This is a genomic window from Sphingomonas vulcanisoli, from assembly GCF_011761305.1.
Lineage (GTDB): Bacteria > Pseudomonadota > Alphaproteobacteria > Sphingomonadales > Sphingomonadaceae > Sphingomonas_I > Sphingomonas_I vulcanisoli.
On record NZ_JAAOZC010000006.1, the window covers coordinates 111,296 to 163,623 of the forward strand.

The 52,328-nt window shown below is 64.8% G+C and carries 65 protein-coding genes, 2 tRNA genes and 1 other RNA gene (2 of these 68 running past the window's edge); 40 read left to right on the forward strand and 28 right to left on the reverse strand.

Going from position 1 to position 52,328, the window contains the following annotated elements; genetic code table 11:
* The 4 genes in view from FHS31_RS12190 to FHS31_RS12205 are tightly spaced (at most 43 nt apart) and all read left to right on the forward strand, a layout consistent with a single transcriptional unit that may run on beyond the window.
* Nucleotides 1–219 carry the 3' end of a GNAT family N-acetyltransferase gene (locus FHS31_RS12190; RefSeq protein WP_167073898.1) on the forward strand. It extends 315 nt beyond the left edge of the window, so 219 of the gene's 534 nt are visible here — the last part of the coding sequence; its start codon lies off the left edge, out of view; the stop codon is at nt 217–219.
* 43 nt (nt 220–262) lie between these two features.
* A complete protein-coding gene (gene pgsA, locus FHS31_RS12195; protein WP_167073900.1) occupies nt 263–811 on the forward strand; it encodes a CDP-diacylglycerol--glycerol-3-phosphate 3-phosphatidyltransferase in 549 nt (182 codons plus the stop codon).
* 7 nt (nt 812–818) lie between these two features.
* Nucleotides 819–1,076 (forward strand): molybdopterin converting factor subunit 1, encoded by a 258-nt coding sequence (gene moaD / locus FHS31_RS12200; RefSeq protein ID WP_167073902.1) that lies wholly within the window; start codon nt 819–821, stop codon nt 1,074–1,076.
* Nucleotides 1,073–1,516 carry a molybdenum cofactor biosynthesis protein MoaE gene (locus tag FHS31_RS12205; protein WP_167073904.1) on the forward strand — a complete coding sequence of 148 codons (444 nt, stop codon included), beginning with the start codon at nt 1,073–1,075 and terminating at the stop codon, nt 1,514–1,516. Before moaD ends, FHS31_RS12205 begins: the two co-directional genes overlap by 4 nt.
* A gap of 165 nt (nt 1,517–1,681) precedes the next feature.
* On the opposite strand, the gene FHS31_RS12210 is transcribed toward FHS31_RS12205, so the two are convergent.
* A complete protein-coding gene (locus FHS31_RS12210; protein WP_167073906.1) occupies nt 1,682–2,611 on the reverse strand; it encodes a hydrogen peroxide-inducible genes activator in 930 nt (309 codons plus the stop codon).
* Between the two features lie 113 nt (nt 2,612–2,724).
* Here FHS31_RS12210 and FHS31_RS12215 point away from each other — a divergent pair, with 113 nt between their 5' ends.
* Together FHS31_RS12215 and ahpD are read left to right on the forward strand one after the other, a co-directional pair.
* Complete coding sequence (locus FHS31_RS12215) at nt 2,725–3,267, forward strand: peroxiredoxin (RefSeq protein WP_167073908.1); 543 nt, start codon at nt 2,725–2,727, stop codon at nt 3,265–3,267.
* Between the two features lie 76 nt (nt 3,268–3,343).
* Nucleotides 3,344–3,865, forward strand: a complete 522-nt coding sequence (ahpD, locus tag FHS31_RS12220; protein ID WP_167073910.1) for an alkylhydroperoxidase, AhpD family — start codon at nt 3,344–3,346, stop codon at nt 3,863–3,865.
* Nucleotides 3,866–3,871: 6 nt separating this feature from the next.
* Here ahpD and FHS31_RS12225 read toward each other — a convergent pair whose 3' ends face one another.
* On the reverse strand, nt 3,872–4,504 hold the full coding sequence (locus tag FHS31_RS12225; RefSeq protein WP_167073912.1) for a Pr6Pr family membrane protein: 633 nt from the start codon (nt 4,502–4,504) through the stop codon (nt 3,872–3,874).
* Nucleotides 4,505–4,670: 166 nt separating this feature from the next.
* Here FHS31_RS12225 and FHS31_RS12230 point away from each other — a divergent pair, with 166 nt between their 5' ends.
* From FHS31_RS12230 to FHS31_RS12240, 3 genes are all read left to right on the forward strand, one after another.
* Nucleotides 4,671–5,942, forward strand: coding sequence for a 3-methyl-2-oxobutanoate dehydrogenase (2-methylpropanoyl-transferring) subunit alpha (locus FHS31_RS12230; RefSeq protein WP_243843440.1), 1,272 nt, complete (start codon nt 4,671–4,673; stop codon nt 5,940–5,942).
* 163 nt (nt 5,943–6,105) lie between these two features.
* Nucleotides 6,106–7,110, forward strand: a complete 1,005-nt coding sequence (locus tag FHS31_RS12235; protein WP_167074048.1) for an alpha-ketoacid dehydrogenase subunit beta — start codon at nt 6,106–6,108, stop codon at nt 7,108–7,110.
* A 1-nt stretch (nt 7,111) separates the two neighbouring features.
* A complete protein-coding gene (locus tag FHS31_RS12240) occupies nt 7,112–8,458 on the forward strand; it encodes a dihydrolipoamide acetyltransferase family protein (RefSeq protein ID WP_167073916.1) in 1,347 nt (448 codons plus the stop codon).
* 135 nt (nt 8,459–8,593) lie between these two features.
* On the opposite strand, the gene coaA is transcribed toward FHS31_RS12240, so the two are convergent.
* Nucleotides 8,594–9,574: a type I pantothenate kinase gene (gene coaA, locus FHS31_RS12245; RefSeq protein WP_167073918.1), complete on the reverse strand. Its 981-nt coding sequence runs from the start codon at nt 9,572–9,574 to the stop codon at nt 8,594–8,596.
* Nucleotides 9,575–9,789: 215 nt separating this feature from the next.
* Between coaA and der the strand changes: the two genes are divergently transcribed.
* The 4 genes from der (at nt 9,790) to FHS31_RS12265 (ending at nt 12,745) form a co-directional block, all read left to right on the forward strand.
* Complete coding sequence (gene der, locus FHS31_RS12250) at nt 9,790–11,139, forward strand: ribosome biogenesis GTPase Der (protein ID WP_167073920.1); 1,350 nt, start codon at nt 9,790–9,792, stop codon at nt 11,137–11,139.
* Nucleotides 11,136–11,354: a sulfurtransferase TusA family protein gene (locus tag FHS31_RS12255; protein WP_167073922.1), complete on the forward strand. Its 219-nt coding sequence runs from the start codon at nt 11,136–11,138 to the stop codon at nt 11,352–11,354. The genes der and FHS31_RS12255 overlap by 4 nt, the downstream gene beginning before the upstream one ends.
* Before the next feature lie 63 nt (nt 11,355–11,417).
* On the forward strand, nt 11,418–11,843 hold the full coding sequence (locus FHS31_RS12260; RefSeq protein ID WP_208408697.1) for an Hpt domain-containing protein: 426 nt from the start codon (nt 11,418–11,420) through the stop codon (nt 11,841–11,843).
* Between the two features lie 143 nt (nt 11,844–11,986).
* Nucleotides 11,987–12,745 carry a dienelactone hydrolase family protein gene (locus FHS31_RS12265; RefSeq protein ID WP_167073924.1) on the forward strand — a complete coding sequence of 253 codons (759 nt, stop codon included), beginning with the start codon at nt 11,987–11,989 and terminating at the stop codon, nt 12,743–12,745.
* A 140-nt stretch (nt 12,746–12,885) separates the two neighbouring features.
* Here the strand turns inward: FHS31_RS12265 and bfr are convergent, their stop codons facing one another.
* The 3 genes from bfr to rpmG all read right to left on the reverse strand — a co-directional run bounded on the left by bfr (nt 12,886) and on the right by rpmG (nt 13,925).
* Nucleotides 12,886–13,371, reverse strand: a complete 486-nt coding sequence (gene bfr, locus FHS31_RS12270; RefSeq protein WP_167073926.1) for a bacterioferritin — start codon at nt 13,369–13,371, stop codon at nt 12,886–12,888.
* Nucleotides 13,372–13,485: 114 nt separating this feature from the next.
* Nucleotides 13,486–13,659 carry a (2Fe-2S)-binding protein gene (locus tag FHS31_RS12275; protein WP_167073928.1) on the reverse strand — a complete coding sequence of 58 codons (174 nt, stop codon included), beginning with the start codon at nt 13,657–13,659 and terminating at the stop codon, nt 13,486–13,488.
* 98 nt (nt 13,660–13,757) lie between these two features.
* On the reverse strand, nt 13,758–13,925 hold the full coding sequence (gene rpmG / locus FHS31_RS12280) for a 50S ribosomal protein L33 (protein WP_167073930.1): 168 nt from the start codon (nt 13,923–13,925) through the stop codon (nt 13,758–13,760).
* A 160-nt stretch (nt 13,926–14,085) separates the two neighbouring features.
* Between rpmG and FHS31_RS12285 the strand changes: the two genes are divergently transcribed.
* The 4 genes from FHS31_RS12285 (at nt 14,086) to FHS31_RS12300 (ending at nt 17,238) form a co-directional block, all read left to right on the forward strand.
* Nucleotides 14,086–14,259 carry a DUF1328 family protein gene (locus FHS31_RS12285; protein ID WP_167073932.1) on the forward strand — a complete coding sequence of 58 codons (174 nt, stop codon included), beginning with the start codon at nt 14,086–14,088 and terminating at the stop codon, nt 14,257–14,259.
* A gap of 62 nt (nt 14,260–14,321) precedes the next feature.
* Entirely contained in the window at nt 14,322–15,944 is a 1,623-nt protein-coding gene (locus tag FHS31_RS12290; RefSeq protein ID WP_167073934.1) for a cisplatin damage response ATP-dependent DNA ligase, read from the forward strand.
* 41 nt (nt 15,945–15,985) lie between these two features.
* On the forward strand, nt 15,986–16,237 hold the full coding sequence (locus FHS31_RS12295) for a hypothetical protein (RefSeq protein ID WP_341786350.1): 252 nt from the start codon (nt 15,986–15,988) through the stop codon (nt 16,235–16,237).
* A complete protein-coding gene (locus FHS31_RS12300; RefSeq protein ID WP_167073936.1) occupies nt 16,234–17,238 on the forward strand; it encodes a DUF6976 family protein in 1,005 nt (334 codons plus the stop codon). Before FHS31_RS12295 ends, FHS31_RS12300 begins: the two co-directional genes overlap by 4 nt.
* A gap of 33 nt (nt 17,239–17,271) precedes the next feature.
* Here the strand turns inward: FHS31_RS12300 and FHS31_RS12305 are convergent, their stop codons facing one another.
* The 4 genes from FHS31_RS12305 to FHS31_RS16630 all read right to left on the reverse strand — a co-directional run bounded on the left by FHS31_RS12305 (nt 17,272) and on the right by FHS31_RS16630 (nt 19,836).
* A complete protein-coding gene (locus FHS31_RS12305) occupies nt 17,272–17,796 on the reverse strand; it encodes a GNAT family N-acetyltransferase (protein WP_167073938.1) in 525 nt (174 codons plus the stop codon).
* Entirely contained in the window at nt 17,784–18,299 is a 516-nt protein-coding gene (locus FHS31_RS12310; protein WP_167073940.1) for a thioredoxin family protein, read from the reverse strand. Before FHS31_RS12310 ends, FHS31_RS12305 begins: the two co-directional genes overlap by 13 nt.
* A gap of 120 nt (nt 18,300–18,419) precedes the next feature.
* Nucleotides 18,420–18,881: a cupin domain-containing protein gene (locus FHS31_RS12315; RefSeq protein ID WP_167073942.1), complete on the reverse strand. Its 462-nt coding sequence runs from the start codon at nt 18,879–18,881 to the stop codon at nt 18,420–18,422.
* A gap of 130 nt (nt 18,882–19,011) precedes the next feature.
* On the reverse strand, nt 19,012–19,836 hold the full coding sequence (locus FHS31_RS16630) for a cold-shock protein (protein WP_167073944.1): 825 nt from the start codon (nt 19,834–19,836) through the stop codon (nt 19,012–19,014).
* Between the two features lie 194 nt (nt 19,837–20,030).
* On the opposite strand from FHS31_RS16630, the gene FHS31_RS12325 reads away from it, so the two are divergent.
* The 3 genes from FHS31_RS12325 to lptA are packed head-to-tail and all read left to right on the forward strand — an operon-like array spanning nt 20,031 to nt 21,880.
* Complete coding sequence (locus FHS31_RS12325) at nt 20,031–20,648, forward strand: ribonuclease D (protein WP_167073947.1); 618 nt, start codon at nt 20,031–20,033, stop codon at nt 20,646–20,648.
* Nucleotides 20,649–20,651: 3 nt separating this feature from the next.
* Nucleotides 20,652–21,299: an LPS export ABC transporter periplasmic protein LptC gene (gene lptC, locus FHS31_RS12330; protein ID WP_167073949.1), complete on the forward strand. Its 648-nt coding sequence runs from the start codon at nt 20,652–20,654 to the stop codon at nt 21,297–21,299.
* Nucleotides 21,296–21,880, forward strand: a complete 585-nt coding sequence (gene lptA, locus FHS31_RS12335) for a lipopolysaccharide transport periplasmic protein LptA (protein ID WP_167073951.1) — start codon at nt 21,296–21,298, stop codon at nt 21,878–21,880. Before lptC ends, lptA begins: the two co-directional genes overlap by 4 nt.
* A 166-nt stretch (nt 21,881–22,046) precedes the next feature.
* Here the strand turns inward: lptA and FHS31_RS12340 are convergent, their stop codons facing one another.
* The 4 genes from FHS31_RS12340 to mtgA are packed head-to-tail and all read right to left on the reverse strand — an operon-like array spanning nt 22,047 to nt 25,256.
* Nucleotides 22,047–23,069: a glycosyltransferase family 2 protein gene (locus FHS31_RS12340; protein ID WP_167073953.1), complete on the reverse strand. Its 1,023-nt coding sequence runs from the start codon at nt 23,067–23,069 to the stop codon at nt 22,047–22,049.
* Nucleotides 23,066–23,578, reverse strand: coding sequence for a serine O-acetyltransferase (locus tag FHS31_RS12345; protein WP_167073955.1), 513 nt, complete (start codon nt 23,576–23,578; stop codon nt 23,066–23,068). Before FHS31_RS12345 ends, FHS31_RS12340 begins: the two co-directional genes overlap by 4 nt.
* The gene (locus tag FHS31_RS12350; RefSeq protein WP_167073957.1) at nt 23,575–24,585 is read right to left on the reverse strand and encodes a glycosyltransferase family 2 protein; all 1,011 of its coding nucleotides are present in this window, start codon (nt 24,583–24,585) and stop codon (nt 23,575–23,577) included. Before FHS31_RS12350 ends, FHS31_RS12345 begins: the two co-directional genes overlap by 4 nt.
* The gene (mtgA, locus tag FHS31_RS12355; RefSeq protein WP_167073959.1) at nt 24,582–25,256 is read right to left on the reverse strand and encodes a monofunctional biosynthetic peptidoglycan transglycosylase; all 675 of its coding nucleotides are present in this window, start codon (nt 25,254–25,256) and stop codon (nt 24,582–24,584) included. The genes FHS31_RS12350 and mtgA overlap by 4 nt, the downstream gene beginning before the upstream one ends.
* Nucleotides 25,257–25,372: 116 nt before the next feature.
* Here mtgA and FHS31_RS12360 point away from each other — a divergent pair, with 116 nt between their 5' ends.
* Nucleotides 25,373–26,173: a transporter gene (locus FHS31_RS12360; RefSeq protein WP_167073961.1), complete on the forward strand. Its 801-nt coding sequence runs from the start codon at nt 25,373–25,375 to the stop codon at nt 26,171–26,173.
* Nucleotides 26,174–26,189: 16 nt separating this feature from the next.
* Here the strand turns inward: FHS31_RS12360 and rpoH are convergent, their stop codons facing one another.
* From rpoH to FHS31_RS12375, 3 genes are read right to left on the reverse strand one after another with little or no spacing between them, the layout of a single operon-like run.
* Entirely contained in the window at nt 26,190–27,095 is a 906-nt protein-coding gene (gene rpoH / locus FHS31_RS12365; RefSeq protein ID WP_167073963.1) for an RNA polymerase sigma factor RpoH, read from the reverse strand.
* A 59-nt stretch (nt 27,096–27,154) separates the two neighbouring features.
* Complete coding sequence (locus FHS31_RS12370) at nt 27,155–28,123, reverse strand: RluA family pseudouridine synthase (protein ID WP_167074054.1); 969 nt, start codon at nt 28,121–28,123, stop codon at nt 27,155–27,157.
* A gap of 51 nt (nt 28,124–28,174) precedes the next feature.
* Nucleotides 28,175–28,423, reverse strand: a complete 249-nt coding sequence (locus FHS31_RS12375; RefSeq protein ID WP_167073965.1) for a hypothetical protein — start codon at nt 28,421–28,423, stop codon at nt 28,175–28,177.
* A gap of 33 nt (nt 28,424–28,456) precedes the next feature.
* On the opposite strand from FHS31_RS12375, the gene FHS31_RS12380 reads away from it, so the two are divergent.
* From FHS31_RS12380 to FHS31_RS12430, 11 genes are all read left to right on the forward strand, one after another.
* Nucleotides 28,457–28,846 carry a M67 family metallopeptidase gene (locus FHS31_RS12380; RefSeq protein ID WP_208408698.1) on the forward strand — a complete coding sequence of 130 codons (390 nt, stop codon included), beginning with the start codon at nt 28,457–28,459 and terminating at the stop codon, nt 28,844–28,846.
* Between the two features lie 91 nt (nt 28,847–28,937).
* On the forward strand, nt 28,938–29,522 hold the full coding sequence (locus FHS31_RS12385; protein WP_243843451.1) for a histidine phosphotransferase family protein: 585 nt from the start codon (nt 28,938–28,940) through the stop codon (nt 29,520–29,522).
* A 91-nt stretch (nt 29,523–29,613) separates the two neighbouring features.
* Nucleotides 29,614–31,935 carry a chemotaxis protein CheA gene (locus tag FHS31_RS12390; RefSeq protein WP_167073969.1) on the forward strand — a complete coding sequence of 774 codons (2,322 nt, stop codon included), beginning with the start codon at nt 29,614–29,616 and terminating at the stop codon, nt 31,933–31,935.
* Nucleotides 31,936–31,939: 4 nt separating this feature from the next.
* Nucleotides 31,940–32,371, forward strand: a complete 432-nt coding sequence (locus FHS31_RS12395) for a chemotaxis protein CheW (RefSeq protein ID WP_167073971.1) — start codon at nt 31,940–31,942, stop codon at nt 32,369–32,371.
* 199 nt (nt 32,372–32,570) lie between these two features.
* Nucleotides 32,571–32,936, forward strand: a complete 366-nt coding sequence (locus FHS31_RS12400) for a response regulator (protein WP_167073973.1) — start codon at nt 32,571–32,573, stop codon at nt 32,934–32,936.
* A gap of 11 nt (nt 32,937–32,947) precedes the next feature.
* Nucleotides 32,948–34,042: a chemotaxis-specific protein-glutamate methyltransferase CheB gene (gene cheB, locus FHS31_RS12405; protein ID WP_167073975.1), complete on the forward strand. Its 1,095-nt coding sequence runs from the start codon at nt 32,948–32,950 to the stop codon at nt 34,040–34,042.
* Complete coding sequence (locus tag FHS31_RS12410; RefSeq protein WP_167073977.1) at nt 34,033–34,842, forward strand: CheR family methyltransferase; 810 nt, start codon at nt 34,033–34,035, stop codon at nt 34,840–34,842. The genes cheB and FHS31_RS12410 overlap by 10 nt, the downstream gene beginning before the upstream one ends.
* A 24-nt stretch (nt 34,843–34,866) precedes the next feature.
* Nucleotides 34,867–35,574: an N-acetylmuramoyl-L-alanine amidase gene (locus FHS31_RS12415; protein ID WP_167073979.1), complete on the forward strand. Its 708-nt coding sequence runs from the start codon at nt 34,867–34,869 to the stop codon at nt 35,572–35,574.
* Between the two features lie 85 nt (nt 35,575–35,659).
* Nucleotides 35,660–36,036: RNase P RNA component class A (rnpB, locus tag FHS31_RS12420), an RNA gene on the forward strand.
* Between the two features lie 259 nt (nt 36,037–36,295).
* Nucleotides 36,296–37,090, forward strand: a complete 795-nt coding sequence (locus FHS31_RS12425; RefSeq protein ID WP_167073981.1) for a thymidylate synthase — start codon at nt 36,296–36,298, stop codon at nt 37,088–37,090.
* Nucleotides 37,087–37,554 carry a dihydrofolate reductase gene (locus FHS31_RS12430; protein WP_167073983.1) on the forward strand — a complete coding sequence of 156 codons (468 nt, stop codon included), beginning with the start codon at nt 37,087–37,089 and terminating at the stop codon, nt 37,552–37,554. Before FHS31_RS12425 ends, FHS31_RS12430 begins: the two co-directional genes overlap by 4 nt.
* 109 nt (nt 37,555–37,663) lie before the next feature.
* Here FHS31_RS12430 and FHS31_RS12435 read toward each other — a convergent pair whose 3' ends face one another.
* Nucleotides 37,664–38,221, reverse strand: a complete 558-nt coding sequence (locus tag FHS31_RS12435; RefSeq protein ID WP_167073985.1) for a PEPxxWA-CTERM sorting domain-containing protein — start codon at nt 38,219–38,221, stop codon at nt 37,664–37,666.
* A gap of 327 nt (nt 38,222–38,548) precedes the next feature.
* Here FHS31_RS12435 and FHS31_RS12440 point away from each other — a divergent pair, with 327 nt between their 5' ends.
* The 4 genes from FHS31_RS12440 to FHS31_RS12455 all read left to right on the forward strand — a co-directional run bounded on the left by FHS31_RS12440 (nt 38,549) and on the right by FHS31_RS12455 (nt 43,695).
* Complete coding sequence (locus tag FHS31_RS12440) at nt 38,549–39,460, forward strand: bifunctional riboflavin kinase/FAD synthetase (protein ID WP_167073987.1); 912 nt, start codon at nt 38,549–38,551, stop codon at nt 39,458–39,460.
* Nucleotides 39,461–39,566: 106 nt separating this feature from the next.
* Nucleotides 39,567–42,617, forward strand: a complete 3,051-nt coding sequence (locus tag FHS31_RS12445; RefSeq protein ID WP_167073989.1) for an isoleucine--tRNA ligase — start codon at nt 39,567–39,569, stop codon at nt 42,615–42,617.
* A gap of 129 nt (nt 42,618–42,746) precedes the next feature.
* Nucleotides 42,747–43,235 carry a signal peptidase II gene (gene lspA / locus FHS31_RS12450; RefSeq protein ID WP_167073991.1) on the forward strand — a complete coding sequence of 163 codons (489 nt, stop codon included), beginning with the start codon at nt 42,747–42,749 and terminating at the stop codon, nt 43,233–43,235.
* A gap of 1 nt (nt 43,236) precedes the next feature.
* Nucleotides 43,237–43,695, forward strand: a complete 459-nt coding sequence (locus FHS31_RS12455) for a DUF3035 domain-containing protein (protein ID WP_208408699.1) — start codon at nt 43,237–43,239, stop codon at nt 43,693–43,695.
* A gap of 41 nt (nt 43,696–43,736) precedes the next feature.
* On the opposite strand, the gene FHS31_RS12460 is transcribed toward FHS31_RS12455, so the two are convergent.
* Both FHS31_RS12460 and FHS31_RS12465 read right to left on the reverse strand, forming a co-directional pair.
* Nucleotides 43,737–44,321, reverse strand: a complete 585-nt coding sequence (locus FHS31_RS12460) for a hypothetical protein (protein ID WP_167073993.1) — start codon at nt 44,319–44,321, stop codon at nt 43,737–43,739.
* A gap of 151 nt (nt 44,322–44,472) precedes the next feature.
* Nucleotides 44,473–44,976 (reverse strand): cell wall hydrolase, encoded by a 504-nt coding sequence (locus tag FHS31_RS12465; protein WP_167073995.1) that lies wholly within the window; start codon nt 44,974–44,976, stop codon nt 44,473–44,475.
* Between the two features lie 389 nt (nt 44,977–45,365).
* Between FHS31_RS12465 and FHS31_RS12470 the strand changes: the two genes are divergently transcribed.
* Both FHS31_RS12470 and FHS31_RS12475 read left to right on the forward strand, forming a co-directional pair.
* A complete protein-coding gene (locus FHS31_RS12470; protein WP_167073998.1) occupies nt 45,366–46,610 on the forward strand; it encodes an AI-2E family transporter in 1,245 nt (414 codons plus the stop codon).
* 32 nt (nt 46,611–46,642) lie between these two features.
* A tRNA-Asp gene (locus FHS31_RS12475) sits at nt 46,643–46,719 on the forward strand.
* Here the strand turns inward: FHS31_RS12475 and FHS31_RS12480 are convergent.
* The 6 genes from FHS31_RS12480 to dctA all read right to left on the reverse strand — a co-directional run bounded on the left by FHS31_RS12480 (nt 46,708) and on the right by dctA (nt 50,280).
* On the reverse strand, nt 46,708–46,947 hold the full coding sequence (locus FHS31_RS12480; RefSeq protein ID WP_167074000.1) for a hypothetical protein: 240 nt from the start codon (nt 46,945–46,947) through the stop codon (nt 46,708–46,710). The genes FHS31_RS12475 and FHS31_RS12480 overlap by 12 nt on opposite strands.
* Before the next feature lie 243 nt (nt 46,948–47,190).
* Complete coding sequence (locus FHS31_RS12485) at nt 47,191–47,397, reverse strand: DUF2842 domain-containing protein (RefSeq protein WP_167074002.1); 207 nt, start codon at nt 47,395–47,397, stop codon at nt 47,191–47,193.
* Nucleotides 47,394–48,008, reverse strand: a complete 615-nt coding sequence (locus FHS31_RS12490; protein ID WP_167074004.1) for a 5-formyltetrahydrofolate cyclo-ligase — start codon at nt 48,006–48,008, stop codon at nt 47,394–47,396. The genes FHS31_RS12485 and FHS31_RS12490 overlap by 4 nt, the downstream gene beginning before the upstream one ends.
* A 380-nt stretch (nt 48,009–48,388) precedes the next feature.
* A complete protein-coding gene (locus FHS31_RS12495) occupies nt 48,389–48,718 on the reverse strand; it encodes a cell division protein ZapA (RefSeq protein ID WP_167074006.1) in 330 nt (109 codons plus the stop codon).
* Nucleotides 48,718–48,930, reverse strand: coding sequence for a hypothetical protein (locus FHS31_RS12500; RefSeq protein ID WP_167074007.1), 213 nt, complete (start codon nt 48,928–48,930; stop codon nt 48,718–48,720). Before FHS31_RS12500 ends, FHS31_RS12495 begins: the two co-directional genes overlap by 1 nt.
* 45 nt (nt 48,931–48,975) lie before the next feature.
* Complete coding sequence (gene dctA / locus FHS31_RS12505; RefSeq protein ID WP_167074009.1) at nt 48,976–50,280, reverse strand: C4-dicarboxylate transporter DctA; 1,305 nt, start codon at nt 50,278–50,280, stop codon at nt 48,976–48,978.
* Nucleotides 50,281–50,457: 177 nt separating this feature from the next.
* On the opposite strand from dctA, the gene FHS31_RS12510 reads away from it, so the two are divergent.
* On the forward strand, nt 50,458–51,147 hold the full coding sequence (locus tag FHS31_RS12510) for a choice-of-anchor E domain-containing protein (protein ID WP_167074011.1): 690 nt from the start codon (nt 50,458–50,460) through the stop codon (nt 51,145–51,147).
* A 107-nt stretch (nt 51,148–51,254) separates the two neighbouring features.
* Here FHS31_RS12510 and FHS31_RS12515 read toward each other — a convergent pair.
* Both FHS31_RS12515 and folK read right to left on the reverse strand, forming a co-directional pair.
* Nucleotides 51,255–51,330 (reverse strand) — tRNA-Lys (locus tag FHS31_RS12515).
* Nucleotides 51,321–51,839 (reverse strand): 2-amino-4-hydroxy-6-hydroxymethyldihydropteridine diphosphokinase, encoded by a 519-nt coding sequence (gene folK / locus FHS31_RS12520; protein WP_167074013.1) that lies wholly within the window; start codon nt 51,837–51,839, stop codon nt 51,321–51,323. The genes FHS31_RS12515 and folK overlap by 10 nt, the downstream gene beginning before the upstream one ends.
* Nucleotides 51,840–51,895: 56 nt before the next feature.
* On the opposite strand from folK, the gene FHS31_RS12525 reads away from it, so the two are divergent.
* Nucleotides 51,896–52,328 carry the 5' portion of a uracil-DNA glycosylase gene (locus FHS31_RS12525; protein WP_167074015.1) on the forward strand. The gene runs 239 nt beyond the window's last position, so the window shows 433 of its 672 coding nt (coding positions 1–433); its start codon is at nt 51,896–51,898; the stop codon falls past the right edge of the window.

The window sequence follows — 52,328 nt, forward strand, 5'->3', positions numbered from 1 at the left end:
GTGCTGCGCCAGGCGGCGGCGGGCCGAGGCTATGCCAGCGAGGCGATGACGGCGGCACTGGAGTGGTTCGTATCCGAACGCGGGGCCCAAAGGATTGTCTGCATCATCGATCCGCTCAATCTCGCTTCGATCCGCGTCGCCCAGAAGCTCGGTTTCGCGGCCTATGACGAGCGCGCTTATCACGGCGCGCCCAAGCTGCTCTTCGAAAGGCTACCGTGAAGCGTTTTCCTTCGCGGAGAACCTGCTCTAGGGTGGTCATACGATGCTGACGTTGCCCAACATTCTCACCTTGTCGCGCATCTTCGCGATGCCGATCCTGGTGGCGTTGCTGTGGCATCCGAAGCCCGCGGATTTCGCGATCGCGCTGGTTCTCTATGTGCTGGTCGCCGTGACCGATTATTTCGACGGCTACCTTGCCCGTGCGCAGGGCGCGGTGTCGCGGCTCGGTATCTTCCTCGATCCCATCGCCGACAAGATCATGGTGGCGACGGTGATCGTGATGCTGCTCTATACGCGGGTCATCGATGGGCCGGCGGTGATCGCCGCGCTGGTGATCCTGCTGCGCGAGATCGCGGTTTCGGGCCTGCGCGAATTTCTGGCGCAGCTGCGCGTATCGATGCCGGTCAGCCAGCTCGCCAAGTGGAAGACGACCTTCCAGCTCGCCTCGCTCGGCCTGCTGATCGGCGCGGGCGCACTGCCGCAGACGCCGTCGATCGGCTGGGCGGGATTGTTCTGCCTGTGGATGGCGGCGGGGCTGACCCTGGTGACCGGCTGGGATTATCTGCGCGTCGGCCTGAAGCATATGGATTGAGCCGCCGATGGCGCTCGACATTCTCTATTTCGCCTGGGTCCGCGAGACAATCGGCAGGGATCAGGAGCAGGTCGATCCCCCCGCCAGCGTCGAGACCGTGGCGGATTTGATCGAGTGGCTCTCGCAGCGCAGCCCTGCCCATGCCGAGGCGCTCGCCGATCGCCAACGGCTGCGCGCGGCGGTCGATCACACCTTCGCCGATCCCGCCGCCCCCATCGCCGGCGCGCGCGAGATCGCGCTGTTTCCGCCGGTGACGGGCGGATGATTGCGATCCAAATCCAGCGCGAAGCCTTCGATCCTGGTGCGCTGCAGGCCGATCTCGAAGCCCTAGGCGGTGGCGGCGTGGCGACGTTCACCGGCGTGGTACGCGGGGAGGGCGGGCTGAGTGAGCTGGTGCTGGAACATCACGCCGCGATGACTACGAAAGCGGTGCGCGCCATCGCCGATCGCGCAGCTGCGCGATGGACCCTGCTCGGGCTGACCATCGTCCATCGCCACGGATCGCTTGTCCCCGGCGACCGGATCGTGTTCGTCGGCGTCGCCGCGCGGCATCGGGGGCCTGCGCTGGAGGCCTGCGCCTTTCTGATCGATTGGCTGAAAACCCACGCACCCTTCTGGAAACGAGAGACTTTCGCGGATGGCACAACGCGCTGGGTCGAGCCCCGCGCCGAGGATGACGCGGCTGCGGCGCGCTGGGGCGGCTAATCGGTCTCAACCCCTCCCTTGCAAGGGAGGGGCAAGGGGTGGGTGAGCATCTTCGGGGTTCGATGCCCCGACGATGCTTTTGGGTGCAGGGCCGTAAGTCTTTTGGGCGCGCAGACGCGCGCACCCACCCCTCAATCCCCTCCCTAAAAGTAGGGAGGGGAGTTTTTACGCCGCCTTGCGATCGTCGCCGCTCTCGCCCGCACCCCGGCGCAGCGCATCGGCGAGAAGCTGGAATTCCTTTTCGCGCGGGCTGCCCGCGCGCCAGACCAGGGAGATGCGCCGTGCGGCATTTTTGGCGTCCAGCGGCCGCGCCACGACACGGGTATGATCGAGCAATCCGGCCTGCAGCGCCATATGCGGCAGCATCGTCACGCCCAGGCCATTCTCCACCATCTGGACCAAAGTGTGCAGCGAGGTGCCCATCATAGATGCCTCGGCGCGCAGTTCGGGGCGGTTGCACGCGCCCAGGGCATGTTCCTTCAGACAGTGGCCGTCTTCCAGCAACAGCAACTGGCTCGGCTCGATCAGATCGGGGGTGATCGTCGCCGGAAGGCCCTTGGCGCTTCCCGGCGGAAAGGCGACATAGAGCGGGTCCAGAAAAAGCTCGGCGTGATCGAAATCACCGCAGGCATAAGGCAGCGCCAGCAGCACGCAATCGACCTGCCCGCGGTGCAGCGATTCACACGCCGCGCCCGACGTTTCCTCCCGCAGATAGAGCTTGAGATCCGGCCAGTCCTCGCGCAGCCGCGCCAGCACGCGGGGCAGCAGGAAGGGCGCAATGGTAGGGATAACGCCCATGCGCAGCTCACCCGAAAGCGGCTTGCCCCCGGCCTTGGCCAGCGCCGCCAGTTCCTCGGCCTCGCGGAGAACACGCTGGCCTTTGTCGGCGACACGCTCCCCCAGCGTGGTAAAGCGAACGACGCGGCGCGTGCGCTCGACCAACATCACGCCTAAGAGGGACTCGAGTTCGCGCAAACCGGCTGAAAGCGTCGATTGCGTCACATAACATGCGTCAGCGGCACGACCGAAATGGCCGTAGTTTCGCAACGCCACGAGATATTGTAGTTGTTTCAGCGTTGGAAGATAAGTCGACATTGATCGCCTCAGTCGATGAGTTTCCGCGAATTAATCAATTTGAACAATCACGTTGCATTCCTTATCTAAACCTACGTAGTTTAACGGATACATAAAAAGCGGAGACTTCAAAAATGCTTACCGTCGGTGATAAATTCCCGTCTTTCGTGCTTCCTGTGCAACAGGGTGTTGCGGCTCTGCCGAATGGCGAGACGATCGACACCGGCGAGACCGGCGGCAAGTGGAAGGTCGTGTTTTTCTGGCCGAAGGATTTCACCTTCATCTGCCCGACCGAGATCATCGGCTATGGCGAGCTGAAGGATGACCTCGCCGATCGTGACGCGGTGCTGATCGGCGCCTCGACCGACACAGATTTCGTCCACTTCGCGTGGCGCAAGTCGGACGAGCGGCTGGCCAATTGCGAATTCCCCTGGATCGCGGACAATCAGAAGAAGCTGGCCAATGCGCTTGGGATTGTCGATGCCGAAGCCGGCGTCGCCTATCGCGCCACCTTCATCGTCGATCCGCACAACGTCATTCAGCATGTCACGGTCAACGGCCTCAATCAGGGACGCAACCCGCAGGAAGCCATCCGCGTGCTCGATGCGCTGCAGACCGATGAGCTCTGTCCCTGCAACTGGCAGGCCGGCGAAGAGGTTCTGAAGCCCGCAGCCTGAGTGTGATGATCTTCGGGGGCGCGGGTGGCAACGGCCGTCCGCGCCCTTTTTCTATCCATTTTGATGGGAGACAGCCATGTCGCTCCGCGATTTCGCCGCCGAACTGCCCGATTATGCGAAGGATATCCGGCTCAACCTCAATTCACTGGCGACGGACGCCGTGCTGAGCGATCAGAAGAAATATGGGTTGCTGCTCTCCACCGCACACGGCTCGGGCTACAAGCCGCTGGTCGAGGCGGCCGAGGCGGAATGCGCGCCCAAGCTTTCGCCCGAAGCCGCCAATGCCGCGCGTTCGGCCGCGGCGATCATGGCGATGAACAACGTCTATTATCGCTTCGTGCATCTGGCTTCGAACAAGGAATATGGTCAGCTGCCCGCCAAGCTGCGGATGAACGTGATCGGTGCGCCCGGCATCGACAAGGCCGATTTCGAGCTCTTCTGTCTGGCGGTTTCCGCGCAGAACGGCTGCGGCATGTGCATCGATGCGCATGAAAAGGTGCTCAAGGGCCACAATGTCCCCACCGAGACGATCCAGGCGGCGGCGCGCTACGGCGCGGTGATGACCGCGGCGGCGACGGTTCACGCCACGCGGGTGTGATCGGCGTCAGGCGTCTCCGGCGCTCGTGCCGGATCGCCGCGCCAGATAGCCGTCGAGCAGCACCAGCAGGTGCCCGAAGATCAGGAACGCCGCTGAGATCGCCAGTACATAAGCGGTGACGCCTGCCCAGCCGATCCGGCCCGGATCGATGAAGGGGTAAGGGTAGAAGCCGCCGGTCGCGCCGCGGATCAGTGCGTAGCCGAGATAGACGATCGGGAAGATCGCGATCAGCCAGGGGTCGCGTCTCCGCAGCCGACCTTTCTCGGCAAGCATCAGCCAGGCGCCGATTGTCAGGAGCGGTACGGCATCGTGGAGCAGCGCATTGGTCACCAGCCGCCAGCCCGTCGGATGGATGATCCGCCGCAGCATCAGTTCGAACACTGCGCCGACCAGCGCCATCGTCATCGCCAGCCCGGCCATCACCAGCGGATGCCGCAACCTGGTCGATCCCAGCGCGATCAGCGTGAAGACGATCGCCACCGTCAGATTGGAAAGGATGGTGAAGAAGATCGACAGCCACCACAAAGCCTGCTCGAAACTGTGCAGGCGGAGCGACGACAGCGTAACCTGCAGGATCAGTCCGCTCCATCCCGCCGTCGCAATCGCCGCGGCCCATGCGCGCCATTTTCGTTCGGTCATGGCTGCGTCATAAAGAATCATTCGGTTGCCGTCTTGTGACAGAGCGACGAGCTGTGAAACGCTTGCTCGGCTCCTATGCTTTTGTTACGTGACAACGTAATAAAATTACGCAGGATGTTGATCTGCGTCCGAGCGCCTCGCTATGCGTTCGAACAGGATGGATGAGATGGCCGAAGCACCCGCCGCCCCGAACATGACCCCGCTGTCGTTCCACGTGCCCGAGCCGCGCTTTCGGCCGGGCGACGCGGTGGATTATGCCGATTTCGATCGCGGCGAGGCGGGGGCGGTGGCGCGGCCCGATGTCGCCGCTTTGCCCGCCGACATGCGCGGCCATGCTTACTCGCTGGTCCGCGTGCTGGACGATGAGGGCGTGGCGCACGGCCCGTGGAACCCGCGCCTGTCGCCCGATCGCCTGCGCCGGATGCTGCGCGACATGGCGCTGACCCGCGCGTTTGACGATCGCATGTACCGCGCCCAGCGCCAGGGCAAGACCAGCTTTTATATGAAGTGCACCGGCGAGGAGGCGACCTCGATCGCCGCCGCGCACGCGCTGGATCGCGGGGATATGTGCTTCCCCTCCTATCGCCAGCAGGGCCTGTTGATCGCGCGCGGCTGGCCGATCGGCCAGATGATGAACCAGATCTATTCCAACGCGGGCGACAATCTCAAGGGTCGCCAGATGCCGATCATGTATTCGGCGCGCGAGGCGGGCTTCTTCTCCGTATCGGGCAATCTCACCACGCAATATCCGCAGGCGGTGGGCTTCGCGATGGCGTCGGCCTCGCGCGGGGATACCAGGATCGCTGCCTGCTGGTGCGGCGAGGGATCGACCGCCGAGGGCGATTTCCATTCCGCCTGTACCTTCGCCGCCGTCTATCGCGCGCCGGTGATCCTGAACGTGATCAACAACCAATGGGCGATCTCCAGCTTCTCCGGAATCGCCGGTGCGGAGGCGACCACCTTCGCGGCACGCGGCATCGGCTATGGCATCGCCTCGCTGCGCGTGGACGGCAACGATATCCTCGCCTGCTATGCCGTGCTGGACTGGGCGGCCGAGCGCGCGCGCGGCAACCACGGCCCGACCCTGATCGAATATTTCACCTACCGCGCCGAGGGCCACTCCACCTCGGACGATCCCACCAAATATCGCTCCGCCGAAGAGCGCGGCGCCTGGCCGCTCGGCGATCCGATCGTCCGGCTCAAGCAGCATCTGATCGGCCTCGGCGAATGGGACGAGGAGCGCCACGCCGCGATGGACAAGGAAGTGGCCGAGTTCATACGTGACGAGGGCCGCAAGGCCGAAGCGCAGGGCACGCTCCACGATGGCCTCAGCCAGCCCTTCACGACGATGTTCGAGGATGTGTTCGAGGAGCAGCCTTGGCACCTCAAGGAGCAAAGCGCGCAGATGCAGGCCGAGCGCAAGGCGGCGGGGATATGAGGGCCGTGCGCGCACTCCCTCTCCCCGTCGGGGAGAGGGCTGGGGTGAGGGGGAGCGAGGCGAAGCCGAGCGCTTGTCCTATCAGGCCGGGCCACCCTCACCCAACCCTCTCCCTCAAGGGAGAGGGCTTATGAGCAGTTCCCCCGCCACCGAAACCCGCTCCATGAATATGATCCAGGCGATCAACAGCGCGCTGGACGTCTGCATGGATCGCGATCCCGCTATCACCGTGATGGGCGAGGATGTCGGCTATTTCGGCGGCGTGTTCAAAGCCACCGAGGGCCTTCAGAAGAAATATGGCAAGGGCCGCGTGTTCGATACGCCGATCAACGAAGGCGGCATCATCGGCGTCGCGGTCGGCATGTCGGCTTATGGCTTGCGCCCGGTGCCCGAAATCCAGTTCGCCGATTACATCTATCCCGGCCTCGATCAGCTCGTCTCCGAGGCAGCGCGGCTGCGTTATCGCTCGGCGGGCGAGTTTACCGCGCCGATCACGGTGCGATCGCCGTTCGGTGGCGGCATCTTCGGCGGCCAGACGCACAGCCAGAGCCCCGAGGCTTTGTTCACCCATGTCGCGGGCATCAAGACCGTGATCCCCTCCAATCCCTATGACGCCAAGGGGCTGCTGGTGGCGGCGATCGAGGACAATGATCCGGTGATCTTCTTCGAACCCAAGCGCATCTACAACGGCCCGTTCGATGGCCATTACGATCGCCCGGTCACGCCTTGGGCCAAGCATCCGCAAAGCCAGGTGCCCGAAGGCTATTACCGCATTCCGCTCAGCCAGGCGGCGGTGGTGCGCGAGGGCGAGGCGGCCACCATGCTCGCGTATGGCACGATGGTCCACGTCGCGCTCGGCGTGATCGAGGCGAGCGGCATCGATGCGGAGGTGATCGATCTGCGCACGCTCTGGCCGGTCGATATCGAGACGATCGAGGCGTCGGTGAAGAAGACCGGCCGCTGCATCGTCGTCCACGAGGCGACGCGCACAGGCGGCTTCGGCGCGGAGCTTTCGGCGCTCGTCCAGGAACGCTGCTTCTACCATCTCGAGGCGCCGATCGAGCGCGTGACGGGCTGGGACACGCCCTATCCGCACAGCCTCGAATGGGCTTATTTCCCCGGGCCGGTCCGGCTCACCCAAGCACTCAAGCGCGTGATCGAGGCATAAAATGGCGCGGACGTCTTTCAAGCTGCCGGATATCGGCGAGGGCATCGCCGAGGCGGAGATCGTCGCCTGGCACGCCAAGGTGGGCGATATCCTCGAAGAGGATGCCCCGCTCTGCGACATGATGACCGACAAAGCGACGGTGGAAATGACCGCGCCGGTTTCGGGCAAGCTGGTCGAGGTCGCCGGCGAGGTCGGTGAGATGATCGCGATCGGATCGGTGCTCGCGGTGTTCGAGGGCGAGGGCAGCAGCGAGAAGCCGACCATCCAAGTTGCCCCGCCCGAAGCGAGCGCCGTCGCGCTGAGCGAGCCGATTACTCCCCTCCCTGAAAGGGAGGGGCCGGGGGTGGGTAGCGAGCGCAGCGAGCATTCCGCGACGGACCCGCAACCCGCGCTCGGTCACGGCAACAAAAAGTCGGAAACTCCGTCGCGAGAGCCGACGCCTGCGGCGTCGGCACCCACCCCCAGCCCCTCCCTTGCAGGGAGGGGAGAAGCTAAGCGCACGCTCGCATCGCCCGCCGTCCGCGATCGGGCCAAGGCGCTGGGCATCGATCTCGCCGAGGTCCACGCGCCCGATGGCCGCGTCCGCCATGCCGATCTCGACGCCTTCCTCGGCTACAACGCCGGCAAGGGCTATCGCGCGGCGGCGCCCGCACGCCCCGACGAGCAGATCAAGGTCATCGGCATGCGCCGCCGCATCGCCGAGAATATGGCCGCCTCCAAGCGCCACATCCCGCACTTCACCTATGTCGAGGAATTCGACGTCACTAAGCTGGAGGAGCTGCGCGCCGATCTCAACGATACGCGCGGCGCCAAGCCCAAGCTGACCATGCTGCCGCTGCTGATCGTCGCGGTGTGCAAGGCGCTGCCCGAATTTCCGATGATCAATGCCCGCTATGATGACGAGGCGGGGGTGGTGACGCGGCACGGCGCGGTGCATCTCGGGCTGGCGACGCAGACCGATGCAGGGCTGATGGTGCCCGTGATCCGCGATGCGCAGGCGCTCAACGTCTGGCAGTTGGCGACCGAGATCCGCCGTCTCGCCGAGGCCGCGCGCAGCGGCAAGGCGAAGAGCGAGGAGCTTTCGGGATCGACGCTGACTTTGACCTCGCTCGGGGCGCTCGGCGGCATCGCCACCACGCCGGTGATCAACCGCCCCGAGGTAGCGATCTTGGGGCCCAATAAGGTGGTGGAGCGGCCGATCATCCGCGATGGCGAGATCGTCGCGGCCAAGCTGATGAATTTCTCGATCAGCTGCGATCATCGCGTGGTCGATGGTTGGGATGCGGCGAGCTTCGTGCAGTCGGTCAAGCGGTTCGTGGAGACCCCGGCGCTGCTGTTCGTGGACTGACCTTCATCCTCCCCATGGTTTCATGGGGAGGGGGACCATCCGTAGGATGGTGGAGGGGAATCTTCACCGTCACGCATTTCCCCTCCACCGCTCTTCGAGCGGTCCCCCTCCCCAGCAAAAGCTGGGGAGGAAGGATTACAACCGCCGCATGAACAGCTCCTCCACGCGGTGATCCGGCCCTTTGTGGATCACCAGATCGGCGCGCGCGCGGGAGGGTTTGATATTCTCGGTCAGGTTTATAGCGTTGATCTCGCGCCATAGTTTCTGCGCGAAGGCCTTCGCTTCGCCGGTGGTCGCTCCCGCCATATGGTGGAAATAGCTGTTGGGATCGCGGAACGTCGTTGCCTGGTGGGTCAAGAACCGATCCAGATACCAGCGCGCGATATCCTCTTCCTTGGCGTCCACATAGATGGCGAGGTCGAAGAAATCGCTCGCGGTATAGAGCGCGCCCTCGCGGGATGTCGCGCCGATCTGCAGCACGTTCAGCCCTTCGAAGATCAGGATGTCCGGCGCCTGGACCTCCTGATAGGCGCCCGGCACCAGATCGTAGGCGAGGTGCGAATAGACGGGCAGGCGGCCGTGTCCGGTGGTGCGCACCTCGAGCAGAAATTCGATCATCCGGCGGATATCATAGCTTTCGGGAAAGCCCTTGCGGTCCATCAGCCCGCGCTGCTGCAGCGTCGATGTCGGATGGAGAAAGCCGTCGGTGGTGACGAGATCGACCTTGGGATGATCGGGCCAGCGTGAGAGCAAGGTGCGGAGCACGCGCGCCATCGTGCTCTTGCCCACCGCCACCGATCCTGCGATCGCCACCACATAAGGCCGCTTGGCGGCGGGGCGGCCGAGGAAATCGTCGGTCACGCGCGCCAAACCACGCGCGGCGCCGATGTGCAGGTTGATCAGGCGGGTGAGCGGCAGATAAATATCCTCGACCTCGGCGAGGCTGATTGGCTCGTTGGCGCCGCGCAGCCGGGCCAGATCGTCCTCGGTGATGGTCAGCGGCACGGCGGAGCGCAGCCGCGCCCAGGCGGCGCGCGGGAAGTGCGTCGCGCCGGCAAGATCGTCGACGCGCGGCGCGTTCTCGCGTTTGCTCTGGATCGACCGCACCACGCCCATTCTTCCGCTCCCACAGGGCAACCGAGGCGCGCGCTTTAGCCGATACTTTTGCTGGAGCGAAAGGGCGCCTTATCTCTCTCGTCACCCCGGACCTGTTCCGGGGTCCACGCCACAATCAAATCCGGAGCAAGCGGATGGGTGGATGCCGGAACAAGTCCGGCATGACGGCGGACGGGTGGGGTGCAATAAGGCGCGCTTACCCCTATCAGGCCCATATGCCCCTTCCCGTTGTCGCCATCGTCGGCCGTCCCAATGTCGGTAAGTCCACCCTGTTCAATCGGCTGGTGGGCAAGAAGCTCGCGCTGGTCGACGATCGTCCCGGCGTCACCCGCGATCGGCGCGAGGGTGATGCGACTTTGCTAGGCCTGGAATTCAAGCTGATCGACACCGCGGGCTTCGAGGATGAAGATGCCCAGAGCCTGCCCGGCCGCATGCGACAGCAGACCGAGGCGGCGGCGCTCTCCGCCGATGTCGCGCTCTATCTGTTCGATTCGCGCGCCGGCGTCACTCCGCTCGACGAGACGATCGCGCAATGGCTGCGCAGCCTCGATACGGTGGTGATTCCCGTCGCCAACAAGGCCGAGGGCAAGGCCGGCGAGACCGGGATCATCGAAGCCTATGCGCTCGGCCTCGGTGATCCGATACCTTTCTCGGCCGAGCATGGCGAGGGTCTGGTCGATCTGTTCGAGGCGCTGCGCCCGCATATCGAGCGCGAAGAAGAATATCCGGACGAGCCCGAGGATCCGTTCGCGGATGGCCCGCTCAAGCTGGCGATCGTCGGCCGCCCCAACGCCGGCAAGTCCACCCTGGTCAACAAGATGCTGGGCGAGGAGCGGATGATAACCGGACCGGAGGCCGGGATCACCCGCGACAGCATCACGATCGATTGGCAATGGAAGGATCGCGATGTCCGCCTGATCGATACCGCGGGCCTGCGCCGCCGCGCCAAGGTGGAAGACAAGCTCGAGCGGCTCTCCGCAGCCGATACGCGCCACGCGGTCGATTTCGCCGAAGTGGTGGTGCTGCTGCTCGATGCCACGCGCGGGCTGGAGGCGCAGGATCTGCGCATTGCCTCGGACGTGATCGAAGAGGGCAGGGCGCTGATGATCGCCATCAACAAATGGGACGTCGCCGAAAACCCGTCCGGCCTGCTCAACGGCATCCGCGGCGCGCTGGAAGAGGGGCTGGCGCAGGTGAAGGGTCTGCCGGTCATCACCGTCTCGGCCTTCACCGGGCGTGGCATCGATCAGTTGCTGGAAACCGCCTTCGCGATCCGCGAGGAATGGTCGAAGCGCGTCTCGACCGGCCAGCTCAACCGCTGGTTCGAACGTGCGCTGGAGGCCAATCCGCCGCCCGCGCCCGGCGGCAAGCGCATCAAGTTGCGCTACATCACCCAGGCCCGCACCCGCCCGCCAACCTTCATCCTGTTCGGCAACCGCGTCGACGAACTGCCGGAAAGCTATCGGCGGTATCTGGTCAACGGCATTCGCAAGGAGCTGGGCTTCGGCGGCGTGCCCGTGCGGCTGACGATGCGCGCGAGCAAGAATCCGTTCGGCAATAAATGATCGAGGCGCCTGGCGAGACGATCGTCGATGCGCGCGGCATGCGCTGCCCATGGCCGGTGTTGCGCCTCGCCAGGGCGATGAAGGGCGCCGAGGCGGTGATACTGCTGACCGACGATCCCGCTGCGCCTGCCGAGATCGATGCGCTCGCTCGATCAAGCGATTGGGACTTGATCGAAATAAGTGGTGGATTTTCGGTTCGGCGATCGGCCGCATAGGAAATGCGTTAACCAGTTCGCGCTACTTCCCCGTCAGAGTTTCAGTGCCAACTGGGGATAGTGATGGATCTGGATGGCGACATGATCGTGGACCGCGAGGCGTTCAATGCGCTCCGGCGGCAGATCGGTGCCGATTTTGGTCGGATTATCGGCTATTTTCGGGAAGACGGCATCAAATCGATCCGCCTGATCGAAGATGCCATGCGCAATCTCAACGCGGCGGCGCTGGTACGTCCGGCGCATACGTTAAAGGGCGAATCGCTCCAATTCGGTGCCGAACCACTGGGCACCACTGCCGAGCGCATCGAACGCGCGGCGCGTGACGCGGTGGAGATGCACGATTTCCCGCACGATATCGCCGACGAGGTGGCCAAGCTGCGCCCGCTGTTTCAGGAAACGCTGGCCTTCTTCGATAAGGAGGTGCCGCCGGCTGTAGTGGCTGCCGCATCCGTTCGCCGCGCGGGAGGCTTCGGCCGCAAGATCGGCTGAGGCCGGCCGGGGAGCCCGAACCGCAGCTTAATTCCGGGTATCATGAAATTCCTGCTTGACCGCTATTCACGGGCGTATCTACCGCTTCGCAAGGCCTCGGCCGTGCGCGTACCGCAACACCGCGGTCCAGTTGGGGGAGGCGAATGGTCGATCGAGAGCAATTGCGGGACGTCACCACCGCCGATGGCGTGATGCCTGTCTATGTCGCCTATCCGAAGACTGCCCCCGCGCCGCTGATCGTCATGTATATGGACGTCAACGGCATTCGGGATGAACTGCGCCGCTTTGCCGCGCGCCTGGCGGGGCATGGCTTCGTCGTCGCTTTGCCCGATCTCTATTATCGCTTCGGCACGGGCATCGCGTTCGATCATCGCACGGCGGTCCACGAGCGCCCGCAGGCGGAGATCGATCACCTCCGTACTCTGATGACCGCGCTCAAGGATGAGATGGTGATGCGCGATACGCTGGCCCTGGTGGCGGCGTTCGAGGACGATCCCCGTGTGGCGCCCGGTCGGGCCGGCAGCATCGGCTATTGCATGGGCGGGCGGTTCGTCGTCCGAACGCTGACCGAACTGCCCGATTACTTTGCTGCCGGCGCCGCGCATTTCCCGACCAGCCTGGTGACCGACGCCGAGGATGCGCCGTACCGCAGCCTCAGCCGCGCATCCGGGCCGCTCTACATGTGCTTCGGCAGCGAAGACTTCATGATGCCCGCCGAACGGATCGATACCTTGCGCCGCGCGATCGCGGAGGCGGATATCGATTGCACGCTGGTCGTCCACCCGGGCGCGCCGCATTCCTATGCGTTCGCGGAACGGCCATCGAGCTATGACGCGGCTGCGGCGGAAGAGGATTGGGCGCAAAGCATTGCGCTGTTCCAGAAGGTGCTGGCCGTTCGATAAAAAAATCCTCTCCCGCCAGGGGGAGGTGGCGCCGAAGGCGTCGGAGGGGGAGGGCGGCGGCGCACTATCGAGGACGTCGCGTCCGCTGCCTCCGTCAGCTGCCGCTGACACTTCCCCCTGGCGGGGGAGGATTTGATCTCTCAATCCATCGATTCCGCGGGCTTGCTCTGGAGTTGGACGTAATTCTGGATGCCCATCCGCTCGATCATGTCGAACTGCCGCTCTAGATAATCGACATGCTCCTCCTCATTGTCGAGGATGCGCTTGAAAAGATCGCGGGTGATATAATCGCGCACCGTCTCGCAATGTTCGATGGCATCGCGCAGCAGCGGGATCGCCTCATGCTCCAGCGCGAGATCGGCTTTCAGCACTTCCTCAACCGATTCTCCGATGCGCAGACGGCCGAGCAGCTGGAAGTTGGGCAGGCCATCCAGGAACAGGATGCGCGCCGCCAGCCAATCGGCATGCTTCATCTCATCGATGGATTCGCCATATTCGAACTTGGCGAGATGCTCGATGCCCCAATGATCCAGCATCCGATAATGCAGGAAATATTGGTTGATCGCGGTCAGCTCGTTCTTGAGCGCCGCGTTGAGGAATTCGATGACCTTGTCGTCGCCCTTCATGGCTGCGGCTCCTGGCTGGAAATGTTGAAAGGGCCTAACCGCGCGCTGGGCGGAAGAGAAGCGCGAACGACTCGCGCGTTGGTTTCAGCGCTGTCGGACCGTCCAGGCTGAGGCTCAGGCCGCGATAGCGCGTTCGGAGGCGATCAGTTCGCGCGCAAACGGAAGGCACTGGCCGCAGCGGGGACGGCGCCCGAGCGATGCATAGGCCTTGAGAGGATCGCAGCAGCCGGCGCGCGCCGCCTCCCGAACGTCACGTTCCCGGATGGCATTACAAACGCACACAACCACAGGCGAATCTCCTCTCGCCGGCAGTTCTATGGCTAATGAGAGTTATTCGCAACAGGAAAATCGAGCTACGCGATCGCCTGATCGCGTAAGCGAACCGCTTACTTGATCTTGGCTTCCTTGAACTCGACGTGCTTGCGCGCGACAGGATCATATTTCTGGAAGCTCATCTTCTCGGTCTGGTTGCGAGGATTCTTCTTGGTCACATAGAAGAAGCCCGTGTCTGCGGTGCTGACGAGCTTGATCTTGACCGTGGTCGGCTTGGCCATCGTTCCGTCCTGAATGTTGGGCCGATGCGACCGGCCACAAAAAATAAAGCGGCCGTGAAGCCGCTCGCGTGGACGCGCCCATAAGGCGAATGATGCCCATCCGTCAAGATCGGAACAGGCAGGCAGGATGGTCGTTTAGCCACCGAAAGGAGTTTTTCGGATGCTGAAATGGGCTCTCATCTTCCTGGTCGTCGGATTGATCCTCGGCGCGCTGGGCTTCGGCGGGGTCGGCGGCGCGTTTGTCGAGATCGCCAAGATCCTCTTCTATATCTGCCTGGTCATCTTCCTGGTGTTTCTGGTGCTCGGCCTGTTGGCGGGGCGCGCGGTCACCTGACTCTCATCGACAAACTTGGGAAAGGGCGGCACGTGTTGCCGCCCTTTTTCGTTTGAGGGACGATGCGCGCATTCTCTCAACTGCTCGACGGTCTCGTTTACACGCGATCGCGCAACGCCAAGCTCAAGCTGATCGCTGATTATCTGCGCGAAAATCCCGATCCCGATCGCGGCTGGGCGATGGCCGCGCTGACCGGCGATCTCAACCTGCCGCATGTGAAGCCCGCCGCGATCAGCGGCATCGTCGCCGAACGGATCGATCCGGTGCTGTTCGGGATGAGCCGCGATTTCGTCGGCGATCTCGCCGAGACGGTCTCGCTGCTGTGGCCGAAGCCGGAGGGCCAGCCGCCGGAGCTCGATAGCGGTGCGCTCGGCCTCGCCGCCGTGATCGATACGCTGATGACATTGGGCCGTGCCGAGGCGCCGCGGGCGCTGGCCGCAATGCTCGATCAGCTCGATGCTTCGGGCCGCTACGCCTTGCTCAAGCTCGCCACCGGCGCGCTGCGCGTCGGGGTTTCGGCGCGGCTCGCCAAGACCGCGCTCGCCCAGACGTTCGGCCTTGATGTCGACGCGGTGGAGGAAGTGTGGCACGGACTCAAGCCGCCCTACACCGCGCTGTTCGATTGGGCGGAAGGGCGGGGCGGGCAGCCGACTCCCGCCGATGTCCCCGTCTTCCGCCCCTTCATGCTCGCCCACCCGCTGGAGGATTTGCGGGTAGATCTCGCCGATTATGCCGCCGAGTGGAAGTGGGACGGCATTCGCGTCCAGCTTGTCCATACCGGTGGCGAGACGCGGCTCTACAGCCGCGCGGGCGACGATATCACCGCCAGCTTTCCCGAAGTCGCCGCCGCCTTCCGCACCGATGCCGTGCTCGATGGCGAGCTGCTGGTGCGCGGCACGCATCAGGGCGCCGATATGGCGGAGGGCGAGGGCGCGGCCAGCTTCAACGCGCTCCAGCAAAGGCTCGGCCGCAAAAATGTCTCCGCCAAGGCGCTCGCCGATTATCCCGCTTTCGTCCGGCTCTATGATATATTGTTCGACGGCGGCGAGGATCTGCGCGCGCTCGGCTGGAGCGAACGCCGCGCCCGTCTCGAGAGCCTGATGCCCCGCCTCGATCCCGCCAGTTTCGACATCAGCACTGTGATCGAAGCCAAGGATTTCGACGCCTTCGAAGCAATCCGCGCCGGCGCCCGCGATGCCGCGATCGAGGGCGTGATGCTTAAGCGCCGTGATTCGCCCTATGTCGCCGGCCGCCGCACCGGGCTGTGGTATAAATGGAAGCGCGATCCGCTCACCGCCGATTGCGTCGTGATGTATGCCCAGCGTGGTCACGGTCGCCGTTCGAGCTATTATTCGGATTACACCTTCGGCTGCTGGAGCGAGACCGGCGAGTTGCTCCCCGTAGGCAAGGCCTATTCGGGCATTACGGACGAGGAGCTGAAATGGCTCGATCACTTCGTCCGCACCAATACCGTCCAGCGCTTCGGCCCGGTGCGGGAAGTGGCCAAGACTTTGGTGTTTGAAATCGCCTTCGATTCGATCCACCCATCGAAGCGCCACAAAAGCGGCGTCGCCATGCGCTTCCCCCGCATCGCCCGAATCCGGACCGATAAGCCTGCGGCGGAGGCGGATACGATCGCGGCACTGGAGCGGCTAATGACTAATGCAACCGAAACCAAAAATTAATTCCGCGATCCTATCACAGCCTTACGCAAAGGGGGCACTAGGTGACGCAAGCCGACGAAATGACCATCGCGCCGATGAGCGATCCGACGTGGCGCGCACTCGTCAGCGGCGAAAAGCAGCCCGCATATCGCTGTCTCGCGCTGCGCATCCTCATGATCCGCATCCGCGTCGAATATGATCGCGATGCATCGGCGCTGCAGGCACTGATCCGGGAACTGCGCGATTTCTTCGTTGCCAACCTACGCTTCGCCGCGCCCGATTATCAATCGATCTTCAGGGAGACCGCGCGATGAGCGATATGACCTTCCCGCGCTCTCTGCACAGCGTCGCTGAAGTGACGCGCATGATCGAGGGCGGCGCGATGATGCTCCTCGCCGGCGAGGAGCATCTCTTGCGGGATCTTCCGCGCGGTGACTGGATCGGCGGCACGATCCCCTATTTCATGACTGCCGAGCATGGCGGCGTACAGGATCAGGATCGCATTTTCGTGGCGCGCTTGCCGCAGTCCGCCACCGTCACGCACCAGGCGCTGTACGATGCCGATACATTGCCCGGATTTCCGGCCGGCGGCGCACGCAATGGCTTCTCCGTGATCCTGCTGCCGTCGCAATCGGCGGTTCATAGCCGTTTCGCGCTGGAAGGCTCCCAGTGGCCCGGGCTGTTCGATCGGCCGGTGGTGGGCTGGGTGACCGGCGTCGCGCTCGATCGCGTCGGCATCGATACCGCGAAGGTATTCGACGGCCGCAGCGGCCTCGTCTCCGAAACGGATGCGGTCGTCATGCACGTCGCGCTGCCGGATTCGGTCTTCGCCAAGGTCGATATCGTCAATCTCTTTGATCAGGGCGATGGCGATACTTTGACCTTCGATCAGACGAGTTTCTCCGCCGAATGGGTGCGCGTTGGGGGCAAGCGCGTCCGCCTGCTAGACTATATCGCTGAGAAGGGCATCGATACCAAGCTGCCGCTGGTCGCCGACTATAACGGTGCGGGCGTCAACGTGGCGATTGCGCGGATCATCGAAGAGGAAGGCCGCGTCGAATTCTTCGCGCCGGTTTTCGCGGACATGCCCTATCGCTTCGCCAAGCCCATCGGCCATTATCCCACCGAATTCGAAGAAGCGATCGCCGATTTGTGCACCCCGCCGACATTCAGCTGCAATTGTGTGCTGAACTATGCCTATGCCGATCTGGAGGGGCAGAGGACCGGCACGATCACCGGCCCGATGACCTTTGGTGAGATTGCCTATGTGCTGCTGACGCAGACCTTGGTCTATCTGACGATCGAGAGTGACTGAGCCCAAGCCCGGCGTCCGACAGCTGTTGCAGCGTTAGGCGAGGGGTTTCTCAAGTACGGTCATCGCCGGTGCGCTGCCCTGGAGGAAGATCACGCCGTCGACGGCGGGAAACGCCCGTGTCTCGCCGGTAATCGCATAGCCGCGGCGTCGGTAGTAAGCGATCAGCGTGTCGCGGGTGTCGATTACCGTCATCTCGATCCGATCCGCGCCCCAGCGATCGCGTGCCGCCTGTTCCGCGGCGGCCAGGAGCTGTTTACCGAGGCCACCCTGCTGCAGCCCCGGATCGACGGTGAGCAGGCCGAGATAGGCGATGCCGCCGCCTTTGTCGGTGATCTCGACGCAGCCGATCGGCCCGCCGCCCTCCTCGGCGATCATTAGACAGCGCTTGGGATCGGCGATGCTCTCCGCAAGGTTGTCGCGGCTGGTACGCGGGCCACCGAGGATGTCCGCCTCGTGCGACCAGCCGCTGCGCGCGCCATCGCCGCGATAGGCGCGCTCCACCAGAGCATGCAGCGCATCGCAATCGCCGTCCCGCGCGTCGCGGATCAGCGCGCCCATTTCGCCAGATAATCGGCCAGCCCCTGCGGGTTCATGCTGCGCGCGTCGGACAGCGCGGTGGTGTCACCGGCGTTGATCAGTTTATCGGTCTTGGGATCGACGATGAGCACCGCGGGGACGCCGGCCAGCCGCTTGGTGAAGCCGTAGTGTGCGGGAATATCGAGATTCTTGTCGAACCGGCCGACATCCACCACCGCCTCGACATAATGCTTCTCGACGAAGGGCTTGAGGTCGGGAAGCTCGACCGTGCCCGCCAGGATGCGGCAATCGAGGCACCAATTGCCGCCGAGATCGATCAGCAGCAGCTTGCCCGAGGCCTTGGCTTTCGCCTTCGCTTTTGCGACCACCGCCTTGGCATCGGCGCCTTCGTCGTAGGGCAGGGGCAGAGGCTTGGCGAGCTGCTCGAAGCTCGCGGCCTTCACCTTCGGCGCGGGCACGGCCGCCGTCACTGCGGTAGCAGCCAGCGTAGCAAGGCCGGCGAGAAGGAAAGCGGGGAGGCGCATAGATGTCTCCGTGTAAATGTTCGGAAGAGATAGGAGCTCTACGCACGAAACGAAGCAAGCGTTTCTTGGGGCGGGGCAAGGGAAGGCGATTGAGAGAGCGGCGATGTGCCGCGCAATTTATCACCGACTAGGCGTTCCGGCGGAAGCGGGAGACGATCCGTCAAGGTAGGTGGTTGTCCAGGGGCCAATCGCTGTACCGATTATGATCGTATCTTCGTCCGATCCGTCGAAGTGAACGGTGCCAGCAGGGACAATCACATAGCTGCCGGCTGGATAAGACTTCGCCTGACCCCTGTTCGTTACAGTGCCATATCCGATCTTCAGCGTTCCCTTGGCGACAAAAACACGCGCGGTTGCGCTATGATAGTGGGGGCTGTCCCACACCGAAGCCGGAATATAGAAGGCGTAGGAAAAGGCTGTGTAAGCCTTTTCGCGGTTGCCTTCCAGCAAGGCGAACTTCGTCCCGTTTGGGGCGGCACTTTGCCACGGGATTGTGTCGGCCGTCCATCCAGCCACTTTGTCTGTTGGACCCGCATGGCTCGCGGTCGAAAACAGCGCGACATACGCCAAGGCTTTCCACATCTCGATCTCCCTCCCGCGCGCGTTTAGCGTGCGAGGCGGCGACCGGCGTCCCGTTTCCTGCTCTCAAATCAAAAGAAAAGCCCGGCCGGCGCATCCGCCGACCGGGCTCGATCTTGTCAAAGGCTAAGGCTTATTCGCCCGGCGCCAAGTTTACCGCGGCCATCTTGCCACGACGATCGACTTCCAGCTCGAACTGCAGGCGATCGCCCTCGTTCAGCGTGGACATGCCGGCGCGCTCCACGGCTGAGATATGCACGAAGGCATCGGGCTGGCCGTCATCGCGCTGGATGAAGCCGAAGCCCTTCATCGCGTTGAAGAACTTCACCGTGCCGCTTGCGCGCTCTCCGGTCAGCTGCCGCTGCGGGCCACCCGCACCGCCGGCGCCACCGGCTCCGCCTTCGCGGGGCGGACGGCTGTCCGTCACCGGGATGACGTCGCCCACCGTTTCAAGCGTCGTCGCCGAAACGCGGCCGCCGCGATCGACCAAAGTGAACTTCAGCTGCTGGCCCTCGGCCAGGCCGCTAAGCCCCGCCTGTTCGACCGCCGAGATATGCACGAACACATCCTCGCCGCCGTCATCGCGGACGACGAAGCCGAAGCCCTTCTGGGCGTTGAAGAACTTCACGGTGCCGGTGCCTTCGCCGATCACCTGCGCGGGCATGCCGCCGCCGCCACGGGCGCCGCCGAAGCCGCCACCACCGCCGCCGCTACGGAAACCGCCGCCGCCGCCACCGCCGAAGCGATCGCCGCCGCCACCGCCGCCGCCGAAGCGATCACCGCCGCCACGGAAACCGCCGCCGCCACCGCCGCCGAAGCGATCACCGCCGCCGCCGAAACCGCCACCGCCGAAGCCGCCACCGAAGTCACCGCCGCCGAAACCGCCGCCATCTTCGCCGAAGCCGTCCCGCTTGTCCCTACCACCGCGCTGACCGCGCCGCCCTCTATCAAAACCCATGCCGCCGAATTCTTTCCAACCTGTCGCCCAAATCACTTTGCAGCGCCCGGCGGCGGGCGGGCCGCAGGCGCGTCGGCGTGAAAGAGACCACGCCGGCATCGAGCTTACAGCAAAGCGGCTTTGACGGCGAGCAAATTTAACAGTTCGTTCCGGTGGCTGTTGAGCCTGCCCGCGCGGGGGCCTAAGGCCCGCCGATGACTGTCTATCTGCACGAAGAAGATCTCCCCGCCGATGCGCTGGGGCCGGGGCCGGTGGCGGTCGATACGGAGACGATGGGGCTGATCACGCCGCGCGATCGGCTCTGCCTCGTCCAGATCTCGGATGGGGGCGGGGACGAGCATCTCGTCCGCTTCGGGCCGGACAGCGCGTATGATGCGCCCAATCTGCGCGCCGTGCTCGCCGATCCCGATCGGCTCAAGCTCTATCATTTCGCGCGCTTCGATCTCGCGGCGATTCGGCATTACCTGGGCTATTGGGCGGCGCCCGTGTTCTGCACCAAGATCGCCTCGCGCCTCGTCCGCACCTACACCGATCGCCATGGCCTGAAGGAACTGGTGCGCGAGCTGTGCGGCCAGGATATCTCCAAGCAGCAGCAATCCTCCGATTGGGGCGGGCCCGAGCTCAGCGATGCTCAGAAGGATTATGCCGCCTCCGACGTGCGCTTTCTGCACCAGATGCGCGAGAAGCTGATCGAGCGGCTGGAGCGCGAGGATCGCATGGCGCTGGCGCAGGCCTGCTTCGATTTCCTGCCCGCGCGCGCCGAACTCGATATCGCCGGCTGGCCCGAGATCGATATCTTCGCGCATATGTAGCCGATGTCTACGCTCGCAAACCAACAGAGGCGCAGCCGCCGCGCATGGGCGCTGGCGGGCGGCAGCCACGATCGCACGATTGGCGTGTTGCGCGTCGCGCTGCCGATGGCGGTGGGCGCGCTGGTCGCCTTCCTGGCGCTGGCGCCCTTCACCTTCGGCAGCGAGATCAGCTTCGTCCTCTCCAAGGATCATGTCGATATCGCGCCGGAGCGGATGCGCGTCACCGCCGCCGAATACCGCGGCAAGGATAACCGGGGCCAGCCGTTTCAACTCGATGCCAAATCGGCGGTGCAGCAAAGCTCCGCGGTGCCGATCGTGCGGCTGACCGATCTCAACGCGAAGATAACGCTCGATGACGGCCCCGCCACCGTCGTCGCCGGCCATGGCCGCTACAATATGGACAACAGCCGCATCGCGCTCGATGGCCCGGTCACGCTAGACGACAGCACGGGCTACCACATCGCCACGCGCGACATCCTGATCGACATGAACACGAAGAAGGCGATCAGCCGCGGCCGCGTCGATGGCACGATGAACACCGGCACCTTTTCGGGCGATCATATGACCGCCGATCTCAACACGCATGTCGTCGATCTGGTCGGGCACGCGCGCTTGCATATCGTTCAGCGAGGGGCCAGACGGCCGCGATGAACCGCCGTCTCGTCCTCGCCCTGGTGCTGATCGCCGCGCCGGCGATCGCCCAGAATCAGGGCGGCAACAGCGCGCTGCGCAATCACGACAGCAATGCGCCCGTCGACGTCACCTCCGATCGCAGCGAGGTGCAAGACAAGCAGAACCGCGCGATCTTCATCGGCAATGTCCGCGCCGTGCAGGGCGACATGACGCTGACCGCGGCGCGCGTGACGGTCGCTTATTCCAAGGGCGCCAACGGCGGCGATCTGCAGATCGATCGCATCGATGCATCGGGCGGGGTGACGGTGGTCGATCCCTCCGAGCATGCCAAGGGCAATTACGGCATCTACGATCTCAACCGGAAAATCATCACGCTGATCGGCAACGTCACCGTGGTGCGCTCCGGCAACACCGTGAACGGCGCACGGCTGGTGATGGACCTCAACACCGGCCGATCGACCGTGGACGGCAGCGCCGTCGGCGGGGCGGAGCCGGGTGCGGTGGGCAAGAGCGGCGGCCGCGTCACCGGCCACTTCAGCGTGCCGCAGAAAAATCAGACCATGCCGCCCGCGCCCGTCACCAAGCCCACCGCGAAGTAACAGCTATCAACCCCTCCCTTCTAAGGGAGGGGCAAGGGGTGGGTCAGCATCTTCGGGGCTCGATGCCCCGATGATGCTTTCGGTCGCGGAGGGGCCGTGAGTCTTTTAAGCGCGCAGACGCGCGCACCCACCCCCGACCCCTCCCTGCAAGCAGGGAGGGGAGGAGTTACGCCATCCAGGCCGGCGGGGTGCCCGGCGCATCGCTCCACTTCGGGACGGCGCGGGCCGCTCCTTTGGGGATGAGGCCATAGCGGATCAGCCGCCTGCCGTCGTGGAGCACCAGCGGATGATGCCGGCCGCTGCCGAGCCAGCGCCGCAGGATCAGGCTCGCGTGGCCGATCAGCCAGGTCAGCGATGCAATCAGCGCCACGGTCCGGCCATGGCGGCGCGTGAAATAGCGCCGCCGCGATTCATACCAGTAAACGGGAAGTGCCGGGCGGCCCGAGACCGGACGCGATCCGTTGACTCCCGTCGCGGCGCCGCCGACATGGCTGACGCGGCTCGCGGGATTGTGGCGGATCGACCAGCCCACGCGCCGCAGCCGCGCCATCAGCTCCACCTCCTCGAAATAGAGGAAGAAGCCGGTATCGAAGAGGCCGGCCTGGCGCAGGGCGCGGGCGCGGAACATCACGCTCGCGCCCGTCACCCAATCCACGTCGCCGGCGGGTTGTTCGGCTTGGAATGGCGCCACTCCGAGCAGCCAATCGAATGGCGCGAGCTTGGCGCCGCGCGCCAGCTCGCGGCGGATGGTGGGGAAGGTGAAGGCCGATCCCGACGCGCTGCCGTCGGGCTCTAAAAGCAGGCTGCCGACCGCGCCGCACTTGGGACAATCGTCGAGCGTGTCGGCCAGGTAGGAAACCGCTCCGGGCGCGATCTCGGTATCCGGGTTGAGCAGGTGGATGTAATCGGGCGGTTCATCGGCCTGGAGCAGGCGGAGCATCGCCTGATTGTTCGCCCAGCCGAAGCCGCCATTGATCTCCAGCGGCAGCAGGCTTGCCCAGCCCTCATAGCGCGGATCGCTCAGACCAGCGCGCAGCCGATCGGCCGATCCATCGCCCGATCCGCCGTCGACGATGATCACTTCCAGGTCTGGCTCGCGGGCACGCTCCGCTTCCAGGCTGGCGAGTGCGCGCAGCGCCAGATCGGACGTGCGGTAGTTGACAATCACCACCGCGATGCGCCGGTTCATTCAGGGCTCCGCTCGCGCACCGTCGCGGGCACGCCGGTCGCGATCGCGCCCGGCGGCACATCCCGCATCACCACCGCATTCGCACCGATCAGCGCGCCCTTTCCGAGCGTGATCCGCCCGAGCACCACCGCACCCGCGCCGAGCTGCACGCCTTGTTCCAGGATCGGCGCATCGGCCAGCGCGTCCATCCTGCGGATGCCCAGCGTGCAATTCTGGCGGATGATGCAATCGTCGCCGATCACGGTGGCACCATGGACGACGATGCCGCCCTGATGCTCGATCACCACCCGCCGTCCGAGCAAGACGGAGTAGGGCAGTTCGATGCCGTAGACGTTGCGGCAATGGCGGAAGAGCGCGCGGTAGATCAGGCTCAACGGCGCGCGCAGCGGCTGGCGCACGCCCATCCGCCACACGCCGAAGCGATGCGTGGCGACCGCGCGGAAGCCGGGCTTGGTCCAGTCGCGGCCATGCGCCTGCCAATCCTCGCGGATCTGCTGCCAAAGCGTCATGCGGCCGCGCCCTTATATTCGATCAGCGAGGAGCGGCGGTTACGCAGGCGGTTCCAACGAAAGCGCACAAGACCTTGAAACTCGGCCAATTTACCGATCATAAGAAGGCTGGCACTGCCAAAGGCGAGGCGCGGGTTTAGCCCTTCGGCGCGGCGGCGGAGGAACAGCCGGGCGATGTTCGCCGCAAAAGCGCCGAGGCCGAACAGCGTCAGGACCAGCAGCCACGGGCTCCAGACAAGACCGCCCATCAGGCCTACGAGTATCCACCCCGGTATCTCGCCGCCCCAGCGCGTGATCCGGCGGCAGGCGGCGCGCCAATCGGGCCAGCGCTGATCGGGATGGCGGGCGGCGAGCTCGGCAAAGGCATGGCCAGCGCGCTTGGTGCGGTTCCACCATTGGCCGAAGCGCAGGATGGCGGCGTCGTGCAGCGTCATCTCGCCCTCGATCCGCGCCAGTTTCCAGCCCGCCGCCCGCAGCCGCATGCACATATCGGGCTCTTCGCCGGCGATCATCTCATCGGGATAGCCGCCGACCGCCTCGAACGCCGACCGCCGGATCAGGATGTCCCCACCGCATGCGCCGACATCGCCCACGGGCACGTTCCACTCATCATCGGCGAGCGCATTGTAGAGCGATCGATCGGGAAAGCGCTCGCGCCGCCGCCCAAATACCAGGGCCAGTTCGGGCCGCGCCGCCAGCACCGCAGCACCCGCATCGAGCCACCCCGGCTGCACCTCGCAATCGCCATCGACGAACTGGATCAGCTCGGTTTCGGGCGCCTTGGCGAACAGTGCTCGCGCCCCGGCATTGCGCGCTCGCGCCGCGGTGAAGTTGGGCGGCACCGCAAGGCCGACCACTTCGACTCCCAACGATCGCGCGAAATCCTGGCTGCCGTCGCTCGATCCGCTGTCGACATAGACGATAGGCCCCGCCGCGACGACCGAGCGCAGGCAGGCCTTGAGCCGCTCGCCCTCATTCCGCCCGATCGCGACAATACCGATCGTCATCCAACGCAGCCCGTATAGCCGCCGCGCACCATCGGCCCGATCCGGCCCGCGATGCGATCGCCGTAGCGGCGGACGAAACCGTGCGGATCGATCGCCGCGCGCTTCTTGGGCAGCGGCAGGATCGCCGCGATCCGCGCCGCCTCGGTGGGGGTCAGGTGGCTGGCGTCATGACGGAAATAGCGCTCAGCACCGGCATTGGCGCCATAGGTGCCGAGGCCGGTTTCGGCGATGTTGAGATAGACCTCCATGATCCGCCGCTTGCCCCAGATATTCTCGATCAGCACGGTGAACCATGCCTCAAGACCCTTTCGAACCCACGAACGGCCCTGCCAGAGGAAGGCGTTTTTGGCGGTCTGCTGGCTGATAGTCGATCCGCCGCGATAATGGCGCCCCGCCTCGTTGCCGGACATGGCTTTCTCGATCGCGGTGAAATCGAAGCCGTGATGCCTGCAGAAATTGCCGTCCTCGGCGGAGATCGCCGCGCGCGCCATGTTCGGGTCCATCCGGCTGAGCGGCATCCAATCCTTGTTGATCGATCTGCCTCCGATCACGTCGCCCGCCATCGTCAGCGTGAAGGGCGGCGGCACGAAGCGATAGACGATCACGATCAGCACCGATCCGATCACGAAGATCAGGATCGCGCGGATCAGCCATTTTACCAGCCGACCCATGAAGGATGTCCGTTTCCCCGATCGTCTGCCTGCGCGCGCCATCGCTTTTGCGCTTAGCCGATGCTTGGCCGGATCGAAACAGGCGCTTAGGCAGGGAAAAACACATCCAGGGGATCATGATGCGTCTGAGTCTTGTCTGCTTAATCTCCGGGCTTGCAGCCTTTCCCGCCTGGGCCGGCGATCTGCGAGATTTGTGTCCCGATCGTCCCGGTCTGGCGACGCCGGCCTGCACGGTGGACAAGGGCCATCTCCAGGCCGAGGTCGGCCTTGGCGACTGGACGCACGACAAGCAGCCCGATTCTATCACCGACACCACGGCGGTGGGCGATATTTCGCTCCGCTATGGCCTTACCGACAGCACCGAATTCCGCGTCGAGTGGACGGCGTATACGCATGTCCGTGACAAGGATCGCGCAACCGGCGCGGTGGATCGGGTTTCGGGGATCGGCGATGTGACGGTCGGCATCAAGCAGAACCTCATGAACCCCGATGGCAGCCATCTTTCGATCGCGCTGCTGCCTTTCGCCACGCTGCCCAGCGGCAAGGACGGTATCGGCGCGGGCGATTGGGGCGCCGGGCTGCTGATCCCGGTCAATTATGCCCTGTCCGATGCGCTGACGCTGGAACTGACCCCGGAGGTGGATGCCGCGACCGATGAGGACGGCAGCGGGCGCCACCTCGCTTATTCGGGCGTCATCGGCCTGCAGGCCAAGCTCAGCAAGAAGCTCAGCACCGCGATCGAGTTGCAAGCGATCCGTGACCGCGATCCCGATCAACACACCACCGAAACGCTAGCCGCGCTGTCGTTCGCTTATCAGCCGGGCAAGAACAGCCAGTTCGATATCCAGACCAACTTCGGCCTGAACCAAAATGCTCCGGATATCGAGGTGACGGTCGGCGTCACGGGCCGCTTCTAGCACGCCAGAAGCTGGATCAGGCCATCGCGGGCAGCAGCTTCCGTTCGCCGGCGATCCGCATCATCGCTTTCTGCAGCTTATCGAACGCGCGGACCTCGATCTGGCGGACGCGCTCGCGGCTGACGCCATAGACCTGGCTCAGCTCTTCCAGCGTCTTGGGATCATCGGACAGGCGGCGTTCGGCGAGGATATTTTTCTCACGATCGTTGAGGCTGTCCATCGCCTGGGTCAGCATGTCGTGACGGACATCCTTTTCCTGCGCGTCGGCAATGCGCTCGTCCTGCAGCGGATCGGTGTCGACCAGCCAATCCTGCCACTGGCCCTCGCCATCCTCGCGCATCGAGACGTTGAGCGAGGTATCGCCCCCCATCGCCATGCGGCGGTTCATCGAATGAACCTCGTCCTCGGTCACTCCGAGATCGGTGGCGATCTTGGCGACATGCTCGGGCTTGAGATCGCCGTCCTCGAAAGCGTCGATCTGGCTCTTCATGCGGCGCAGGTTGAAGAAGAGCTTCTTTTGCGCCGCGGTGGTGCCCATCTTCACGAGCGACCAGGAGCGCAGGATATATTCCTGGATCGAGGCGCGGATCCACCACATCGCATAGGTGGCAAGGCGAAAGCCGCGATCGGGTTCGAACTTCTTCACGCCCTGCATCAGGCCGATATTGCCTTCCGAAATCAGCTCGGACGTCGGCAGGCCGTAGCCGCGATAGCCCATAGCGATCTTGGCGACCAAGCGCAGGTGGCTGGTGACGAGCTTGGCCGCCGCCTCGGGATCGCCATGCTCCTGAAAGCGTTTGGCGAGCATATATTCCTCCTCCGGCTGGAGGAGCGGGAATTTGCGGATCTCCGAGAGGTAGCGGTTGAGGCTCTGCTCGCCGCCAAGGGCCGGGATCGTCGCGGGGGTATTCTTGGTCACCATGATCGTCTTAACTCCCTGAGCCTACGGGAGGCTCCGGCGGAACCGTTGCTGCGGTGCCGTCATCGTTGAACTGTGTCTAGCACAAGCTCGTTGAACATTTGCTGCATATCCGGCGGAATTTCGCTTTCGAACGCCAAAGTTTCGCTTGTGATCGGGTGGCGAAAGCCGAGCCGGGCGGCATGCAGCGCCTGCCTCTCAAAACCGAGCCGCTCCATCAGCGCCTTATGTTCTTTGCTCGGGCGACCGTAGAAGGGATCGCCCAACAAAGGATGGCCGATTGAAGCCATATGGACGCGCACCTGATGCGTCCGCCCGGTCTCCAGCCGACATTCGACCAGCGCGGCGCTCCGCAGCGGCTCCAATACCGAATAGTGCGTCACCGCATGCTTGCCCTGGCCGGGCGAGACCACCGCCATCTTCTTGCGGTTGCTTGGCGATCGCCCGATCGCACCCTCGATCCGGCCATTGTCGGCGCGTGGACGTCCCGAGACGATCGCGCGATAGCGGCGGTCGATACTGTGATCGGCGAACTGTGCGGCAAGGCCGGTGTGGGTGCGATCGGTCTTGGCGGCGATCATCAAGCCCGACGTATCCTTGTCGATGCGATGCACGATTCCCGGCCGTTCGACCCCGCCGATCCCCGAGAGCGAGCCTCGGCAGTGGTGGAGCAAGGCATTCACCAATGTCCCGTCGAGATTGCCGCAGGCGGGGTGGACGACCAGCCCGGCGGGCTTATCGATCACGATCAGATGCTCGTCCTCGAACACCACCTCCAGCGCGATGTCCTGCGCGATATTGCCGGCGGGGGTAGGGGCGGGGATCGCCACCTCATAGGCCTCGCCGCCCTTCACCTTGATCGCCGGATCGCGCACGGCGTTGGCCGCCTGCGTCACCCGGCCGCTGGAGATCAGCGTCTTGAGCCGTTCGCGCGAAAGGGTGGGGAGCGCGGCTGCGAGCGCGCGGTCCAGCCGCCATCCAGCGGCGTCCGCCGGCACGATAGCCTGTTTGATCGACACCCCCGCGTCCACGTTCAGGATATAAAATTCCAACCCGTGATTTCAATGCCGCGGCGCAACGATTCAGCCCAGAATGTCCGGGCCTACCTGTGGCTTGCGTCTCGCCATCAGCAGGCTCAGCAGGCCGAAGCCGATGAAGAAGAACAGCCAATGCTCGATCGTCGTCATCACCGGCGATTGAACGACCACGCGGACCACGGATTGGCCTGATGGACGCTGGGCGATGGCGTCGAGCAAATTGCTGTTATAGGCCTGTTGCGTAACGTCGATCGCCATCGCGGCGGTCAGCACCAGCAAAGCGATCCGCTTCATGCACTCTTCCCCTGCGCTTGATGATTAGCACAGTTGGAGCAAACTGTCATCCCGGCGGCGCTTTTGGCGCGACTGTTGGCGGAGGCGGCGGCAAGGCCGGCGCAGGAGGTCTGTGGCCTGCTGTTCGGCAGCCCAGATCGCGTTGATACGGCGGAGCCCACCGCGAATGTCGCCGACGATCCCGCCCGCACGTTCGAGATCGACCCCGCGACCCTGCTCCGCGCCTATAAGGCCGCGCGTGCCGGCGGGCCGCAGGTGATCGGCCATTATCACTCCCACCCTTTCGGGTCTGCTGTTCCCTCGGACCGCGATTGGGCGGCGGCGGAGCCGGGCAGGCTCTGGCTGATCCTGGCGGACGGCGCGGCGCGGCTATGGTGCGCCAATGCCACGGGTTTCGAAGAGTGGTCGATTCGGATGGTGTGATAATTGCTAACCAATGCTGTGCGATGCAGAAGGCGTGAAAGCATTGGGGGATGCCCAGGTGAAGGATGAAGCGATCGAGTTCGCGAGCCTGATGTGCTCGCGCCTGTGCCACGATCTGTTGAGCCCGGTCGGCGCGCTCAACAACGGGCTTGAGCTGTTGGCGGACGAAGACGATCCCGCGCTGCGCAAGGAATATCTCAGCCTGCTGGCTGATGGCGCGCGGGCGTCGGCCGAGAAACTCAAATTCTTCCGGCTGGCCTTCGGCGCGGCGGGCGGCTTCGGCGATCGCATCGATGCGGGGGAAGTGCGCGCTTCGCTCGATAGCCTGGCGGGCATGAGCGGCAAGGTCGCGTTCGGCTGGGTTGCCGATTGCACGACGCTCGATCGCAGCGCAACGCGGATCGTGCTCAACCTGGGGCTGATCGCGCTCGATGCGCTGGTGCGGGGCGGGCGTCTCGATGTCGGGCTGGAGGGCGGCGAGATCGTCGTCCGTGCCGAGGGCGCGCGGCTGGTGCTGGATGGAGAAGTGCGGCGCGTGCTGGCGGGCGAGGCGCTGCCGACCACATCCCGCACGATCGGCGCCGTGCTCGCCAGCACCGTGGCCGAGCGGGACGGCCGCACGTTGCTGCTACAGGAAGAGGATGGCGTGCTATTGCTCGGCGCCTCGCGCGTCTGACCTTCGGACTGCTCTGCAGCTGCGATTAAGCCCTCCTTTACCCTAATGTGCGAGCAGGCATCTGCCCCCCTGGGCGAGGACGGATGCGAATATGGAAGAACTGCTCGCCGATTTCATAGCCGAGACGCGCGATACGCTCGAGGCTATCGCGGGCGAGATCGTCGCCTGGGAGGCTGAGCCCGGCGATCGCAAGCGCCTCGATGCGATCTTCCGCTTCGTGCACACCGTGAAGGGCAGCTGCGGATTCCTTGACTTGCCTCGGCTCCGGCATTTGAGCCATGCGGCTGAGGATTCCTTGGCCGACGTCCGCGATGGCGAACGCACGCCCGATGCCGCCCTGGTGAGCGCGGTGCTGGCGATTGTCGATCGGATCGGTGAGCTGGTCGATCAGCTCGACGCAACCGGCGTGCTGCCCGAAGGCGACGATGAAACATTGATCGAGGCGCTGGCCCCGGGCCAGGTCATAGCCTCTGCTTCGGGCCAGCCGGCCGGCGGCTCCGCCGCGGCGGCGCGCGCCCCGGCGCGGACGATTCGCCTGCCGGTCGAGCTGCTCGATCGCATGATGTCGGGCGTTTCCGATGTCGTGCTGGCGCGCAACGAGCTTGCCCGCGCTTTGCGCGCGACGGGCGCCGACACTGGTTTGGAGATGGCGTTCGAGCGGCTGTCGCTGTGCGTCGCCGATATCCGTGACGCGATCACGCAGACGCGCATGGCGCGGATCGATGGCCTATTCGGCGCGCTGCCGCGCATGGTCCGCGATTTGGCGGCGGAGCTTGGCCGCAGCGTTACGCTGGATACCGATGGCGGCGACGTCGAGCTCGATCGCGAGATGATCGAAATGATCCGCGACCCGATCACGCATATCATCCGCAACGCGCTCGATCATGGCATCGAACCGCCAGAACAGCGTGTCGCGGCGGGCAAGCCCCGTACGGGCCGCCTGCGCATCGCGGCGCGGCAGGCGGGCAATCAGATCCTGATCGATGCGATCGACGACGGGCGCGGCATCGATGCCGAAAAACTCGTCCAGAAGGCAATCAAGGTCGACCTTATCACCGCAGAAGCGGCAGCGCAGATGAACTGGGCGGCCAAGCTTGAGCTGATCTTCTCGCCCGGCCTTTCCACCGCGCAATCGGTCACTACCGTCTCGGGCCGCGGCGTGGGTATGGATGTGGTGCGCGCCAATATCGAACGGATCGGCGGCAGCGTCGAGATCGAAAGCCGGCCTGGCCAGGGGCTGCGCGTCACGTTGCGCGTGCCGCTGACGCTGACGATCATCCCTGCGCTCGTTGTCGGCTGCGGAGATCATTGCTTCGCGGTGCCGCGCTCGGCGATCGATGAGATCGTCCGGCCCAACGGCCAGACGATCACGCTTTCCACCCTGGGCGACGGCGATGTCGCGATGATCCGCGGCAAGATGCTGCCGGTGGTCGATCTCGGCGGCTTCCTCGATTGCAGGAGCAACGACCCTGATCTTCGTCCCGTTCTGGTGATCGTCCGCGCGGGCGGTGGTGAGCGATTCGCGCTCAAGGTCGATTGCGTGCTGGATCATGAAGAGCTGGTCGTGAAGCCCGCCGCCCCCGCGATCATGGCGACGGGCATCTATGCGGGCGCGACCTTGCCGGATGACAGCCGGCCGATGCTGCTGCTCGATGTCGCCGGCCTCGCCGCCGCGAACGGGGTGCGGGCGGGTATGCCCGAGCCGGTCGAGGAGGATAACACACGAGAGAGGCGCGAGCGGGTGTCAGTGCTGCTGTTCCGCGACCTGGACGGCGCCGAGCGTGGGGTGCGGCTCAATCTGGTCGAGCGGATCGAGGATGTCGATCGTGCGCAGATCAGCCGTTCCGGCGGTCGCCTCGTGCTGGCGCACAACGATGCCCTCATACCAGTGGCCGCCTGCGCGGATATCCCCGATGTCGCGCGCATGCGAATGCTCCAGCTCGGCGACGGCACCGCGCGGCTGGCCTATGCGATCGAAGGCGTGATCGATGTCATCGAGAATAGCGAGCGGCTGCAGCCCGCAACGCAGCCGGGCCTGGTCGCGGGCGTGGTGCTGATCGACGGGCGTCCGGTCGAGATGCTCGATCCGCATTGGCTGTTCTCCGGCGTCGCGCTCGCCAGCCCGCGCAACACGCCGCTCTGTCTGCTGGCGGGTGAAGACGATCATTGGTCGCGTGAGCTTCTGTCGCCGCTGCTTGTCGCCGCGGGTTATCGCGTCACGTATGATAGCGGGGAGGAGCGCGTCGATGTCGTGATCGCCACCGCTGCAGACGCGGTGCCGCAGGGCATCGCCGCGCCGGTGGTGCGGCTGCGCGCCGCGGCGATCGCGGATGCAATCGATGAAGAAAGCGTCTGGCGCTATGACCGGGATGGCCTGCTGAAGGCGCTCGGCCGCGCGATGCGGGGAGCTTGAGCCGATGGAAAGCCTGTATCTGATCGTTCGTGTCGCCGGGGATACGGTGGCGCTCAGGGCCGATGGCATCAGCTCGGTAGTGGAGATCGATGCAATCAGCGCGGTGCCGCGCGTGGCGCCGCACATCCGGGGACTGTTCGCGCTGCGCAGCCGCATCCTTACCGTGATCGATAGCACCGCGGCGCTCGGTCTTGGCCGCTGCAATCGTCAAGCCGCGCATACCGCGGTCGTCATATCCAGCGACGGCCATGGCTATGCGCTGCTCGTCGAAGAGGTGGTCGATGTGATCGAGGGCGGCGCGCCATCGCCGTGCGTCGCGGTGATCGGCGCCGGCTGGTCGCGGGTGACGGTCGGCCAGATCGAAACGCCGATCGGCGATATCCTGCTGCTGGATCCCACTCTCTTGATTCAGGGGCCGGAGTTGCTCGCGGCCTGAGAGCCATAACGGCACCAGCCCGCTCCCCCACCCGACCTCCCATAGAATATCCTGATTGGGAGGTCGGGTGGGGGAGCGGGCTGGTGCCGCGAAACGCGCATCGCGCTTCTCCAAACCGACTTTAAGCAAAAAGCTGCAGCGTTAACGGGATCATTACGACAGCGGGTTACCAAGCTCCTCAGTAACAAGGGGCCATTGCATGAAGACCTGTCTGGTAGTCGATGATTCGAAGGTCATTCGCAAAGTGGCGCGCCACATCCTGGAGACCCTCGATTTCACGGTCGAGGAAGCGGGCGACGGGCAGGAGGCGATGACGGCGTGCCTGAGCGAGGTTCCGGATGTGATCCTGCTCGATTGGAACATGCCGGTGATGAGCGGGATCGAATTCCTGCGGGAGCTTGGCCACACGACGCTACCGCGCCGCCCCAAGGTGGTCTTCTGCACCACCGAGAATGACACCGCGCATATCCGCGCCGCGATCGATGCCGGGGCCGACGAATATGTCATGAAGCCGTTCGATCGCGATACGCTCGAGAGTAAGCTGCAGCTCGTCGGCGTCGCCTGAGCGCCGGCTCTATGCTTCCCCGATCCCCGCCGGCGGTTCGATCCGGCCATCCCATCCGCGTACTGATCGTCGATGATTCGATCGTCGCGCGCGCGGTGCTTGCCCGCATCCTTGCCCCCGAACTCGGATTTGAGGTGGCGGGCCAGTGCGCCACCGCCGAGGCTGCGATCGATTTCGTCAATCGTCAGTCGGTCGAGATCATCGTTCTCGATCTCAACATGCCGGGGTTGAGCGGGCTCGATGCGATTCCCCAGTTGATCGCGCGCAGCAATGGCGCGCGCGTGCTGATCGTCTCGTCCGCAGCCGGCACCGGCGCGGTTGCTACCGTGATGGCGCTAAGGCTCGGCGCGGCGGACACCCTGCTCAAGCCCGCCACCGGCGCGCTCGGCGGTGCGTTCGCCGATACGCTGATCGAAACAATCCTGCGCATCGCGGCCAGTGAGGGAGCCGCCACGCCGCCGCCGGCGATCGAGACGGTGCCGGGCTCTGCCGGCGTTGCCGCCCGGGCCGATGCCGTAGGGTGTGTCGCGATCGGCTCGTCAACGGGCGGCGTCCACGCGCTCGCCAGCTTCTTCGCGGCCTATCCGTTCCGGGCTTCGGCGCCGATTCTCGTCACGCAGCATCTGCCCACGCCGTTCATGCCCTTCTTTGCGCGCCAGTTGGGGGAGATGACCGGCCGCCCGACCCGCCTTGCGGTCGACGGGATGCCGGTGCTCCCGGGAACGGTGCTGCTCGCGCCGGGCGACGGGCATCTGCAGCTCGCACGGTCGCGGGGGCATGTGCACGTCAAGATCGGCCGCCAGTCCGCGCCTTCAGGCTGCATGCCTTCGGTCGATCCGATGCTCGAATCGGTGAGCGAGGTTTACGGCGAAAAGGGGTTGGCGGTGATCCTCAGCGGGATGGGCCGCGATGGCGTGATCGGTGGCAGGACGCTGGCGGACAGTGGCGGCGAGGTGGTGGCACAGGATGCGGCGAGCTCGGTGGTCTGGGGCATGCCGGGCGCCGTCGCCAAAGCGGGCATTGCGCAGATCGTGCTGCCGCCCGCCGATCTCGCGCGCCATGTCGAGGGGCGCGTGCTGGCCAAGGAGCAGACCCCATGGAGATGACGCCGATCGCGATCTCCGCGCTGGCGGGGCTGCTCGAACGGCGCACGGGCCAACAGCTCAACGCCAATCGCCGCTGGACGATCGAGACCGCGCTGAAGCCGCTGCTGCGCGACCTCGGCCTGGAAACGCTCGACGGGCTGGTGATTCGTCTGAACGGCGACGATCGCTCGCCACTTGCCGACAAGATCGTCGATGCGATGCTCAATCACGAGACCTTTTTCTTCCGCGATCTCGCCGCTTTCGATCATTTCGCGACCGAGGGCCTCGGCCTGATCCATGCCGCGCGCGCCGAGCGTCGCCGGCTCCGTGTCTGGTCGGCGGGCTGTTCGACGGGGCAGGAGGCCTATTCACTCTCGATGGCGATCGCGCAGCAGACGCGATTCCAGGGTTGGGATCTCGGCATCTTCGCAACCGACGTTTCGGGTGAGGCGATCGCGCGGGCGCGCAGCGGCCTGTTCACCCAGTTCGAAGTGCAGCGCGGGCTGCCGATCACCACGCTGATGCGCCAGTTCGATCCCGATGGCGAACAGTGGCGGGTCAAGGCCAATGTCCGCGCGCCGATCACCTTCCTCCAGCATAATCTGCTGAGCCCGCCGCCGCCGGGGCGCTTCGATGCCATCCTGTGCCGCAATGTGCTGCTTTATTTCTCACTGGAGCGGCGCAAGGCGGTGCTGGCGCGGCTGCGCGAGGCGATCGCGCCCGACGGCGTGCTGATGCTGGGCGCGGGGGAGACGGTGCTCGGCCTCGGCGACTGCTTCACGGCCGATCCTCAGGTGCGCGGCGTCTATCGCCCCGCCTGATCTTTGCGGCTATGCTTTGTGCCGATGAGCGAAATGATCGATTGCCCCTCGCCGAATTTCAACGAGCGCAAGCTGCCGATCACGATGATCGTCCTGCATTACACGGGGATGATAGACGCGGCGTCCGCGATCCAGCGGCTGTGCGATCCAGCGGCGCAGGTCTCCAGCCATTATGTCATCGCCGAAGACGGCCAGACGCTGCGTCTGGTCGCCGAGGACAAGCGTGCCTGGCATGCCGGCAAGAGCCATTGGCGCGGCATCGACGATATCAATTCGGCCTCGATCGGGATCGAGATCGTCAACCCCGGCCACGAATTCGGCTACCGCCCTTTCACCGAGGCGCAATATCAGGCGCTGCTGCCGCTGATGAGCGAGATCGTCGATCGCTACGGTGTCACGCGCGGCAACATCGTCGGCCATTCCGATATCGCCCCCGCGCGCAAGGACGATCCCGGCGAATTGTTCGATTGGGAACGCCTGGCCAAGGTGCGTTTGGCGCTGCCCCGCCCGACCAAGCTTACCGATCCGCACTGGACCGATGGCGGCTTCCTGCTCGCGCTCGAACGCTTCGGTTATGACGTGCTCGATGGCGCCGCCGCCGTCCGCGCTTTCCAGCGTCGCTACCGTCCCGAAAAGTTCGATGGCATGATCGATGGCCAGACCCGCGCCATCCTGCTCTCGCTGCTGACCGGCGGCGACAAGGGCGCCGAGGCGCGGCTGGGGCAATCCTAACCTCCCCGCGGATCCCGAGCGAAGTCGAGGGACGTGTCTCGACTACGCTCGACACGAACGGGCTTTGGGCGTAGCTCATCTTCCGCCAGAGGGCCGGGCGGCCGCCGCTTGTCGCAAGACGAGGGGAGGAAAGTCCGGGCTCCGCAGAGTGAAGGTGCCGGGTAACGCCCGGCGGGCAGGCTGGGAACGGCCTGTTCAGGGACAGTGCAACAGAAAGCATACCGCCCGTTTTCGAGCGGGTAAGGGCGAAAGGGTGCGGCAAGAGCGCACCGCGCTTCCGGCAACGGCGGCGGCACGGCAAACCCCACCTGGAGCAAGACCGAATAGGAGCGGCACATGGGGTTACTCGCCTCCGTCGCTCGGGTTGGTTGCTTGAGGCGGCGCGCGAGCGTCGCCCTAGAGGAATGGTCGCCCATCCCGTTCGCGGGAGGACAGAACCCGGCTTACAGGCCCTCTGGCGTTTTTGTTTTGCCTCAAGCGGGCCCCAGCAAAGTACTACTTTGCTGGGAACCCTGCGCCGGCGCGCGCATCCGCGCGCTTGGCTTTCCTCCCGCCTGCGGCGGTCCGGGCGCGCGTTCGCGCTTGCGGGCCTGCGGCCCGTTGGTTTTGGCCACACAAATCCCACTCGGGCTGAGCTTGTCGAAGCCTTGTCCTCCATTCTTCTGTGGAAAAGGCAGGACGGTCCTTCGACAAGCTCAGGACGAACGGATAAGTTGAAAGGGTGAAGCAATATCTCGCCCTTATGCAGCGCATTCTCGACGAAGGCGCGCGCCAGCACGATCGCACCGGGGTCGGCACGCTCTCCGTCTTCGGCCACCAGATGCGCTTCGATCTGGCCGAAGGCTTCCCGGCTCTCACCACCAAGAAGCTCCACCTTCGTTCGATCATCGTCGAGCTGCTGTGGTTCCTGAAGGGTGACACCAACGTCCGCTATCTCCATGAAAACAGAGTCTCGATCTGGGACGAATGGGCCGATGCGGAGGGCGATCTCGGCCCCGTCTACGGCAAGCAGTGGCGCGATTGGGAGGGGCCCGGCGGGGTCCACATCGATCAGATCAAGGATCTCGTCGCGCTGATCAACCGCGATCCCGGCTCGCGCCGCCAGATCGTCACCGCCTGGAATCCCGCCGATAATCCGAAGATGGCGCTGACGCCCTGCCACTGCCTGTTCCAGACGCACGTCGCCAATGGCAAGCTCAGCCTGCAGCTCTACCAGCGTTCGGCGGACGTCTTCCTCGGTGTGCCGTTCAACATCGCCAGCTATGCGCTGCTCACCCATATGCTCGCCCAGCAATGCGGTCTGGAGGTAGGCGAGTTCATCTGGACGGGCGGCGATTGCCACCTCTACCTCACCCATATCGAGCAGGCCGAGCTGCAGCTCAGCCGCTCACCGGGGCCGCTGCCGCGCCTCGAAATCCTCCGCAAGCCGGACTCGATCGATGGCTATGACTATGCGGATTTCGTCCTGCACGATTATGTCGCGCAGCCGACGATCAGGGCGCCGATCGCGGTGTGACCCATATCACTTTCTTCGTCGCCCGCGCCGATAACGGCGTGATCGGCCGCGACGGCAAGCTTCCCTGGCATCTCCCCGAAGACCTCAAGCGCTTCAAGGCGCTGACGATGGGCAAGCCGATGATCATGGGTCGCAAGACCTTCGAGAGCCTGCCCGGCCGCTTGCCGGGACGGCGGCATATCGTGCTGACCCGCGATCGCGGCTGGACGGCGGAAGGGGCCGAGGTGGCGCACGATGCCGATGCCGCGCTCGCGCTGGCCGGGGATGCCGAGGAGGTGGCGGTGATCGGCGGCGCCGAGATTTTCGCGCTGCTCATGGACCGCGCGACCACCATCGAGCTGACCGAGGTCCATCGCACGATAGAGGGTGATGCGGTGATGCCGCCGCTGGGCCCGGGCTGGCGCGTCGAGAAGCGCGAGCTTGGCGGCCCCGATTTCGATTTCGTGACCATCGTCCGCGGCTGAGCGGCGACGGTGGACCGCCCCTTTTTCATAAACACTAATCGGGGCTGCCTCCTTGCGGAAACAGCCCCGACCAAGCGCCCAATCACAGATGGGGGCGTGATTGCGCGCTTTAAGCGAAGCGGACCGCGGGCACCTTGCTGCGGCGCAGGCCATAGCCCACCGCGCCGAAGCCGATCACCATCATCGCCCAGGTGCTGGCTTCGGGAACCGCGGATTGCGTCACGCGCAGCGAGGTGCCGCCGGTATTGTCGCCCAGCGAATTCAGATCGTCGCCAATCTGGAATTTCACCGTGGTCGCGGTCGAGAAGTTCAGCGTGAGCGGGCCCTGCGCGCTATAGGCGTTAAAGGCATCGGTCGCCGTGGCATAGCGCGTCGAGAGCGTGCCCGAATACTGGTAGCTGCCGCTGTCGATCGCCGACTGACCGACGAAATAGCGGTAGTAATCAGCCCAATTACCTGCATTCGGCGAGGCCGGAGCAAATGCCGTGTAGGTGGCCTGCGTCAGCGCCACCACATAGGTGCCGGGATCGAAGGTGTAGGTGTAGGTCGCCGTGTTGGCGTCCGTGGCGCTCAGGTTGATGGTGAACGGCGTGAACGTCGCTGCCGACGCCGGCACGGCAACCATGAGCATTCCGCCCGCTAGAGCATAAGACAGCAACTTCCGCATGATCCGCTTCCTTCCGTAGGATGTTCGATGATTCGCAATTTCGTACCTGACGAAAACCGCCTTAATATATTTTGGCGCCGCCGCAAAAAGAAATCATGCTTAGCGGAATCAATTAACAATTCGTTACAAATCGACTGGAGCCAATGGACATGCGATTAACCACGCGGCCCGGATTACTGAGCTTTCCAAAAGAATTTCTCGAACCTTGTATCATTACGGAGTTGAACCTGTAAAATTGCTGCGGCGCGGTAGGTTTGTAATTAAGTGTATGTTCTGGTGAATTCCCCGATGTTGGCAGCGCAACGGGGCGCGCCTATAGCGTGCGCCATGGAGCAGGTGAGTGGGGATCGGCCTCTGCCAGCGGCGTATCGCGGCGGCGTGATGGCGCTTGGCAATTTTGACGGGTTCCACCGCGGGCACCAGGCGGTGGTCGGGCGCGCGATCGATCGCGCCCGGGCCGAGGGGCGGCCCGCGATCGTTGCGACCTTCGATCCCAATCCGGCGCGCTTCTTTCGCCCCGATCTGCCGCCGTTCGCGCTTACCACGATCGATCAGCGCGCGCGGCTGTTTGGCGAAGCGGGTGCGGACGCGATGCTGGTGATCCGGTTCGATGCGGCGCTGGCGGCGCTGTCGCCCGACGCCTTCATCGCGATGCTGACCGATCGGTTCGGCGTGGCGGCGGTGGTGACGGGGCAGGATTTCACCTTCGGCAAGGATCGTGCCGGCGATACCGCGATGCTCGCCGTTCAGCCCGGCTTCGCGGCGGAAGTGGTGACGGCGGTGCGCGATGGCGCGGGCGTGATTTCCTCTTCGCGCATCCGTGCGGCGCTCGGCGAGGGTGACTGCGCGACGGCGGCGGAATTGCTCACCCGGCCCTTCACGATCGAGGGCGCGGTGGTGGATGGCGACAAGCTCGGCCGCACGATCGGCTATCCCACCGCCAACCTTATGCTCGGCGAATATCAGCGGCCGCGCTACGGCATTTATGCGGTGCGCGGACGGCTGGCGGATGGGCGCGTGCTGGATGGCGCGGCGAACCTCGGCATCCGCCCCAGTTTTGATCCGCCTAAGGAATTGCTGGAGCCGTATTTCTTCGATTTCGCGGGCGATCTCTACGGCCAGACGATCGCGGTCGAACTGATCGCCTTCCTTCGACCCGAGGCGAAGTTCGACAGCCTCGAAGCCCTTACCGCGCAGATGGAGAAGGATTGCGCGGAGGCGAGGCGCATCCTCGCTTAGTCCCGTTGGTCCCGAGCGAAGTCGAGGGACGTGGCACAAGCGCTGCGCACGTGTCTCGACTATGCTCGACACGAACGGGTGTTTTGGCGCAAAGGCGCAGCCAACCATGCCCGACGACACTCCCCCCGATTACCGCGCCACCGTCTTCCTGCCCAAGACCGACTTTCCGATGAAGGCCGGCCTCGCGCAGAAGGAGCCCGCCATCCTCGCCAAATGGGAGGCGGAGGATCTGTACGGAACGCTGCGTGCCCAGCGCGCGGGCGCCGAGCGCTTCATCCTTCACGATGGCCCGCCCTACGCCAATGGCGACATCCACATGGGCCATGCGATGAACAAGGTGCTGAAGGACATCGTCGTCCGCACCCAGTCCCTGCTCGGCAAGGATGCGCCCTACGTCCCCGGCTGGGATTGCCACGGCCTGCCGATCGAATGGAAGGTCGAAGAGGCGTATCGCGCCAAGAAGCTCAACAAGGACGAGGTGCCGGTCGCGCAATTCCGCGCCGAATGCCGCGCCTATGCTGCCAAATGGGTGGATGTGCAGCGCGAACAGTTCAAGCGGCTGGGCGTGATGGGCGAATGGGCAGATCCCTATCTCACCATGAATTACGCCAGCGAGGCGATCATCGCCGGCGAGCTGCTCAAGTTCGCCGAGACCGGCCAGCTCTATCGCGGCGCCAAGCCGGTGATGTGGAGCCCGGTGGAGAAGACCGCGCTCGCTGAGGCCGAGGTGGAATATGAGGATATCACCTCGACCCAGATCGACGTGGCGTTCGAGATCGTCGAAAGCCCGATCCCGGAGCTGGTCGGCGCCTATGCGGTGATCTGGACGACGACGCCATGGACGATCCCGGTCAACCAGGCTTTGGCTTATGGCGGCGGTATTGAATATGTCGCGGTTAAATTCGACGAAGCAGTTGTGATCGGCCGCGGATTTGCCGAACCCATCGCTAATCCGTTTGCAGGCCGTACCTTTCTTCTGGCGGCAGACCCTGAACGGCTGGGTGTTGTTCACGCAAAAGTTAATGAAACTATTGCGTCCCTCGATCCGGATTTCCGAACCAAAGGCGGTGCCGTTAGCACGAAGCTGGTCAAGGTGCTTGAGCAGATCAAGGGTTCTGACCTCGCGGGCACCTTCGTTCTTCACCCGATGCACGAGTGGGGTGGTTTCTTCGGCAAGCGACGTCCTCTTTTGGATGGCAGCGATTTCGTGACCACCGATGTGGGTACGGGGCTTGTCCATATGGCGCCCGATCATGGCGAGGACGATTTCGCGCTGTGCAAGGCGCACGGCATCGATCCGGTTTTCGCGGTGGAGGGCGACGGGAAGTATCGCGCCGATTGGCCTTGGCTGGGCGGGCAGGGGAGCGTCATCAATCCCAAGTTCAACGCGCCTGACGGCCCAATCTGCGAGGCTTTGCGCGAGGCGGGCGCGCTGCTCGCGGCGAGCGCCGATTATAAGCACAGCTATCCGCATTCGTGGCGCTCCAAGGCCAAGGTCATCTTCCGCGCTACGCCGCAATGGTTCATCGGCATGGACAAGCCCTTAGCCTCCTCCCCCCTTGTGGGGGAGGAAGGGGCCCGCGTTGCGTCAGCAGCGTGGGAAGGAGAGGGGGATGCGGAACCTCGCGCTGCGCGCTCGACCCCTCTCCCCAACCCCTCTCCCACAAGGGGAGAGGGGCTTTCGCGGTCGAATGCCCCCACCCTCCGCGAACTGGCGCTCGACGCGATCGCCCACACCCGCTTCGTCCCCGAAAAGGGCCGCAACCGGATCGGCGCGATGGTCGAAGGGCGCCCCGATTGGGTAATCTCGCGGCAGCGCGCCTGGGGCGTGCCGATCGCGCTCTATCTCAACAAGGCGAGCGGCCAGTATCTGCGCGACGCGCACGTCAACGCGCGCATCCTCGCGGCGTTCGAGGCGGGCGGGGCGGATGCCTGGTTCTCCGCCGATCATCAGGCCTTGCTCGGCCCCGATTACGATCTCGCCGATTATGAGCCGCAGAAGGACATTCTCGACGTCTGGTTCGATAGCGGATCGACGCACGCCTTCACGATCGAGGCGCGTTACGGGACGGGCGTTCGCGCCAATCTCTATCTGGAGGGATCTGATCAGCATCGCGGCTGGTTCCAGTCCTCACTGTTGGAGAGCTGCGGCACGCGGGGGCATGCGCCCTATGATGCGGTACTCACCCACGGCTTCGCGCTCGATGGGCAGGGGCGCAAGATGTCCAAGTCGATCGGCAATGTCGTCGATCCGCTCAAGATCATCGGTGAGAGCGGTGCGGATATCCTGCGGCTGTGGGTCGCCTCGACCGATTATTTCGAGGATGTGCGGATCGGCAAGGAGATCCTCTCCGGCACCGGCGATGCCTACCGGAAACTACGCAATACTTTCCGTTATCTACTGGGCGCGGTTGAAGGCTATTCCGAAGCCGAGACAATCGCGCCGGCGGCGATGCCGGAGCTGGAGCGCTATATGCTCCACCTGCTCGCCGAGCTGGATGCAGAGCTCAAATCGGCGACCGAAGCGTTCGAGTTCAACCGCTACGCCCGCGCGCTCGGCGATTTCTGCAACAACGATCTCTCCGCCTTCTTCTTCGATATCCGCAAGGATTCGCTCTACTGCGACGCGCCGACAGACCCCAAGCGCCGCGCCTATCGCACCGTGCTCGATATCCTGTTCGAGGCGCTGGTCCGCTACGCCGCGCCGATCCTCTGCTTCACCGCCGAGGAGGTGTGGGGCACACGCTATCCGGAGCGCGGATCGGTGCATCTGCTCACCTGGCCCGAAGTGGATGCGGGCTGGCGCGACGATGATCTGCGGATGAAGTGGGAGCGGCTGCGGGCGATGCGCGCGCAGATCACCGCGGAGATCGAGCCGCTGCGCCGTGAGAAGGTGATCGGCTCGAGCCTTGAAGCGGAGGTGACTTTGATCGGCTATGACGAGGCCGATCTCGCCCTGATGCACGAAGCCGATATCGCCGAACTCGCCATTTGTGCGCCGGTGACAGTGCAGGCGGGGGAGGCGCCGGTCGAAGGGATCGGCATCGAAGTCGCCAAGACCGAATATGAGAAGTGCGGCCGCTGCTGGCGGCACCTGCCCGATGTTGCCGAGGATGGCGCGCTGTGCGGGCGGTGCGAGGCGGTGGTGCATGGCTGATCCTCCCCGGGACGGGGAGGTGGCATCGCGCAGCGATGACGGAGGGGGCTCTCCTCTGGCGCTGCGCCTCGCCGAAAGCCCCCTCCACCGCCGGCGGCGGTCCCCCTCCCCGTTCCGGGGAGGATTGGTATGAGGCCGCCCTTCGCCGGGCTGTTCGTTGCGGCCATAGTCCTGATCGCCGACCATCTCACCAAATGGTACGTCGTCGGCCCCCTCGCGCTGCCCGCCAGCGGCCCGATCGAACTCGCGCCGATCTTCCGCCTGGTCTTCGTGGAGAATCACGGCGTTTCGATGGGCTTCTTCCGCGCGGGGAGCGATGCCGAGCGCTGGTTTCTGACCGCCGTCACGATCGGGATCGCAATCGGCGTCGGCATCTGGCTGTTCCGCGAACGCAAGCTGTTCGAAGCCCTGGCGCTGGGCGCGATCCTCGGCGGGGCGATCGGGAATATCGCCGATCGGGTGAAGCTCGGCTATGTCGTCGACTTCCTCAATCTTCACTTCGGCGCATGGTCGCCCTTTTTGGTCTTCAATGTCGCCGATGCAGCGATTAGCATTGGCGTAGCCCTGCTCGTGATCCGCGCGCTCTTCTTTGCGCCGCGGGCGTTACCGGAGAAATAGAATGTTGAAGCGTATTGGGGTTCTGGGGGCGCCTGTCGCGCTGCTGGCGCTCGCGGGCTGTCATCAGTCGCGGACCGGCGTGTTCGCACAGGGTCATAATGGCGTGCCCAACGAATTCGTCGTCGGCCGCTCGGCGCCGCTGGTGATCCCGCCCGATTTCGCGCTGGTGCCGCCGCGCCCCGGCGCGCCCCGCCCGCAGGAGGCCGATAGCTCGACCCAGGCGCTCGGCGCGCTCTTCCCGCCCGCTGTGCAGCCCAGCGCGGGCGAGCAGGCCTTGCTCGGCGCGACCGGTGCCAATCCGCCCGTCGGCATCCGCTCCGAGGCCGGTTCGCCCGGCACCGAGGTGGTCAACAAGGGCCAGGCAACGCAGAACATCCTGAACGCGCCCGCCGGCACGACCAGCCAGACGGCTGCGGCGGTCAGCCCCACGACTGCGGCGCCCGCCACGCCGCCGAAGTAAGCAACGGTGAGGCCGACGCTCGGCGCCGGCCATTGCCGTCTTTAGATCGAATCCGGGCTGACGCGCGCCGGCGCCGGTTTGGCGACAGCGGCTGGGATGGCTTTCGGCGGGGTCGGCGTGGCGGGTGCCGCGGTCTTCACCAGCGGCGCCACGCCACGGCAATCGCCGGACTGACGTGAAACCTCCTTCGGCGCCTGCTTGTCGCCATAGCTGGTTAGCTCATAGCTTTGGGTGCAGCCGCTCGGGCCGCCGCTGCTCGCAACATAACTATAGTGATAGACGCCCTGCGGGGCTGTGCCGCCGGCGGTCTGCACGGCAGCACCGCTGGCCGCATGCGCCTGCATCGCGGCGACCTGCTGGAGCATCGCCTGCTGCTGCCGATCCATCTCGGCGGCAACGCGATCGAGCATCGCGAACGGCGCTCCGAAATCGTCGTCGGCAAGCGCCACCGGGCTCGGCGCGACGACGACCTTGGGCGCAACATCGCCGACATAATGGATTTGCGCGATCGACCCATCGGGCAGGGCCACTTTCAGGACATGAACATTTTGCGCGGCGGCATAAACGCCTCCCGCGCAGGCCAGTCCGGCAAGACCGGCGATCAGGGCTTTGGCTGACTTCTGCATCGCATGCCTCCTACTCAAGACAATCAACCCGCGTCGAAATTTGCGATCGCGTGGCTTAACCGAAAATGAGCAGGCGCCGGCGGATCGCTGAAAAAGAAAACGGGCGGCCCCTTGCGAAGCCGCCCGTCCTATTTTCCAGCCGTATCGCGGCTTAGCGGTAGAAAACCTGTCCACCGATCGTCGCAACATGCTGGCGCGTACGGAAGAAGCCCGTGTTCCCCGCATAAGCCGCGCGGAAGAACATCGCGCCGGGCGCGGCGCTCTCGCCATTGCCGGCCATTGCCTGGCGCGAGATATCCACCGCGGTCTTCCAATCGTCGCTATCCTCGCTGGGATGGTAAGCGGCGGTGTTGAAGAACTGGCCGCGCTGGTTGGCGATCGCGCAGATCGAATTGCCGAAGCGGCCGTTGCCCTTCTTGAGGCGGTTGATCAGCGTCTGCGCGACGGCCATCTGGCCGAGCCGCGGCTGACCGCGCGATTCGTGATGCACGACCTTCGCCATGCATTTCAGCGAAGCCTCATCGATCGCGGCCGCCTCGGTCACGGCGGGCTGCGGGGCTTCGGCCGCAGGCGCGGCATCGGCGCGCGGCGCTTCGGCAGCGGCGGGTGCGAAAGAGGTGAACTCGTAAGGAAGCTTGAAAGCAGAGGTCTGCAAAGCTGCGGACTCAAAGCTTGTGGATTCGGGGGCGGCGCTGACGCTCGCCGGGAAACAGGCTGCGAGCAGCGCTAAGGCGCCTGCCGCAGAAATCACGATTGATCGCCGGATGGCGGTCATGGGTTACTCATTCAAATGCGCGAAACCGCCCGCCGGCCGGAACATTGGCCGTGCGCGCGAATTTTACGTCATGGCGAAGGGCGTGAAACGCCGGCCCCCTGGCCCACTTGGTGCTGCCCCAATCGGGATTGTTCCGCGCTGCGTCAAATTCCGGGCGATGAATCGTTACGTCGCTGCGATGAGGCGACTTAATTCCGCAATATTTGCTGTGAATCTTCTGCAAGGCGCATAGAGACTGTGGTCTCTAGTCGTGGGGTGAGGGAGCGGATTTGGGCGAAGACGGCGGCATCGGGCGGCGAGTCGAAGGGACGGAAGAGCCCGGCTGGATCGATTCGCTGCTCGGCGCGGTCAACAATTCGCGTCAGGCGGAAGCGTTACGGCGCGATCGCCTGCTCGCGGCGATAGCCCTGTTCGCGGGGCTGGGCTTTTTCCTTGCGGCGCCGTTCGCGTTGCGTGCCGCGGCGGGTTTCTTCCTGCCGGTGACGGCGGCGCTGGTGATCGCCATCGCGTTGGTGCCGATGCTCGAATGGTTCGAGCGGCGGGGGATACCTTCGGCGCTCTCCGCATTTCTGTGCATCGCGGCCTTCTTCGTGGTCGCCAACGCGGCGGTGGTGGCCATCGTCGTACCGGCCGCGGGTTGGTTCGCCGTGCTGCCCGAGCGCGTCGTTCGCATCCGCCACAATCTGCGGCCCTTGATCGAGCTCTATTCCAGTCTCGATCGCTTCATCAGCGATACCTCGGCCACCTTCATGCGGCACAGCGCGGGCAAGACGGTGACCGTGGCGACGCCCAACTCGCTGCTCGATATCGTCGCCAGCTCGGCGCCGGTGGCCATGATCGAGCTGTTCTTCGCCACGCTGGTGGTGTTCTTCTTCCTCGCCGGCTGGACGCGGATGCGGCGGCGCACCATCACCAGCCGCGGCAGCTTCACCAGCGCGATGACGCTGGCGCGGGTGATCCAGCAGGTCGTGGACGCGACCTCGGCCTATCTGGCGACGATCACGGTGATCAACATCACGCTCGGCATGCTGGTCGCGGCGGGGCTGTGGATCATCGGCCTGCCGACGCCGTTGATGTGGGGCGGCATCGTCGCCCTGTTCAACTATATGCCCTATATCGGGCCGATCATGGCGGCGCTGCTGCTGGCGCTGGGGGCTTTGATGAGCTTCAAGGATGCCTGGTATGCGGCCTTTCCGCCGCTGATCTTCATCATCTGTCATTTGATCGAGGCCAATGTGGTGACGCCCTCGCTGGTCGCGCGGCGGCTGACGATCAATCCGCTGCTGATTCTCGTCGCGCTGAGCTTCTGGGGCTGGGTGTGGGGGCCGGCGGGCGCGCTGCTGGCGGTGCCGCTGCTGATCATCATGAAGACGATCCTCGCGGCGGCGGGCAAGCCCGATATCGCGGGCTTCCTGTTCGAAGAGGGCACTTTGACCAACCCGCTGCCCGATCCGCCCGGCACGAGATCGGAAGTTGCGGGAAGGGGCGTTGACAGCCCCGGACCCCTCGCTTAGTGCGCCGGCTCCGCTGAAAAAGCGGACCCCACGCGGGTGTAGCTCAGTTGGTTAGAGCGCCGGCCTGTCACGCCGGAGGTCGCGGGTTCGAGCCCCGTCACTCGCGCCATTTCTCAATGGCGCCAGGCTTCTTTTCCGTACCGACCCGGCGATTGATCTCGTCCAGCCAGCGGTCCCAGGGCGGCCGCGAATCCGTCGCCCGCCGGCGCGCCTCGTCGCGCAGCCGCTTGCGGCGCAGCCACGTGCCGCCGAAGGTGACGATCAGCGCATAAGTGATCAGCGCGGCCGGAACGATCACGGGCAACAGAGGCACCAGGTCCGCCGGCTCATAGCTCATGATCGCTCAACGCCTCCGCTCGATATGTTTTCCTTATGGCCGGGGTGAATCGATATTCAAAATCCTCCTCTGCAAGGGGAGGTGGCAGCCCGCAGGGCTGACGGAGGGGTATCACCCTCTCGATAGCGCGACACCCCTCCGACGCGCTGCGCGCGCCACCTCCCCTTGCAGGGGAGGATCGATGATCGCCGTGACGCTCGATCCGTACTCTGCACGAACGGCGGGACTTAAGCAGGTTTAAGTCTACCGCCACGTGCCCAGCTCCATCCACCGCAGCAGCGGTTTCAGCGGCAGGATCCAGACGATGCCGAAGAAACAATAGATCGGCGCCTGCACCAGCGCGGGCAATCGGCCGATCGGGTATGAAAGGCTGGCGACCAGGAAGCACCAGACGCAGACGATCAGCAGGATCAGCGCCATGCCCACGGGTTTGCGCCAGCTGGGCGTCATTGCGCAGGCACCACGATCCACTCCCGTTCGGTGGCGATGGCGTGCAGCGGGATATCCCAGGGATCGTGCGGCACGGCTTCCACCTCCTGTACGCTCCATGCATAGCCCAAGCGACGCGCTCCGGGGAAGCGGGAGAAAGCGCGATCGTAATGGCTCGCGCCCTGACCGATCCGGCCGCCCTGCCGATCGAAGCCGAGCAGCGGCGTGACGATGATGTCCGGCGCGACTTCGGCCGCGGTGGCGAGCGGCTGACGTAGCTTGAACACCGCGCGCTGCAGCGGATCGCCGGGCGCCCAGGCGCGGAAATACATCGTCGTGCGATCGGTGAGATGGGGAAGCGCCAGCCGCTGACCGCGCGCATGGAGCCGCTCGATCAGCGGCTGCGGATCGATCTCGTCCTGAATTTTAAAGTAGAGCGCAACGATCGCCTGCGGCGGGATATGCGGCAGCAGCCGATCGGCGGTCGCCTCGGCTTCCCTGAGCGCGCTTTGCTCACCCAGCCCTTCGAACAGCGCGGCACGCCGGGCGCGCAGCATCTCGCGCAGCGCCGGCTTGTCGGGGTGGCCGGGGAGGGCGCCGGGGCCGGTGGGGGTGAGTGGTGGGACCGCCATAGCCGTTTTCTGGAATATCCTCTGACGCCAAAAACGTCAGGTGGGGACCATGTGCTTTGGGCCAGGGCCCTAGCAGGGACAGCCCCCTAGGATGATGAATCGCCTCAGGGATAATCGCCACGATCGTACCGGGCAGTCCCACCGCCTTCTATTTAGGGTGTGTGCCCCATCCGGGCAATGGGCTGTAGGGTAGGGGCGGATCGCTTCAAAGATAAGTCCGTTTGCCCTGAGCTTGTCGAAGGGCTGTCCTGAGCGCCTGTCTTGGCACTCAGTCGAAGGGGTTGTTCTGTTTTCCCGCCTCGGATCCAAAGAAGGACGGTGCTTCGACAGGCTCAGCACGAACGGTTTTTTGCCGTGGATCTTTGAATATCGAGCCCGAGCTAAGCGCTGGGCATCGCTTTCTCGAGCTTGTCGCCCAACGCTTCCAGCCGCTCTGCGAATTGTTCGAGCAAGGGCACCAGCTTGGGATCGATCGCAGGAGCGGGGGGAGGCGGCGGGGCCGCGCCGGGCGGGCGGCTGTCGATCTCGTCGGCCAGCAACAGGCTGGCCAGCAGCAGCAAGCGGGTCTCGCTGACGCCTCCTAGCGCGCCGAGCACGTCCTGCGCCTTGGCGTCAATCTTTTGCGCCAGCGCTTCATAATGCGCTTCCTCTCCGGCGCGGCAGGCAAGCTCATACTGGCGGCCGCCGATCGAGAGCTTGACCTGCGCCATCAGGCGATGAAACCATCAGGCTTGGCGACAAGCGCATCGAGCCGATCGATCGTTTCCTGGATGCGCAGGCGCAGCAGCCCGTGACGCTCGTCGAGCAGGGCATAGGCTTCGGCAAGGTTGCTGTGCGGCACGTCGCGCGGCTCGATCCGCTCGAGGCGCGCCAGCGCCGCCCCGATTCGGTCCAGCACAGCGTCGAGGTCAACTTCGGCCATATACGGAGGATAGCAGCACTTCGGGCGCGGACAAGCCGAGCCGGATCAGCTCTCCACGGCCGCCACGCCGCGCGGCCCTCGCGCCAGCGCCGCGGCCAGCTGCGCCCGATCCAGCGCCCCCTCCCAGCGCGCGACGACGATCGTCGCCACCGCATTGCCGACGAAATTGGTGAGGCTGCGGCATTCGCTCATGAAGCGGTCGACGCCGAGGATCAGCGCCATCCCCGCGACCGGGATCGAGGGGATGATCGACAGCGTCGCGGCCAGCGTGATGAACCCCGCGCCGGTCACCCCCGCCGCGCCTTTCGAGGACAGCATCGCCACCCCGAGTAGCAGCAACTGCTGGCCAAAGCTCAGATGGATGCCCAGCGCCTGGGCGATGAACAGCGCCGCCAGCGTCATATAGATGTTGGTGCCGTCCAGGTTGAACGAATAGCCCGTCGGCACCACGACGCCCACTACGGTGCGCGCGCAGCCCGCGGCCTCCATCTTGGTGATCAGGCCGGGGAGGGCGGCTTCGGACGAGGAGGTGCCGAGCACCAGCAGCAATTCCGGCGCGATGTAACGGAGAAGGCGCAGGATCGAGAAGCCGGCCGCTTTGCCGACCAGGCCGAGCACGACGAGGACGAATAGCAGGGATGTTAGATAGAAGGTCAGGACCAGCGCGAGCAGGCTGCTGAGCGTCGCCAGCCCATATTGGCCGATCGTGAACGCCATCGCGCCCAGCGCGCCGATCGGCGCCGCGCGCATCACGATCGCGGTAATACGGAACACCACCGCGCTCGCGCTTTCGATCACATCGAGCAGGGGCTGCGCGCGCTCCCCGACCAGGGCGATGGCGATCCCCGTGAGGATGGCGACCAGCAGCACCTGCAAGACGTCGCCCCCGGTCAGCGCGCTGACCAACGTGTCCGGGATAATCGCCAGCAGGAACCCGTTGATCGTCCGATCATGTGCCTTGGAAGCAAAATCGGCGACTTTCGCGGCATCCAGCGTTGCCGGATCGATGTGGAGGCCGGCGCCCGGCTGGACGATATTGGCAACCGCAAGACCGATGAACAGCGCGACTGTGGAGAAGACGAGAAAGTAAAGAAACGCCTTGCCAGCGATTCGCCCTAAGGCTCCCAGTTCCCGCAGGTGCGCGATGCCGGCCACGATGGTCAGGAAAATTACGGGGGCGATGATCATCTTGACGAGCTTTATGAAGCCGTCGCCCAGCGGCTTGAACGCCACACCCAGCCACGGCACAAAATACCCCAGACTCACGCCGATCAGGATCGCGATAACCACCTGAAAATAGAGCTGTCGCCACCATGCGGTGCGGCGAGCGGGTTCAGGGGGTACGGTCATCTATTGGATGGCTAGTCCTTCGCCCGTAGCACGGCAACGTGGAACATGGTCTTTTTCATTAACTGTAAAAGAATGTTAACGGGCCTTTACCGCCTTGTGCGCCTGCACAAAAATGATATGAGGGCGCTGAAGCTCCTCGGTTTGGGAGCGACTGGATACTGCTTTTCGGGGGGTTTTATGAAGCTTTTTGCACGTTCCGCGCTGGTCGCTGCTACGATGCTGGCGCCTGTGTCGATGGCTGCGGCCGCGACGACTATTACGCAGACCAGCAATTTTGGTCCGACGAAAACCGAGACGAGCTTCACGGGCTCGCTGGCCGGCTTTGATTCCAGCCTCGGCACGCTGACCAATGTGTTGATCACTTACACCTTCGGCTTCAACAGCAGCGGCACGGTGACCAACACTGCGCAGCAGGCACAGACCTTCACCGCCAAGGAAGATGTCGATGGTGCGCTGACCCTCTCGGGTTCTTACAGCGCCACCGGTGATCTCGATCCGGGCGTTTCCCAGAAGTATACGAATCTTGGCGCGGGCCAGTCGGCGGCCTTTGGTCCCTTCAGCTTCGCCACGACCGCGCAGTCGACCACGTTCAGCTTTTCCAGCCTCACGGATGATCTGTCGTCCTTCGTCAACGCGCTGAATTACCAGGTCGATACTCAGACCGGCCAGGGTTTCACAGGCGGCGGCGGCAATACCTCCGCGTCGCTTAACACCACGGCGCAGGGCACGGTCTCGATCGCTTACACTTACGATGTGGCCGCTGCGGTTCCCGAGCCGGCTTCGTGGGCGATGATGGTCGGCGGCTTCGGCATGCTCGGCGGCGCGCTCCGTCGCAAGCGCGGTATCACGGTCGTCACCTTCGGCTGATCCGTTTCAAAAACAAAGAAAAGGCCCTCGGTCGCAAGACCGGGGGCCTTTTTGTATGCGCAACTTCAATTGCGCGATATGGGCGAAGATACTGAAGTTTGGAGAGTTGGTGGGTCCGATGGGATTCGAACCCATGACCTCTCGATTAAAAGTCGCTTGCTCTACCGACTGAGCTACGGACCCGACCGGTTGCGATCCCTATGGACCGGCGTCGCCTTGGTCAACCGTGACGCGAGGTGGCGAATGGTCAGCGCGCCGCGGGGAGGCCGCCAGCCGGCCGCGATCGTGGCAAGCGGGTCCAGCACGAACAGCCGCCTGGTAAGGGCGGGATGCGGGATGGCAAGGTCGGGTCCACGCCAGAGGCCGCCCGACCACAGCAGGATATCCAGATCGATGACACGCGGACCCCACCGCTGGCCGCGCCGTCTCCCGAAGCGGCGCTCGATCGCCTTGAGCGCGCTCAAAAGATCCGGCGGCGGCAGGGGGCTCTCCAACAAAGCCGCCGCGTTGGCGAAACGCCGCGCGGAGGGGCCGAGCGGCGCGGTGGCGACGATCGGCGAGAGCGCGATCAGCCGCCCGCGATCGCCGAGGGCACGCCCCGCAGCGGCAATCACCGCGGGCGGCCGCCCGTAGCGCCCATGCGGACGGTTCGATCCCAGGCCGATCGCGTAGAGGTGGAGCGGCGCTTTCATCGCGGCGCGCGGCTTCGCCGGTATGCCGCGGGGCGTCAATCGGCTAGCGGAACGCGATGCTGTCTCCACTCCCCTCAACCGAGCCGCCGCAGGATTGCCCGCTCTGCCCGCGCCTCGCCGAATTTCGCCATGTTCAGCAGGCCGCGCACCCCGATTGGTATAACGCGCCCGTGCCGAGCTTCGGCGATCCCGACGCCTGGCTGGCGATTGTCGGCCTGGCGCCGGGACTGCAGGGCGCCAACCGCACCGGCCGGCCCTTCACCGGCGATTTCGCCGGCATCCTGCTTTATGAGACCTTGCTCAAGTTCGGGCTGGCCGAGGGCAGCTATGCCGCCGTTCCTGATGACGGGCTGACGCTCAAGGGCGCGATGATCATCAATGCGGTGCGCTGCCTGCCGCCGCAGAACAAGCCGACGCCCGAGGAGATCCGCACCTGCCGCCCCTTCCTCGAGGCGCCGCTCGCTGCGCTTCCCAATCTGCGCGTGGTTA

Bases quoted from the DNA above. Each gene is read 5' to 3' on its own strand.
- FHS31_RS12260 (WP_208408697.1), top strand. From the start codon at position 11,418: ATGGATCTGGATGGCGACATGATCGTGGACCGCGAGGCGTTCAATGCG.
- rpmG (WP_167073930.1), bottom strand. From the start codon at position 13,925: ATGGCCAAGCCGACCACGGTCAAGATCAAGCTCGTCAGCACCGCAGAC.
- moaD (WP_167073902.1), top strand. From the start codon at position 819: ATGGCGCTCGACATTCTCTATTTCGCCTGGGTCCGCGAGACAATCGGC.
- rpoH (WP_167073963.1), bottom strand. From the start codon at position 27,095: ATGGTGACCAAGAATACCCCCGCGACGATCCCGGCCCTTGGCGGCGAG.
- FHS31_RS16630 (WP_167073944.1), bottom strand. From the start codon at position 19,836: ATGGGTTTTGATAGAGGGCGGCGCGGTCAGCGCGGTGGTAGGGACAAG.
- FHS31_RS12410 (WP_167073977.1), top strand. From the start codon at position 34,033: ATGGAGATGACGCCGATCGCGATCTCCGCGCTGGCGGGGCTGCTCGAA.
- FHS31_RS12480 (WP_167074000.1), bottom strand. From the start codon at position 46,947: ATGAGCTATGAGCCGGCGGACCTGGTGCCTCTGTTGCCCGTGATCGTT.
- FHS31_RS12360 (WP_167073961.1), top strand. From the start codon at position 25,373: ATGATGCGTCTGAGTCTTGTCTGCTTAATCTCCGGGCTTGCAGCCTTT.
- FHS31_RS12255 (WP_167073922.1), top strand. From the start codon at position 11,136: ATGATCGAGGCGCCTGGCGAGACGATCGTCGATGCGCGCGGCATGCGC.
- bfr (WP_167073926.1), bottom strand. From the start codon at position 13,371: ATGAAGGGCGACGACAAGGTCATCGAATTCCTCAACGCGGCGCTCAAG.
- FHS31_RS12390 (WP_167073969.1), top strand. From the start codon at position 29,614: ATGGAAGAACTGCTCGCCGATTTCATAGCCGAGACGCGCGATACGCTC.
- FHS31_RS12350 (WP_167073957.1), bottom strand. From the start codon at position 24,585: ATGACGATCGGTATTGTCGCGATCGGGCGGAATGAGGGCGAGCGGCTC.
- FHS31_RS12490 (WP_167074004.1), bottom strand. From the start codon at position 48,008: ATGGCGGTCCCACCACTCACCCCCACCGGCCCCGGCGCCCTCCCCGGC.
- FHS31_RS12495 (WP_167074006.1), bottom strand. From the start codon at position 48,718: ATGGCGCAGGTCAAGCTCTCGATCGGCGGCCGCCAGTATGAGCTTGCC.
- FHS31_RS12230 (WP_243843440.1), top strand. From the start codon at position 4,671: ATGGCCGAAGCACCCGCCGCCCCGAACATGACCCCGCTGTCGTTCCAC.
- FHS31_RS12240 (WP_167073916.1), top strand. From the start codon at position 7,112: ATGGCGCGGACGTCTTTCAAGCTGCCGGATATCGGCGAGGGCATCGCC.
- FHS31_RS12225 (WP_167073912.1), bottom strand. From the start codon at position 4,504: ATGACCGAACGAAAATGGCGCGCATGGGCCGCGGCGATTGCGACGGCG.
- FHS31_RS12440 (WP_167073987.1), top strand. From the start codon at position 38,549: ATGGAGCAGGTGAGTGGGGATCGGCCTCTGCCAGCGGCGTATCGCGGC.
- lptA (WP_167073951.1), top strand. From the start codon at position 21,296: ATGAACCGCCGTCTCGTCCTCGCCCTGGTGCTGATCGCCGCGCCGGCG.
- cheB (WP_167073975.1), top strand. From the start codon at position 32,948: ATGCTTCCCCGATCCCCGCCGGCGGTTCGATCCGGCCATCCCATCCGC.
- ahpD (WP_167073910.1), top strand. From the start codon at position 3,344: ATGTCGCTCCGCGATTTCGCCGCCGAACTGCCCGATTATGCGAAGGAT.
- der (WP_167073920.1), top strand. From the start codon at position 9,790: ATGCCCCTTCCCGTTGTCGCCATCGTCGGCCGTCCCAATGTCGGTAAG.
- mtgA (WP_167073959.1), bottom strand. From the start codon at position 25,256: ATGGGTCGGCTGGTAAAATGGCTGATCCGCGCGATCCTGATCTTCGTG.
- FHS31_RS12345 (WP_167073955.1), bottom strand. From the start codon at position 23,578: ATGACGCTTTGGCAGCAGATCCGCGAGGATTGGCAGGCGCATGGCCGC.
- FHS31_RS12485 (WP_167074002.1), bottom strand. From the start codon at position 47,397: ATGACGCCCAGCTGGCGCAAACCCGTGGGCATGGCGCTGATCCTGCTG.
- FHS31_RS12265 (WP_167073924.1), top strand. From the start codon at position 11,987: ATGGTCGATCGAGAGCAATTGCGGGACGTCACCACCGCCGATGGCGTG.
- FHS31_RS12235 (WP_167074048.1), top strand. From the start codon at position 6,106: ATGAATATGATCCAGGCGATCAACAGCGCGCTGGACGTCTGCATGGAT.
- dctA (WP_167074009.1), bottom strand. From the start codon at position 50,280: ATGACCGTACCCCCTGAACCCGCTCGCCGCACCGCATGGTGGCGACAG.
- FHS31_RS12385 (WP_243843451.1), top strand. From the start codon at position 28,938: ATGTGCTCGCGCCTGTGCCACGATCTGTTGAGCCCGGTCGGCGCGCTC.
- FHS31_RS12455 (WP_208408699.1), top strand. From the start codon at position 43,237: ATGTTGAAGCGTATTGGGGTTCTGGGGGCGCCTGTCGCGCTGCTGGCG.
- lspA (WP_167073991.1), top strand. From the start codon at position 42,747: ATGAGGCCGCCCTTCGCCGGGCTGTTCGTTGCGGCCATAGTCCTGATC.
- lptC (WP_167073949.1), top strand. From the start codon at position 20,652: ATGTCTACGCTCGCAAACCAACAGAGGCGCAGCCGCCGCGCATGGGCG.
- FHS31_RS12395 (WP_167073971.1), top strand. From the start codon at position 31,940: ATGGAAAGCCTGTATCTGATCGTTCGTGTCGCCGGGGATACGGTGGCG.
- FHS31_RS12340 (WP_167073953.1), bottom strand. From the start codon at position 23,069: ATGAACCGGCGCATCGCGGTGGTGATTGTCAACTACCGCACGTCCGAT.
- FHS31_RS12400 (WP_167073973.1), top strand. From the start codon at position 32,571: ATGAAGACCTGTCTGGTAGTCGATGATTCGAAGGTCATTCGCAAAGTG.
- FHS31_RS12445 (WP_167073989.1), top strand. From the start codon at position 39,567: ATGCCCGACGACACTCCCCCCGATTACCGCGCCACCGTCTTCCTGCCC.
- FHS31_RS12510 (WP_167074011.1), top strand. From the start codon at position 50,458: ATGAAGCTTTTTGCACGTTCCGCGCTGGTCGCTGCTACGATGCTGGCG.
- FHS31_RS12375 (WP_167073965.1), bottom strand. From the start codon at position 28,423: ATGAAGCGGATCGCTTTGCTGGTGCTGACCGCCGCGATGGCGATCGAC.
- FHS31_RS12435 (WP_167073985.1), bottom strand. From the start codon at position 38,221: ATGCGGAAGTTGCTGTCTTATGCTCTAGCGGGCGGAATGCTCATGGTT.
- pgsA (WP_167073900.1), top strand. From the start codon at position 263: ATGCTGACGTTGCCCAACATTCTCACCTTGTCGCGCATCTTCGCGATG.
- FHS31_RS12415 (WP_167073979.1), top strand. From the start codon at position 34,867: ATGAGCGAAATGATCGATTGCCCCTCGCCGAATTTCAACGAGCGCAAG.
- FHS31_RS12460 (WP_167073993.1), bottom strand. From the start codon at position 44,321: ATGCAGAAGTCAGCCAAAGCCCTGATCGCCGGTCTTGCCGGACTGGCC.
- FHS31_RS12285 (WP_167073932.1), top strand. From the start codon at position 14,086: ATGCTGAAATGGGCTCTCATCTTCCTGGTCGTCGGATTGATCCTCGGC.
- FHS31_RS12325 (WP_167073947.1), top strand. From the start codon at position 20,031: ATGACTGTCTATCTGCACGAAGAAGATCTCCCCGCCGATGCGCTGGGG.
- FHS31_RS12500 (WP_167074007.1), bottom strand. From the start codon at position 48,930: ATGGCCGAAGTTGACCTCGACGCTGTGCTGGACCGAATCGGGGCGGCG.
- FHS31_RS12215 (WP_167073908.1), top strand. From the start codon at position 2,725: ATGCTTACCGTCGGTGATAAATTCCCGTCTTTCGTGCTTCCTGTGCAA.
- FHS31_RS12210 (WP_167073906.1), bottom strand. From the start codon at position 2,611: ATGTCGACTTATCTTCCAACGCTGAAACAACTACAATATCTCGTGGCG.
- FHS31_RS12205 (WP_167073904.1), top strand. From the start codon at position 1,073: ATGATTGCGATCCAAATCCAGCGCGAAGCCTTCGATCCTGGTGCGCTG.
- FHS31_RS12290 (WP_167073934.1), top strand. From the start codon at position 14,322: ATGCGCGCATTCTCTCAACTGCTCGACGGTCTCGTTTACACGCGATCG.
- FHS31_RS12315 (WP_167073942.1), bottom strand. From the start codon at position 18,881: ATGTGGAAAGCCTTGGCGTATGTCGCGCTGTTTTCGACCGCGAGCCAT.
- folK (WP_167074013.1), bottom strand. From the start codon at position 51,839: ATGAAAGCGCCGCTCCACCTCTACGCGATCGGCCTGGGATCGAACCGT.
- FHS31_RS12310 (WP_167073940.1), bottom strand. From the start codon at position 18,299: ATGCGCCTCCCCGCTTTCCTTCTCGCCGGCCTTGCTACGCTGGCTGCT.
- coaA (WP_167073918.1), bottom strand. From the start codon at position 9,574: ATGGGCGTGGTGCGGTCGATCCAGAGCAAACGCGAGAACGCGCCGCGC.
- FHS31_RS12300 (WP_167073936.1), top strand. From the start codon at position 16,234: ATGAGCGATATGACCTTCCCGCGCTCTCTGCACAGCGTCGCTGAAGTG.
- FHS31_RS12305 (WP_167073938.1), bottom strand. From the start codon at position 17,796: ATGGGCGCGCTGATCCGCGACGCGCGGGACGGCGATTGCGATGCGCTG.